Source organism: Bacteroidales bacterium (assembly GCA_013314715.1).
Taxonomy (GTDB): domain Bacteria; phylum Bacteroidota; class Bacteroidia; order Bacteroidales; family GWA2-32-17; genus Ch61.
Map to the genome: position 1 here is coordinate 1 of JABUFC010000025.1, position 44,252 is coordinate 44,252.

Here is a 44,252-nt window from a genome sequence, read left to right on the forward strand (position 1 = left end):
ATCGGCACCTATACATGGAGGGCTGTGTTTAGAGATAGTTTTGATAAGTTACACGAAGAAACAGGTTCGGTTACGATTGTAAGATAATTTACATAGCGAAAAAGCAACCTTTGGGTTGCTTTTTCGTCTATAAAAAAGTTATATTTTGAACATTTGTATATATATTTGAAAAATTTTAAAACTATGCATCGATTATTTTATTTTGTAGTTTTTCTATTGATTTATCACCCATCATTTTCGCAATGGACAAAAACTTGGGGTGAAGAAAAGGCTTTTATTGAAAATAAAGGACAATTTGAAGCATTGTATTCCATTCCTGATAAAAGTCCCATACTCTTTGCTTATGATGGAGAAAAAGAAGACTATTTTTTTACCAAAAATAAATTAATTTTCAGATTTATCACCATTGAAAAAAAAGAAAAAGAAGAAAATGAATTTGAAGAGATGCAAAAATTTGCTAAAAAAGGATTAACTGCTGCTGAATGGCATAAACATGAAGTTGAGGAAATGAGTGGAAAATTAAAAAAAGAATTTATTACAGCTGAGTGGATCGATGCAAATCCCAACGTAGAAGTTATTGCAGACAAAAAAACATCCTATTACCACAACTACTCTTATAAAAAAAATAACCAGTGGAAAGAAATAAACTTCATACCTTCTTACGAAAAAATTACATATAAAAATCTGTATCCAAACATTGATGTAATATATGAATTTCACCCCAAAGAAGGAATAAAATATTCCGTTTATATTCACCCCGGAGGTGATATATCCAAAATAAAACTCCGGTATTCTCATCCCATAAAAATCAATTCAGAGGGAAATATTATTATAAAATCAAAATTAGGACAAATAATAGAATATGCTCCAGTTTCATTTTATAGCGATAATAAACAAAAAATTACAACTTCATTTGTTGATGATAAAAACATAATTAGCTTTAAATTTTTTGAACATGTAAATGCAAATAAAACTATAATTATCGATCCCTGGGTTGTAAGTACCACATTTAATTCATCTACAGCTGCATGGGAAGTAGAAACTGATCAATCGGGAAATGTATATGTTATAGGTGGTGAAACACCTATGAAATTACAAAAATATAATAGTAGTGGTGTTCTTCAATGGACCTATACTACTTCTTGGGATACTGCCAGCGTATGGCTTGGTACTTTAGCTACTGATAATACTGGTAATAGTTATATTACTTCTGGAGTTTCTCCAGAAATAAAAAAAATAAATTCAACAGGAACTTCAGTATGGTCAAATACAGGCTTAAATAGTTCATGCGAATATTGGTCAATTACTTTTAATTGCGATAAAACTAAACTTATTGTTGGTGGAACATACGTTCCTAATATGTTAAGTATGGATTTTTCTTCAACTATCTATGATATTGATATTAATAATGGTAACGTGCTTGGTCATGTTGAGTTTGAAACAACAAATATAGGAGGAGTTCAAATTCCACCTGTAACTCCAATTGAAGTTCGCTCAATTTCAGCATCTAAAAATGCCAAATACATATATCTAACTCATAATTCAGTAGGTGCCATTAATCAAAATATTTCATTATGCCCAACTGATCAACCTGTTTTTCATATTGACAATGGGCATCATTTAGGATACAAGTGTGAAAATTATTTACCGGCGACTCAAAACGGTGGTGGATTAAAAGCAATCATTTCGAATGATAATTTCATTTATACACATGCCGGCGATAAAATTTATAAACGCTCATTATTCAACGGTAGTTTGATCGCTCAAGCTAATATACCCAATGGAGGAGCTACATCAACTCTTGGAGCATTAGTTGTTGAAAATAGTGGACTTGCTGTGGATAATTGTGGAAATGTTTATGCCGGCTCAAAGAATAAAGTCATAAAGTTCGACCCTGATCTTAATATTTTAGGTCAATATAATGTAAGCATGACGGTTTATGATGTTGCTGTTAACAATAATGGAGAAGTTGTTGCCGTTGGTGCTCAATCTGATAATCAAGCTACCAATAGAAATGGTAAAATTGAATCTATTAATGCGAGTGCTTGTGCTCAATATTACCCAATATGCTGCGATGCCAATATTTGCCCAGTAGGTCCATTCTGCCCTACCGATGCTCCTGTTAATTTAATTGGTGGCACTTCTGGTGGTACATGGAGCGGACCCGGTATTACAAATCCAACAGCCGGTACCTTTGACCCTTCGGCAGCTGGAGAAGGCATCCATACTATTTATTATACCTTAAGCTGCGGTACAGATTCAGTAGAAATCACTGTACTCGCATGTACACCTATCACTGTTTGCTTTGATGGAACGAATCTACAAGCTTCAGGTGGTAGTAACACTATACAATGGCAAACGCAAACGCAAACCACATCTACACCTGCAAATGCTGCCGAATGTATTGCTTGTGGTGGAACTCCAGTTACAGCTCCTATAATTGGAACCTATTTAAGCTGTGATCCCCCTGTATGTACCATAACCTCATGGACTACCTATGCTACTGGTTATACAGCTTCTCAACCTTCTTCATGGCCATTACAAGTTACAGACGGAACAAATACACTAACATACAACGACCTCGCTTCGATACCATCATGCGGTAACTGCACACCACCTACACTTTCGAATACAGTTACCAATGAAACTTGTATCGGTTCAAATAATGGAGCCATCAATCTAACCGTTAATGGAACCAGTACCTATACCTATCATTGGACTGGACCTAATGGTTTTACCTCCAATGTAGAAGACCCCAGCAATTTAGCTCCTGGAACTTACAACGTAACTGTAACTGATGCTACCAATTCAACATGTACCGCAACGGCTACTATTACCGTAAATGCAGGAAGCCCCAACCCTACTCCAACCATATCAGGCTCAACCACTTTTTGTGTCGGAAGTTCAACTACCCTCGATGCAGGAAGTTATAGCTCATATCTGTGGTCAAATAATGCTACTACCCAAACCATTAGCGTAAATACAGCTGGACCGTATTCGGTAACGGTTACAAATGCAAATGGATGTACCGGTGTGGCATCGGTTAACGTTACTCAATCAAATAGTTTATCACCAAACATTATTGGAACCTTAGCAATTTGCTCTGGCGCTTCAACAATTTTAGATGCAGGAACCGGTTATGCCAGTTATCAATGGAGCACAACAGAAACAACACAAACCATCACTGTTACAACCGCTGGTCAATACTCAGTAACTGTATCGGACGCAAGTGGATGTACTGGTATTGATCAGGTTAATGTGCAGGTATCTACCAATCCCACACCTACAATAACAGGGAATACAAACATTTGTGCAGGTTCATCTACAACACTTGATGCCGGGAACGGTTATGCTTCATACCTATGGAGCAATAATGCACAAACTCAAACAATAACAGTAAATACAGCAGGAAACTTCTCTGTTACTGTTACTAATAGCGATGGATGCTCAGGTTCCGCACAAGTTACTGTAAATGTTACCAACAACCCCAATGCAAATGCTGGAATTGACGGAAACACTTGTGGATTCACTTATACGCTTAATGCAATTCCTTCAGGCGGCAGCACTGGTGTTTGGACATTTAACGGACCCGGCAGTGCAACATTCTCATCCAATACCGATCCTCAAGCAACAGTAAATGTTAGTACCCCCGGTACTTATCACTTTATATGGACCGAAACAGTTTCGAGCAACTGTACGGGTTCAGATACCGTTCAAGTCAATTTCTATACTGCTCCAACCAGTTCATTTACAGCTACAACTATTAACTGTATGGGAGGCAGCTCTACTATAACCTATACTGGAACAGGAAGCTCTAACGCTTCGTTCAATTGGTCGTGGGATGGCGGCAATGCAATACCAGGTAATGGCATAGGCCCTCATATTGTATCGTGGACTACACCAGGAACATATACCATTACCCTAACTGTTAGCGAAAATGGTTGTACTTCAAGCCCAACTTCCATTCAGGTTACTAACCCAAGCGGAATGACTTCTTCCATTACTAAGACTGATATTGTTTGTTATGGTCAAACATCCGGAAGTATTAATTTAACTGTCAATGGAGGAACCTCTCCTTACACATACCATTGGAACAATGGTGCAACCGTAGAAGATTTAATCAATATTCCTGCAGGCGACTACTTTGTTACGATAACCGATGCCGGTGGATGTAGTATAACAGATGGCACTTCTATAAGTTCACCCAACGAGTTAACTATTGCTATTACCCCAAGTCAATCAATATGCTTTGGACAATCTGCCACGCTAAATATAACAGCAACCGGTGGCACAGCTCCTTATACATATTATTGGAACAATCAGGCTTCGAATGCAACAATAACCATTAATCCTCAAAATACAGTTACTTATTCAGCGTATGCTATTGATGCCAATGGCTGTATGAGCAACCAATTATCAACTACTGTTTATGTATCTGGACCTCTTCATGTCGATTTAATTGCTAACCCTACCCGAATATGTCCGGGTGAAGTTGTATTATTAAGCCCTGTCGTATATGGGGGTGTTGGTGCTCCTTACACACTTTATAATCAAAATGGTGATATAGTAACTAACCCGATATACATTTATCCTAACCATACCGGTTATTATTGGATAAAAGCCGAAGATGCATGTGGCACTTCGGACTCAGCCGGTGTAACCATCACCGTTTTACCATTACCACCTGCTGGAGCACTTGCCGATACCGTTCAAGGTTGTGAACCATTGACGGTTCATTTTATTGAGGTTAACCCCGATAGTGGTCGCACTTATGTTTGGGATTTTGGCGATCAAAGTAACCTTTCCTTAGCTAAAAATCCAACTCATACTTACACTCAACCGGGCACGTTTAATGTAACACTCACCGTTACTTCACCCGAAGGATGTAAAACGGTAGCAACCTATAATAATATGATAACTGTATGGCCTGCCCCCAATGCGCAATTTATCTGGAATCCTGAATATGTATCGGAAGTTAAACCCGTTATTGATTTCACCAATTTATCTACCTTAGCTATAGCTTATCGTTGGATTTTTGGTGACGGTGATTCCACCAATCTGATGAATCCGTCTCATCGTTTCCCACAAGCAGGTAATTATGAAGTGTTGCTTCTGGCATATAGCGATAAAGGTTGTATTGATTCAGCTAAAGCCATCATAAAAGTTTTAAAAGAATATACCTTTTACGCACCTACCGGTTTTAGTCCAAATGGCGATGGAATAAACGACTACTTTTATATCATGGCTCATTCTATTATTGAAGAAGATTTCAAAATTGAAGTTTATGACCGTTGGGGCGAGGTTATTTGGAGCTCAGATAAATTCTATTTAGATGCTGAACAAAGTGACAAATGGGATGGTAGCGTTAAAGGCGGAGAAATTGCCCCAGTTGGCACCTATACATGGAGGGTTTTATTTAGAGACGATCAACATAGATTACACGAAGAAACCGGTGCCATAAACATTATTCGATAATAAAATTGTTTAAATTTACTTTGTCCTAAATATTCATTTTTAAATGCGTAATCGATAAAGTGCTTTTAATTCATTTTAAAACTTTAGAATTGAATCAATTACTAAATCGGAATCATCCTAACTAAATCAAGTAGTTCGTCTCATAGTTCGCTCCTATTGGTTAACTTTGAATTAACCAATGTAAAGTAAATATCAAGACCTTTGTAACACTTCTTTTTTTGGTCGAGGCCAACCCTTTTGTCGTCATTCTGAGCTTGTCGAAGAATGACTCCAATGCTTATTAAGGTTTGTGAATGGTTATACCTCGACAGGCTTGATATGACGGTGGGTGTAGGGTTTATTCTTCTAAAAATATTACTATTTTTATTAGCCTGATTGTATTTTTTTTTGCAAAACTTCTTTTTCGTTTTTTCGCACGTAGTGAAGCAATCTATAAATTATTGAAAATAAGATTGATTTTTTTATTGCAATAACGAATACTGTTGTTTTATTTTAGTTTTGCAAAGGTCACATATCTTCATTATACGCATTATATATCAGATATGAATAGTAATTACAAATAATCGCTGCTTTATAGAATAAAAAAAGGCTACCTTTTTGAGGCAGCCACTTTTTTAGACATATAAATATTGTAAAATTATTCTTGTGTGTTTGTGTCGTTATTATCAGCAGCCGTATTTTCTGAATTAGTTGTAGCTTTTTTCTTAGCTCCACCAGCACGTCGAGTACGTGGTTTCTTAGCTTTTGTTGTTTCTGTTTTAGCTGATAACATATTTTCATTGTAATCAACTAATTCGATTCTACACAGTTTTGCATTATCACCAGGTCTTGATTCCAGTTTTAAAATACGTGTATATCCACCTGGTCTATCAGCAACCTTTTTTGAAATTTCCTTAAACAATTCGCTAACAGCTTTTTTATCTTTTAAGCTGCTGAATACATGGCGTCTATTCGCTGTGGTATCTTCTTTAGATTTTGTAATTAAAGGCTCAACAAAAGTTCTCAAAGCCTTTGCTTTTGCTACCGTTGTAGTAATTCCTTTATGAAGAATAAGAGAAACAGCCATATTGGCTAACATAGCCTTACGGTGCGAACTGGTTCTTCCTAAATGATTAATTTTCTTTCCGTGTCTCATTGCTTTAATCTTTGTCTAATTTATACTTAGAAATATCCATACCGAACATTAGTCCCATATTAGTTAAAAGGTCCTCAAGTTCAGTTAATGATTTTTTACCAAAATTTCTAAACTTTAATAAATCGTTCTTATTAAAGGTTACTAATTCACCCAACGTTTCAATATCGGCTGATTTTAAGCAGTTAAGTGCTCTTACCGATAAATCCATATCTGTTAATTTAGTTTTTAATAACTGACGCATCCGGAGTGTTTCTTCGTCGAATTCGTCGTTATCGAGCTGTTCATCATGTTCAAATCCGATTTTTTCATCGGAGAATAACATAAAATGATAAATTAAAATCTTTGCTGCTTCTTTTAAAGCATCTAAAGGGAGTATTGAACCGTCGGTATCTATTTCTATAATAAGCTTTTCGAAATCGGTTTTTTGTTCAACGCGAACATTTTCAACGTAATATTTAACATTCTTAATAGGAGTAAAGATAGAATCCATTGGAATGATGCCGATTTCCATGTCGTCGGTTTTGTTTTCTTCGGCAGTAACATAACCTCTTCCTTTATTGATCCACAATGTTAAATGTAACTTAACATTGGGTTCCATATGGCATATTTCCAATTCTGGATTTAAAACAGTAAAACTGGTCAAAAATCGGGTTATATCACCAGCCTTAAAAGTATCTTGTCCGCTTATGGTAATATTGATAACTTCATTATCAATACCATCCAATTGTCTTTTAAAACGAACTTGTTTTAGGTTTAAAATTATTTCAGTTACATCTTCAACTACCCCTTTTATAGTAGAAAATTCATGGTCAACTCCATCAATTTTCACGCGTGTAATTGCATAACCTTCTAATGATGAAAGTAATACTCTTCTGAGCGCATTACCGACCGTTAATCCGTATCCAGGCTCTAAAGGACGGAATTCGAATTTTCCGTGCTTGTCGGTAGACTCGAGCATTAAAACTTTATCAGGTTTTTGGAAAGCAAGTATTGCCATATTATTTTAAGTATTTTATTTTGAATACAATTCGACGATAAGTTGTTCTTTAATATTTTCGGGGATAGCTTCACGTTCGGGTAACATTACATATTTACCGGTCATTGTTGTAGCATCCCATTCTAACCATGGATATTTAGTATGATTGGCATGAGCAAGTGAATTTGTAACAACTTCTAATGATTTTGAACGTTCACGAACAGATACCAAATCACCAGGTTTTAATATCATTGAAGGGATATTAGAAACTCTATTGTTTACTAATATGTGACGATGGCTAACAAGTTGACGAGCTGCATCGCGCGTTGGTGCAATTCCTAAACGATATACTATATTATCTAAACGTGATTCGAGTATTTGTAATAATACTTCACCTGTAACGCCTTTTTTGCGTATAGCCATGCCGAAATATCTACGGAATTGACGTTCTAAAACTCCGTAGGTATATTTTGCTTTTTGTTTTTCTCTTAACTGAACACCATATTCTGTTGTTTTTCTACGACGGTTAACGCCGTGCATTCCAGGTTGATGTTTTTTGCGTTCAAATACTTTATCGGGTCCGTATATAGGTTCACCGAATTTTCTAGCTATGCGTGTTTTAGGTCCTTTATATCTTGCCATTTACCTATTATTTTAAGATTAAACTATACTCTTCTTCTTTTTGGAGGACGACAACCATTATGGGGTAATGGAGTAACGTCAATGATTTCAGTAACTTCTATTCCAACTGATGCGATAGAACGAATAGCAGATTCACGTCCAGCTCCAGGTCCTTTAACGAATACTTTTACTTTACGTAATCCTAAATCGTAAGCTATTTTAGCACTTTCTTCAGCTGCTACTTGTGCAGCATAAGGAGTGTTCTTTTTTGAGCCTCTGAATCCGTTTTTACCTGCTGATGACCACGAAATAACTTCGCCATCATTGTTTGTTAGGCTAACGATTACGTTGTTGAAAGAAGTATGGATGTGTGCTTGTCCAACTGCTTCAACTTTAACATTTTTTTTCTTTGTTACTTTTGCTGTTTTTTTTGCCATAAGTCAATTCAATTATTTAGTGGCTTTCTTTTTATTTGCTACGGTTTTCTTTCTTCCTCTACGTGTACGGGCATTGGTTCTTGTTCTTTGTCCACGAACAGGTAAGCCTGCTCTATGACGAACACCGCGATAACAACCAATATCCATTAAACGTTTAATATTTAGTTGAACTTCGGAACGTAACTCACCTTCTATTTTAAGGTTTTGAGCAATGTAATTTCTTATTTTTGTCATTTGCTCGTCGTTCCATTTTTCAACTTTTAGGTTTGGATCAACACCTGTTTCTTTTAAAATTTTCTTTGCTGTACTACGGCCAATGCCAAAAATGTACGTAAGCGATATTTCGCCTCTTTTCTTATCCGGTATGTCTACACCTGCGATACGTGCCATATTATTTTTTCTTTAAAAAGGTTACAAAATTAATAAATTATCCTTGACGTTGTTTATACTTAGGATTTTTTTTGCTAATAACATAAAGACGACCTTTACGTCTTACAATCTGGCAGTCTTCACTTCGCTTTTTAATAGAGGTTCTTACTTTCATTTTTCTTTAATTTTATTTGTATCTAAAACTTATTCTTCCCTTTGTTAAATCGTATGGCGACATTTCAACGCGTACTTTATCTCCAGGTAAAATACGAATATAATTCATTCGCATTTTTCCAGAAATATGCGCTGTAATGATGTGACCATTTTCTAACTGCACTCGAAACATCGCATTCGATAATGCTTCTATAATGGTTCCATCTAATTCTATGGACGGTTGTTTTGCCATACTTACATTTTAATTGTTTTCTATATATTTATATGTTGTTAATATTTCTGTTTTATCTTTTAATATGGCAACAGTGTGTTCAAAGTGTGCACTAGGTAACAAGTCTTTAGTAACTATTGTCCAACCATCGCTTTCTTGAAACACGTCTTTTTTGCCCATATTAATCATTGGCTCAATTGCAATGGTCATTCCTTCTTTTAATGCAACACCTTTTCCAGCTTTGCCATAGTTAGGAATTTGAGGTTCTTCGTGTAAAGATTTTCCGATACCATGTCCAACTAATTCTCGAACTACTGAGAAACCATTTCTTTCGGCATACGTTTGTATGGCAGATCCTATATCACCAATTCTTTTTCCAACTTTAGCTTCGTTTATGCCCAAATATAAACATTCTTTGGTAACATTAACCAATTTCTGAACATTTGGGTGTACATTGCCCACTATAAACGTATAGGCCATATCGGAATGATAACCTTTATACTTAACACCTCCATCAACGGAAATAATATCGCCTTCTTTTAAGGTATAATTAGAAGGTATTCCATGTACTACCTGATGATTAACAGATATACATAATGTAGCAGGATACCCACTATATCCCTTAAAATTTGGCTTTGCACCTTTTGAAAGAATGAACTCTTCTGCAGCTATATCTATATCTTTAGTTTTTACACCTGGTTTTATAAATTGTTTGATAAAACCAAATGTTTGAGATAGAATTTCTGCACTTTCTTTCATTATTGCAATTTCTTCCGCTGTTTTAATAAAAATCATCAAAGAACCTAATTTATTAAACTACATTGCAGCAACACCTGCTGAACGTCCTTTTATACGACCACTTTTGGTAAAACCATCGTAATGACGCATAATTAAATGGCTTTCTATTTGTTGCAATGTATCTAATACTACACCAACCAAAATTAATAATGATGTTCCACCGAAAAATTGTGCAAATTGATTATTAATTCCAAGCAATACAGCAAATGCTGGCATAATAGCTACAATACCTAAAAACACAGAACCTGGTAATGTGATTCGCGACATGATGGTATCAATAAATTCAGCAGTTTTTTTACCTGGTTTCACACCTGGTATAAATCCACCATTTTTTTTCATATCATCCGCCATTTGAATAGGGTTCATAATAATGGCAGTATAAAAATATGTGAAAATAATGATAAGTATGAAAAATAGAAAATTATACCAAAAACTTGTGTAACGTGTAAACGACGCTGCAAAACCCGATGTTGAATTTGTAAATCCAATGATAATGGTAGGTATAAACATAAGTGCCTGTGCAAAAATAATGGGCATAACACCTGCAGCATTTATTTTTAAAGGAATATATTGACGAACTCCACCATATTGTTTATTACCAACAATACGTTTTGCATATTGTACAGGAATTCGACGAGTTCCTTGAACTAATAAAATACTTCCAGCAATAACTAACAATAAGAATAAAATTTCAATTAATAATACAATTAGTCCACCATTTCCTTGTAAGCGTGATGCAAATTCAGCTCCAAAAGCCATGGGCAAGCGAGCAATAATACCTATCATGATGATAAGAGAAATACCATTACCTATTCCTTTATCGGTTATTTTTTCGCCTAACCACATAACAAAAATAGTTCCAGCTGTTAGTATAATCATACTGGAAATAGTAAAGGCTCTTCCACTTATAACAAAAGCAGATTCGGGTAGCTGATAATGTAAATTGGTTAAGTAACTAGGAGCTTGCAAAAAGAGTATGAGAACAGTTAAATAACGAGTAATTTGGTTAATTTTTTTACGTCCACTTTCACCTTCTTTTTGTAAACGTTGAAAGTATGGAATAGCAATTCCCAAAAGTTGTACAACAATAGAAGCTGAAATGTAAGGCATAATACCCAATGCAAAAATAGAAGCATTAGAAAATGCTCCACCTGAGAACATATCTAATAACCCTAATACGCCTTCAGATGTTTGACGTTTTAAATTTTCTAATTGTGATGGGTCAATACCAGGTAATACCACAAATGAACCCAATCTATAAATCAATAAAATTCCAAGAGTATAAAAAATACGAGTTCTTAACTCTTCAATTTTATATATATTTTTTAATATTTCGATAAATCGTTTCATGTACTATAATTTAGTCACTTTACCATCAACAGCTAAAATTGCTTTTTCGGCAGTTGCACTAAAAGCATGTGCTTTAACTTCAACCTTTTTTGTTAATGTACCAACACCTAATATTTTTACTAAACAGTTTTTAGGTATTAATCCATATTCGTACATTAATTCAGGATCAATAACCGTAACATTGGTATCGTTAACTAATTGTTCAATAACTGCAATATTAACGGCTTTATATTCTTTACGGTTAATATTTTTGAATCCAAACTTTGGGGATGTACGTTGTAAAGGCATTTGACCTCCTTCAAAACCTCTTTTTCGACTATAGCCCGAACGTGATTTAGCACCTTTATGACCACGTGTAGATGTACCTCCTTTACCAGAACCTTCACCACGTCCTAAACGTTTTTTTTCACGATGTACTGAACCTTCAGCCGGTTTTAAATTACTTAAATCCATATCTTCAATTTTTATAAATATTCAACTTTAATTAAATGTTTAACTTTTTTAATCATCCCTTCGATTTGTGGTGTAGCTTCGTGTTCAACAGTTTGATGCATTCTTTTTAAACCTAGCGCATCGAGTGTTGCACGTTGTCTGGGATCTTGTCCGATTCTACTTTTGGTTTGTGTAATTTTAACTCTTTTCATAATTAGCTAGCTTAACCGTTAAAAACTTTATCAATTGGAATATTTCGTTGTTGAGCTACTGTATATGCGTCTCTCATTTCTGTAAGAGCTTTAATAGTAGCTTTAACTAAATTATGAGGATTGGAGCTTCCTTTAGATTTAGCAAGCACATCTTTTATACCAACGCTTTCTAAAACTGCACGCATAGCACCACCGGCTTTTACACCTGTACCACTGGATGCAGGTTTAAGAAATACATGAGCACCACCAAATTTAGCTTCTTGTTCGTGTGGTATAGTACCTTTTAATATGGGGACTTTTATTAAATTCTTTTTTGCTTCTTCAACAGCTTTAGCAATTGCTGTGGTTACTTCGTTAGCTTTACCTAAGCCATAACCAACAATACCATTTTCGTTGCCTACAACAACGATAGCTGCAAAGCTAAAATGACGACCACCTTTTGTTACTTTGGTAACTCTATTTACAGCGACTAAGCGGTCTTTTAATTCTAAGTCGGTTGTTTTTATTTTTCTAATTCCTGTTAACATAAGCATTAAAATTTAAGTCCTCCTTCGCGAGCAGCATCAGCCAAAGATTTAACTCTTCCATGGTATAAATAACCATTTCTATCGAATACAACAGATGTAATACCGGCTTCGATAGCTTTTTTTGCGATTAATTTACCAACCTCAGCAGCTTTTTGAGTTTTATTACCTTGAATTTGCATAATTTCTTTTACTCTGGATGATGCAGAAACCAAAGTTTTTCCGTTTAAATCGTCAATGATTTGAACAGAAATATGGCTATTGCTGCGAAAAACTGACATTCTAGGTTTTTCGGTTGTTCCGTAAATTTTTTTACGGATTCTCATTTTAATTTTTTTTCTGCGTTCTAATTTTGTGTTTGCCATAGTTTAATATTATTTAGCAGCAGATTTTCCTGCTTTACGACGTAATACTTCTCCAACGAATTTAATACCTTTACCTTTATATGGTTCGGGTTCACGATACGAACGTATTTTGGCTGCAATTTGCCCTACGAGTTGTTTATCCGCACTTTTTAGTGTGATAATAGGATTACCTCTACGTTCTGTTACTGCTGTTACTGTAACTTCTTTGGGCATTTCGAAAATAATATCGTGCGAATATCCCAACGAGAGAGTTAAAAGCTGACCATTAGCTTCGGCTTTATATCCAACTCCAACTACTTCTTGTTGTATCGTCCAGCCTTGCGAAACACCTATAACCATATTATTTATTAAGGAGCGATATAATCCATGTAAGGCTCGATGTTGTTTTTCATCACTTGGACGCTCAATTGTTATAATATTGTTTTCAATATTAACTTTAAATGATGGATCTATTTTTTGTGTTAATTCTCCTAAAGCTCCTTTAACTTTTACAACACCGTCTTGATAAGTAACTTGTACTTTATCGGGTATTTGTATGGGTAATTTACCTATTCTTGACATGGTCTTTATTTTTTAATTTTTAATATACGTAGCATATAATTTCTCCACCAATTCCTTTTTGACGAGCTTCTTTATCGGTAAGCAGTCCTTGAGATGTAGAGATAATAGCAATTCCTAATCCGTTAAGTACACGAGGTAATGTTTTACTGGGTGAATATTTTCTTAAACCAGGGGTACTTACTCTTTTTAAGTTTTTAATAGCTGATTCTTTGGTATCGGGGTTGTATTTTAATGCGATTTTTATGGTTCCCTGAACTCCATCGTCTTCAAACTTATAATTTAAGATATAACCTTTTTCGAATAAAATTTTGGTTATTTCTTTTTTCAAATTTGAAGCTGGTATTTCAACCACACGATGTCTTGCCTTTACGGCATTTCTGATACGGGTCAGATAATCTGCAATTGGATCGGTCATTTTATAATTATTTTTTAAGGTTACCAACTAGCTTTTTTAACTCCGGGAATAAGACCATTAGAAGCCATTTCGCGGAAAGTAATACGGCTTAAGCCAAATGTACGCATATAGCCTTTGGGACGCCCTGTTAACATACAGCGATTATGTAATCTGGTTTTAGAGCTATTGCGAGGTAATTTTTGTAATGCTGTATAATTACCTTCAGCTTTGAGTTGTTTACGAATTTCTTCGTATTTATCATACAAAGCTTTGCGTTTGCGTTCGCGGGCTTTCATTGATTCTTTTGCCATATTCTAATTCTTTTTAATATTTTTAAATGGAATTCCAAAATGTTTTAACAATGCGAATGCTTCCTCGTCGGTTTTGGCTGTAGTTGTAAAGGTAATTTCCATGCCTTTAATTTTAACTACTTTATCGAGGTCTATTTCGGGAAAGATGATTTGTTCTGATACGCCTAATGTATAATTACCACGTCCATCAAGCTTAGTATTAACGCCTTTAAAATCGCGAATACGTGGCAATGATATACAAATAAGACGTTCAAGAAATTCGTACATTCTATCTTTGCGAAGTGTAACTTTAACACCGATAGGCATGCCTTTACGAAGCTTAAAATTAGATATGTCTTTTTTAGACATTGTAATTACAGGTTTTTGTCCTGTAATAGCAGATATTTCGTTAACTGCAATTTCAATAAGCTTTTTATCTGCAACGGCTTCGCCTAATCCTTGATTTACAACAATTTTTTCTAAACGAGGAACCTGCATAATAGATTTATACTGAAATTCTTTCATTAAGGCAGGAACTATTTCCTCGGCATATTTTTTTCTGAGTGATGGTACGTATTCCATTACTTAATCTCCTCTCCAGATTTTTTAGCTATACGAACTAATTTATTATCATTGTTTAAACGACGTCCAATACGAGTTGGTTTGCCTGTTGAAGGATCTTTTAACATTAGATTAGAAACATGAACAGGAGCTTCTTTTTTAAGTATACCACCTTGTGGGTTTTTAGCATTGGGTTTTGTGTGCTTAGATACTAAATTTACACCCTCAACAATAGCGGTATTTTTTTCGTAATTAACAGAAAGAACTCTTCCTTCTTGACCTTTTGAATCGCCTGCTATTACTATAACAGTGTCGCCTTTTTTTATGTGCATCTTCTTTGCCATAGCGTATAATGTATTAAAGCACTTCGGGTGCTAATGAAACAATTTTCATGTATTGTTTTTCGCGAAGTTCGCGAGCTACAGGTCCAAATATACGAGTTCCGCGTATTTCATCGGCCTGATTTAATAATACTACCGCATTATCATCAAATCTGATATATGAACCATCGCGGCGGCGTATTTCTTTTTTTGTTCTTACAACAACAGCTTTTGTAACTGTTCCCTTCTTAATTTCTGAAGAAGGTATAGCCGATTTAACAGTAACAACAACCTTATCGCCAACAGTGGCATATTTTTTTCCGGAACCACCAAGTACTCTAATACAAAGTACTTCTTTGGCTCCGCTATTATCGGCAACTACTAATCTTGATTCTTGCTGTATCATAATTATTTAGCTCTTTCTATTATTTCTACTAATCGCCAGCATTTATTTTTGCTTAATGGTCTGGTTTCCATGATTTTTACTACATCGCCAATGTTGCTTTCATTTTTTTCATCGTGTGCCATGTAGCGTGTAGTTTTGTTAACAAATTTACCGTATTTTGGGTGTTTTACTTTTCGTTGTTCAGCAACAACAATAGATTTATTCATTTTATTGCTAACAACAACACCTATACGAACTTTTCTTGAATTTCTATTTTCCATGCTTAAGAAATCTATTTATTTTGTTCTTTTAATTGACGTTTACGTAACTCAGTCATCAAACGTGCAATAGTGCGACGTGTTTGACGAATTTTCATCGGATTATCAAGAGGATTAATATGATGATTAAGTTTCATTTTGGTAAGCATCATCTTTTCATCTTGAATTTTTTCGATGAGTTCTTTGGTTGTTAAGTCTATTATTTCAACTTTTTTCATAATTATAAAGTTTCAGTATAGTTTGGGTGAATAATTAACTTAGTATTAACGGGCAATTTTTGTGCACCTAAACGTAAAGCTTCTTTTGCAACTTCTAATGATACACCGTCAATTTCGAACAAAATACGACCTGGTGTAACAGGGGCAACGAAGCCTTCGGGGGCACCTTTACCTTTACCCATACGAACTTCTGCGGGTTTCTTTGTAATAGGTTTATCGGGAAATATTCTTATCCACAATTGACCTTCACGTTTCATATAACGTGTAATAGCTTGACGTGCTGCTTCAATTTGACGGCTCGTTATCCACGCTTGTTCTAAAGTTTTTATTCCAAACTGTCCGAAAGCTAGTGTTGTTCCGCGTTGTGCAACACCTTTCATTCTTCCTTTTTGTTGCCTTCTGTATTTTGTCTTGCTAGGCTGTAACATGGTAATTTATTTTAAATTATTTTTTACGTCTTTGAAATCCTTTAGGTTTGGGTTTATTTTGTTTGGATTCGCTTACAGGAGCAATTTCGCGTTTACCGTATACTTCTCCTTTGCAAATCCATGTCTTAATGCCCATTAAACCTGTTTTTGTTAATGCTTCTGCTAAAGCATAATCAATATCCGCTCTGAATGTATGTAAGGGTATACGACCTTCTTTGTAAGTCTCTCTACGAGCCATTTCAGCTCCATTAATACGCCCAGAGATGGTAACTTTTATACCTTCGGCTCCCATACGTATAGCAGATGCAATAGCCATTTTAATAGCTCTACGATATGCAACTTTGCCTTCAATTTGACGGGCTATATTGCTTGCAACTAAATATGCATCGACTTCGGGACGTTTTATTTCAAATATATTTAATTGCACTTCTTTACCGGTAATTTTTTTGATTTCTTCTTTTAATTTATCGACTTCTTGTCCAGCTTTACCGATTATTGTTCCGGGACGTGCAGTATGTATTGTAACGTTTAACAATTTAAGTGTACGTTCAATAACAATTTTTGAAACACTCGCTTTAGCTAAACGTGTGCGTAAATATTTACGTATTTTGTAGTCTTCTACAATTTTATCGCCATATTTACGACCACCATACCAATTGGAATCCCATCCAAGGATAATTCCTAAACGATTACTGATTGGATTAACTTTTTGTCCCATTAAGCTTCTTGATTTTGTGTTTGACTATAATTACTTCCTAAAATAAGCGTAACATGATTCGATCTTTTTCTGATTCGATAAGCTCTACCTTGTGGTGCAGGTCTTAAACGTTTTAACATTGTTGCAGAATCTACATAAATTTCTTTTACATAAAGATTTGCATCCTCGATACGTACGCCTTCGTTTTTAACTTGCCAATTTGCGATAGCAGATAGTAATAATTTTTCGAGTGTTAAGGCTTGAGCTTTTTCAGTATATTTAAGTATATCGAGTGCACGTTTTACATCTACTCCTCTGATTAAGTCGGCAATTAATCTCATTTTACGAGGTGATGTGGGATAATTTTTTAATCGTGCAACTACCATATTTTTTTGTTGCTCTTTACGGGCATCGGCCGATATTTTTTTTCTGGAACCCATAGTTTTATTTTTTTCTATTATTTATTCTTTTTATTTCCAGCATGACCTCTAAAAATACGTGTAGGCGCAAATTCTCCAAGTTTATGTCCTACCATATTTTCGGTAACATATACGGGTATAAATTTATTACCGTTGTGAACATTGATAGTTAAACCCACAAAGTCAGGAGATATAACAGAAGCACGTGACCATGTTTTTATTGGTTGACGTTTTCCGCTTTCTTGCATTTGTATTACTTTTTTTTCGAGCTTATAATAAATATAAGGACCTTTTTTTAATGATCTACTCATAGGTTAACTACTTTTTACGACGTTCAACAATGAATTTATTGGTAGGATTCTTTTTTCTGCGTGTTTTTAGACCTTTTGCATATAGTCCTTTACGGCTTCTTGGATGACCACCTGAAGCTTTGCCTTCACCTCCACCCATTGGATGGTCAACAGGGTTCATTGCTACGCCTCTATTTCTTGGACGACGACCCAACCAACGACTTCTACCTGCTTTACCACTCATTTCGAGAAAATGGTCGGGATTTGAAACCATTCCAATGGTAGCTTTGCACGTAACTAAAACTTTGCGAGTTTCGCCAGATGGCATTTTTAGTATTGCAAAACGTCCTTCGCGTGATAATAGTGTAGCATAAGAACCAGCACTACGAGCAAAAGCACCACCCTTGCCTGGTTGTATTTCTACATTATGCACATTGGTACCTAAAGGTATATCAGATAGATATAAAGCATTGCCAATTTCTGGTGCAACATTTTTACCTGACATTAAGGTTTGACCTACTTGAATATTTTGTGGTGCAATAATATAGCGTTTTTCACCATCTTTATAGGTTAATAATGCAATACGTGCACTTCTGTTGGGATCGTATTCTATTGCACTAACAACGGCAGGTATATTATCTTTATCGCGACGAAAATCAATAACACGATAATGACGTTTATGACCACCACCTATGTAGCGCATGGTCATTTTACCTGTATTGTTGCGACCACCAGATTTTCTAAAAGGTGCTAATAACGATTTTTCTGGAAAAGATTTGGTTATCTCTTCAAAAGAGCTTATTGCTTTAAATCGTTGTCCTGGTGTAACCGGTTTTAATTTTCTTACTGCCATGGGTTTTAAATATTGCTATAAAAATCAATTTTTTGTCCTTCTGCTAATGTTACAATGGCTTTCTTGTATGAGCTTTTACGCCCTTTTAAAATGCCAGCTTTTGTATAACGAGATACTCTTTTACCTCGTTGAACAATAGTATTTACATCAGCTACTTTTACATTGTATAATTTTTCAACTTCGCGTTTAATTTGAAGTTTAGTAGCTTCTTTATGAACCATAAAGCCATACTTATTTAAAGTATCACCCATTTGGTTCATTTTTTCTGTAACTAAAGGACGAACTATTATATCCATTTACTTTAATCTTTTAATAAATTTTGTTCTAAAACTGCAAGTGCACCCTCTTCGATAGCTAAAACTTTAGCATCTAAAATATCATAAGTATTTAATTGAGAAGCAGTTACAACTTTAGAACCTTTTAAATTTCGAGATGACAAATATACATTATTTTTTGATTCGTTCAGCACCAATAACATTTTTTTATCAAAAATTTGTAATTTTTTTTGCATTTCAACCATTTGTTTGGTTTTGGGCTGTTTAAAATTCACTGATTCTAGTATTATAATAGCATTTTCTTTTGCTTTGGTTGCCAATGCTGATTTACGTGCTAAAAGTTTTACTTTTTTGTTAACTTTTAGGCTATAATCGCGAGGAACAGGTCCAAATGCACGGCCTCCACCAACAATAGTAGGAGACTTTATGCTTCCAGCACGTGCACCACCAGTCCCTTTTTGGCGTTTAAGTTTTTTTGTACTTCCCGAAACTTCGTTTCTTTGTTTTGCTTTATGAGTACCTTGTCTTTTGTTTGCTAAAATTGCTTTAACATCAAGGTACATAGCATGAGCATTAGGCTCAATGCCGAAGATGGCATCGTTTAATTTAACGGTTTTGCCAACTTCTTCTCCTGCGATATTATATACTTTCAGTTCCATTATTTTTCTACTATTATGTAAGACCCTTTAGGACCTGGTACAGATCCTTTTACTACTAATATATTTTGTTCAGGAATAAGTTTTACTATTTGCATGTTAATCATCTTAACCGTTTTATTTCCTGTTCGTCCGGCCATGCGCATACCCTTAAATACTCTTGAAGGAAAAGAGCTTGCACCCAATGAGCCAGGAGCCCTGAGACGGTTATGTTGACCGTGAGTTTGACCGCCAACTCCGCTAAAGCCATGACGTTTAACGACCCCTTGAAATCCTTTACCTTTAGAAACTCCTGTTACATCTACAAAATTGTCTTCTTTAAAGATTTCAGCTGTAATCACATCGCCTAATTTGTAATCGCCTTCAAATGCTTTTAATTCGCGAACAAAGCGTTTTGGATTTGTATTTGCCTTTTTAAAATGTCCTAATAAAGGCTTCGGGGTGTTTTTTTCTTTACAATCGTCGAAGGCCAATTGTAGAGCATTATAACCATCTTTTTCGATAGTTTTGACCTGTGTAACAACACAGGGACCAACTTGTAAAACAGTGCATGGAATATTTATTCCCTCAGCACTGAAAATCGAAGTCATTCCGATTTTTTTACCTAGTAGTCCAGCCATTTTGATTTAATTTTATTGATTAAAGAACTTTGATTTCTACTTCTACACCACTGGGTAGTTCTAGCTTCATTAAAGCATCTACGGTTTTGGCGTTTGTGCTATAAATATCTAAGATTCTCTTATGAGAAGTTAATTGAAATTGTTCACGCGATTTTTTATGAACAAAGGTTGAACGGTTTACTGTAAAAATTCTTTTGTGTGTTGGTAGTGGTATAGGGCCACGTACAACTGCGCCAGTTGTTTTTACAGTTTTTACAATCTTCTCAGAAGATTTGTCGACCAAATTATGGTCGTAAGATTTCAATTTTATGCGTATTTTCTGATTCATAATATATTATTGGTTTATCAATAATTGTTTTCCTGTTACTTTTTTAACAATTTCAGCTGCTAATTCAAATGGCATAGCTTCGTAATGACTAAATTCCATGGTAGATGAGGCTCGGCCAGAAGTCAGAGTTCGTAATATGGTTACATATCCGAACATTTCGGCTAAAGGAACTTGTGCTTTTATAATTCTTGCTCCTAATTTAGATTCTGTTTCTAGCACCATTCCTCTACGTCTGTTGATATCGCTTAATACTTCGCCAACATAATCTTCGGGAGTAACCACTTCTAATTTCATAATTGGTTCCATTAGGGTTGCTGAGTTTTTTTGACCTACAGCTCTAAAGGCTAAGTTAGCAGCGATTTCGAATGCGGTTACATCTGATTCACCTTGTATATGATTGGCTTCGTGTAAGATTACTTTCATGTTTTCTATTGGATAACTGGCTAAAGGTCCATTCATCATAGCCATTTTGAGCGAACGCTCTACAGCACGTATATATTCTTGTGGAAAATTTTTATCAGCTATTTCAGAAATAAATTGCAAGCCCGATATTCCTTTATCTGAAGGTCCAATGGTGATTGTAATTTCAGCAAATTTATTTTTACCTCCCAGTTGTTTTTTAAATGTTTCGGTATGCTTTACAGAAGAAGTAAAAGCTTCCTTGTAAGCAACCATAGGATTACCTTTATTAACGGGTAAATTAAATTCGCGTTTTAATCTGTCTAAAACGATATCAAGATGAAGTTCGCCCATACCATTAATAGTAGTTTGTCCTGTAGATTCATCATATTTAACACTAAAGGTAGGGTCTTCTTCGGCTATTTTTGATAATGATTGGGTTAGTTTATCAATGTCACCCTGATTGATGGGTTCAACTGCAATGCTAATAACAGGTTCGGGGAATTCAATACTTTCTAAATATATTGGGTGTTTGTCATCGCAAACCGTATCGCCTGTTTTAACGTCTTTTAAACCTACGCATGCACAAATATCGCCAGCTTCGATACTATCTATAGCATTTTGCTTATTTGCATGCATTCTAAACAATCGTGTAATGCGTTCTTTTCTTTGAATTCGAGGATTATAAACTTGTTCTCCACTATTAAGTTTTCCTGCGTATATTCTTAAATATACTAAACGGCCAACAAATGGATCGGTAGCAATTTTAAATACTAAAGCTGTAAACGGGTCGTCAATAGAAGGGTTTCGTTTTTCTTCCTTATTGATTATTGGATTGATACCAGTTACAGCGGGTAAATCTTCGGGGCTAGGTAAATAAAGTGTAATGGCATCGAGAAGTGTTTGAATTCCTTTGTTTTTGAAAGCAGAACCACATAAAACAGGAACGCCTTTTAATTGTAATGTTATATTACGCAGTGCATGATAGATTTCTTCTGTGCTAATATTTTGTTTATTGTTTAAATATTTATCGAGAATGATGTCATCGTATTCCGCAATCTTTTCGAGCATTTTATCTCTCCACTCTTCTGCTATTTCATTAAAATCTGAAGGGATTTCTTGAACTTGATAAGAAGCACCTAGGGTTTCGTCGTCCCAAATTATTGCTTTCATTTGAATAAGATCGACAACGCCTTTAAAATGCTCTTCAATACCTATGGGTATTTGAACCGGTATTGGATTGGCTTTTATTTTTGATTGCATTTGCATAATAACCCCATAATAATCGGCACCTACTCTATCGAGTTTATTAACAAATGCAATACGTGGAACATGATATTTATTTGCTTGACGCCATACTGTTTCGGATTGTGGTTCAACCCCACCTACTGCACAAAATACAGCAATAGCTCCATCGAGTACCCTAAGTGATCGTTCTACTTCTACTGTAAAATCGACATGTCCTGGGGTATCAATAATATTTATTTTATACTCTTGATTATTGTATTTCCAATATGTAGTAGTAGCGGCAGAAGTAATGGTAATACCACGTTCTTGTTCTTGAACCATCCAATCCATCGTAGCAGTTCCTTCGTGAACTTCACCCATGCGATGGTTAATGCCTGTATAATAAAGAATACGCTCGGTAGTTGTTGTTTTACCGGCGTCGATATGTGCCATGATACCAATATTGCGGGTATGTGTAAGATCTTTTGCCATTTTACTACTTCAAAGAACTCTTTTAAAAGCGGAAGTGTGAAAAAGCTTTATTAGCTTCGGCCATTCGGTGAATTTCTTCTTTACGTTTAAAAGCTCCGCCTTCGTTATTATATGCAGCAATAATTTCAGCAGATAATTTTTCAGCCATGCTACGTCCACTGCGTTTGCGTGCAAACTGAATAATATTTTTCATGCTTATTGCTATTTTTCGATCTTCGCGAATTTCAGTAGGAACTTGGAAAGTAGCACCGCCGATACGACGACTTTTAACTTCTACTTGAGGTGTAACATTTTCTAAAGCCTTTTTCCAATAATCTAATGGTTCTATTCCAGCTTCTTTAGCTTTTTTATCTAGCATTTCAATAGCTTCATAAAAAATTTTAAAAGCAGTAGATTTTTTGCCTTCGTACATTAGATTATTTACAAAGCGAGTAACTAGTATATCGTTATACTTGTAATCTGGAAGTAAAATTCTACGTTTGGCTCTCGATTTTCTCATAATATATATATTATTAAATAGGTGTTACATTATTTTTTTGCTGCTGCTGTTTTTTTAGGACGTTTAGCACCATATAATGAGCGACCTTGTTTACGTCCTTCAACTCCAGCCGTATCTAAAGCTCCACGTATGATATGGTAACGTACACCAGGTAAATCTTTTACACGGCCTCCACGAACCAGTACGATGGAGTGTTCTTGTAAGTTATGTCCTTCACCAGGAATGTATGCAATTACTTCTTGCTGGTTAGTTAGACGTACTTTAGCAACTTTACGCATTGCTGAATTAGGTTTTTTAGGTGCTGTAGTATATACACGTGTACAAACACCTCTGCGTTGTGGACATGAATCGAGCGCTCTAGATTTGCTCTTCACTTCTACCTTGTTGCGACCTTTTCGCACCAATTGTTGTATTGTTGGCATACTCTAATGTTTAGATATTTTTTAGTTTAAAAATTGGTCTGCAAAGGTACAACATAATTTTTTTAAATACAACACTATCAGTATTTTTTTTTCAAACAAATAAGATTTTTTTTATTACCCTTTATTTATAACGTTTAATAATATTTTCAACAAGAACATTCATGTCCGTTAAGATTATATAAAAAAAAGATTTATTTTATCTCAATCATATACTTTATTTATTTTTCAAATTATCAAATTAGTTTTTTCATTTTATTATTGTAAAAATGGAAAAATCTATGTAAGTTTGTGCCCATTTTTAATGCATGTATAATTGACAAATAATTAAATAATTAACTAACATGAAAGTTTATAAAACAGACCAAATTAGGAACATCGTATTACTTGGTAATTCGTCTTCTGGTAAAACATCATTAGCTGAATCCATTTTATTTATAACTGGAGTCATCTCTAGAAAAGGTGATGTTTCGAGCAAGAACACTGTTTCCGATTTTAACGAAATTGAACAAAACAATGGTTGTTCTATTTTTTCATCATTGATGCAAACAGAATTCAATGATAAAAAAATTAATTTGCTCGACAACCCTGGTTTTGATGATTTTAATAATGCTATTTATTCGTCGCTCAAAGTTGGTGATGCTGCTCTTTTACTTATCAATGCTCAAAATGGTGTTGAAGTTGGCACACAAATTCAAATGCGTTATATTGAAAAATTTCAAAAACCATTTGCTATTGTTATAAACCAAGTTGATCACGAAAAGGCAAATATTGAACATGTATTAGAAAATATTAAGTCGTTTATAGGCAATAAAGCGGTTGCTATTCAGTTTCCAGTTGAAACGGGTTCTAATTTCAATGCCATTGTTGACGTAGTAAAAATGAAGATGCTTACCTACAAAGATGAAAGTGGTAAAGCAACCATTTCCGATATACCAGCCAACTTAATGAATCATGCTGAAGAGTTACGCAATGCATTAATTGAAGCAGCAGCTGAGAATGACGAAAAACTTATGGAAAAATTCTTTGAGCAAGGGACACTCGAAGAAGAAGAAATTGCCCAAGGCCTTAAGCTCGGAATATTAAACAACTCGCTTTTCCCAATTTTATATACTTCGGCTAAGAAAAATATAGGTGTTGATCGTTTATTAGAATTTATAGGCACAAGCATGCCCAATCCAACCGAGGTTCCACCTCTAAAGACAGTCGATGGCAAAGAAATAAAAATTGATCCCAATGGTCCAGCTATTGCCTTTGTATTTAAAACATCAACCGAACAACATATTGGCGAAATTAACTACTTTAAAGTTATCTCAGGCGAATTAACCGAAAGCATTGACTTAACCAACAACAATACTCAAACCAAAGAACGTTTAGCTCAATTATTGCTTGTAAATGGTAAAAATCGTGTAAAGATTGAAAAAATAATTGCTGGAGATTTAGGTGCAACCGTTAAATTAAAAAACACAAAATTTAATCACACTCTTTCGGCAGCTGGTAACGATATTATTATCGAACCCATCGCCTTCCCCGAACCACGTTATCGTACGGCGATAAAAGCTGTTAACGAAAGTGATGAAGAAAAATTAGGTGAAGCTCTTAACCGAATGCACACCGAAGATCCCACTATTCTTGTAGAATACTCAAAAGAATTAAAACAAATCATTGTTTCTGGTCAAGGCGAATATCATTTAAACATTTTAAAATGGCACTTAGATAATATTTTCAAAATTCCGACTGAATATTTAGCACCCAAAATTCCATACCGTGAGACAATTACCAAAGCTGCTCAAGCAGATTATCGTCATAAAAAACAAACGGGTGGTGCCGGACAATTTGGTGAAGTACATTTAGTTATTGAACCATACGTAGAGGGCATGCCCGACCCAGTTAAATTTAAATTTGGTTCAAAAGAAATTAACCTTAGCATTCGTGGTAAAGAAGAGATTGATTTACCATGGGGTGGCAAATTAGTTTATTACAACTGTATTGTTGGAGGTTCTATTGATGCACGCTTTATGCCTGCTATCTTAAAAGGAATCATGGAAAAAATGGAAGAAGGTCCTCTTACGGGTTCTTATGCACGCGATATTCGCGTAGCTGTTTACGACGGTAAAATGCACCCCGTTGATTCAAACGAAATCTCTTTCCGTTTAGCTGGTCGTAATGCCTTTAAAGAAGCATTTAAAAATGCTGGTCCTAAAATTATGGAACCTATTTACGATGTTGAAGTTTGGGTTCCTAGCGAAAAAATGGGTGATGTTATGAGCGATTTACAAACCCGTCGTGCTATAGTTATGGGAATGAATAGCCAAAAAGGATTCGAAGTTATTAAAGCTAAAGTACCTTTAGCAGAAATGAATAAATATTCAACTACCCTTAATTCTATAACGAGTGGACGTGCTATGTATTTTATGAAATTCGCTGAATATGCTCAAGTTCCAGGTGAAATTCAAGAAAAACTACTTAAAGAATACGAAGCACAAGCTAAAGAAGAAGAATAATATTTTATTCTATATTATTACAAAAGCAGGCTGTCTCAAAAGAGCAGCCTTTTTTATTATTTATATAAAAAACATTCCTTTGTTGTAACTTTAATAAAAAAATACCATCTTTGAATCCAAAACTTAAAACAGTTATGTTAAAAGGTATTTTATATAATTCGAATATTTCCATTAAGTTTCTGTTCTCGCTCTTTATTATTTTTACCTCATTTCTGTTTTTTTATGTAATTGGAATAGTTATCGTACAATTAGGTTTTGGAACTGATATTATTCATCATCCTGAATTATTACAAGACTTTTCATCACCTCAAACCATCCAACTACTTAAATTCTTTCAATTGATTCAATCGTTAGGATTATTCGTTATCCCTCCATTTCTTATTGCTTTTTTAATGTATCAATCGGTCAAATCTTTTTTAAGATTTAATAAGGTTCAATCAAAATATTATGTTTTACTAACTATAATAGCGATTTTGTCATTTATCCCATTTACAAATTTACTTTCTTACATAAATAGTTTTCTTACACTTCCAGATTTTATGAAAAATATTGAGGAATGGATGCGAGCTTCTGAAGAAAATGCGTCACAGCTTACAGTAAACTTTCTAAAAGCCGATAATATTGTTGTCTTGATTTACAATATTATTTTAATTGCAGCGATTCCTGCTATTGGTGAAGAGTTGTTATTTCGTGGTTTATTGCAACGATTATTTACGGAATGGACAAAAAATATTCATTTAAGCATATGGCTTGCTGCTATTTTATTTTCAACTATTCATTTTCAGTTTTTTGGATTTATACCACGATTATTTTTAGGGCTTATATTTGGTTATTTGCTCGAATACACGGGTTCTATTTGGATTCCCATAATTGGCCATTTTACTAATAATTTAACAGGTGTTATCATAGGCTATTATTTGCCTAACGAAAACATTGTTAATAATACCCATACCAACTTATCGATTTCGGCAGTAATTTATGGCATTCTGGGTGGTTTAGTTGGAATATTTTGTTTTTGGCTAATTATTCGTAAAACTAATCGTGTATTGTAATTGTTCTTGTGTTAAAGGTTCTTCTATTTCATCTTCATCTTGATAATACTCTGCTCTATTTTCTTGAATATTTTCAAATAATTCAATCTCATCGACAATTTCTTCTTTTGTATTTGCTCGTTCATTTGGACGCCATACATATACTACGCCATATTCCGAAGCTTTTTTTCTTTTTTCTTCATCATCATAATTTGAAAAATGTTCTTCTATTTCGTTCCAAAGTGTAAGTATAATACTATCAACATCAGCTCTCAACTCAGCTATTTTATCAGTAGCATATTTAGTTGATTTTTGAAGTATTTTTTGATGATGTAAAGCTTCTAGAAATTGTTCATATCTAACCTTTACAACTGCAGCCGTAGGATTTGTTATAGGATTACCACCTAATTTGGCTAAACGTTCGGGTTCACCTTTAATAATTTGTTCGCCCCAGTAAACGATATCTTTTTCGGTTAACAAATTTGGAGTTCGACTATCGTTTTCGCGTAAACCAAAAAATTTTCGGGCTGCAGCCGGAATTTCATTACGTAATATGGCAAAGTTAAATACCTGATAAAAATGTGATATATATAATTTAGCTTTTCGACTATAATTTGCAAGCTCCTTACTTTTTGCAGCTTGAATCGCTATAGCTTGTTTTTGCTGATGCAACATTTGCTCAAAATAAGGGCATAAAGCATTTAATTTATTTAACGTAGTTAATGAAAAAGCCAACTCATTAGGCTGAACTTTTGTAACCATTTCAAGGGCTTTTTTCATAGCTCTTAATCGAGCATTATCGGTATTTGGCAATCTTCTATATGGCATTACTCATAGTTTGTACTATGCGAATTTAGGTTATTAAATAAAAAAAATGTCATATTCGTTCTAATAAATATAAACAAATTTTTGTTAATATCTATGTATCTATAAGCTATGCTAATAATCGATTTTACGCTTTTGCTATAGAAGCAATACTAACTTTTGAATTGGGAATGGTTAATAAGACTTGTGCACAAGCTTCGAGGGTAGCACCGGTGGTTACAACATCGTCAACAAGAAGATAGTGCTTTCCATCTGTTACATATTGATGCTGAATACTAAAAACCTGAGCTACATTTTCCCAACGCTCGGTGCGGCTTTTCTTAGTTTGTGTTTTGGTTTCGGTATTACGAACAACCAATTTTGTTTCAATTGGAACATTCATACTTTGGCTAATACCAATGGCAATGCACTCTGCTTGATTATATCCGCGTTGTTTTTGCCTTTTAGGATGCAATGGAATAGGTATAATGACATCAACCGTTTTAAAGTCATCATTGTCTTTAAGCTGATTGCCTAATAATTGCCCCAAAAAAATACCGATATCTTGTCTGCCTTTGTATTTTAATAAATGTAAAAGGTGCTGTGTTCGTCCTTTTTTATGAAAATAAAGCAGCGATGTGGCAGCTTGCAAAGGAACCCTTCCCCAAAATAATTGAGCCACCGGATTATCTTTGTCTTTATGATAATAAGTGTATGGAAGTTCAGCTAAACATGGAGTGCATATTATTTGTTCTCCCTTTAAAAGAGGAATGTTGCACGCTCCGCAAGTTCGAGGATAAATTAGTTCTATAAAATCTCTGAGCCACGACATTATTAATTATTTGGACATACTTCTGCCTGACGTTGTTTCGCCTCTTCATAACCCATTTGAGCTGCTTTTTTTAAATCGAGACAGCCTTCGGAATATTTTTTTTGTTCATATAAAACAGAACCTCTATAAAAATAAGCTTCTGCCGTAGGGTTTAATTTTATTGATTTATTTAAATCATCGAGGGCTTCGGAATATTTTTGTTTGTTCATATAATAAACACCTCTTTTTAGATAAGCATCGCTATTGTTGGGAGCGAGTTCAATGGCTTTGTTAAAATCTTTGATGGCTAAGGGTTCTTTTGTTTTTCCTAGTTTGGCATATTCCAAACCTCGCAAATAATAGGCTTGAGCTTCGGAAGGTTTTAATGTAGCAGCTTTTGTAAAATCTTTTACAGCATTTGCTGGTTGATTAAGCTTTGAATAAACAATGCCTCGCATAATATAAACTTCGTATAGTTTAGAGTGATATTGATTCACCAATATGTTTAAGTCGTTGAGTGCATTGTCATGAATGTTTTTTTCATAATAAGCCTTTGCCCTTTTAAAATAAATGGTTTCGTTTTTTTTTCCAAGATTTATAGCCGACGTAAGGTCTTTAATTTCGTTGAGATAATCTTTTTGATGTTCGAAGCAATCGGCTCGTTTTAAATAAGCATCGACGTTATCGGGAGCGTGTGTTAAAGCTTGGTTCAAATATTTAATTGCCTCATCGAACTTCCCCTTTTCTATTGATAAATCTGCCAAAGTATTAAAAACCCAAGGATTTTGAGTTTTTAGTTCAATGGCTTTTTGTAAGTCGTTATAAGTATTAATTTTTTTATCGGTCATATTCAGGTATAATGCTGCTCGTTTTTCGTATGCTTTCAGATAGTCTTGTTTCAGTCGAAGAATTTGGTTTAAATCGTTTAAGGCTTCTTGTTGCTTATTTTGAATAAGATAGAGTTCTGATCGTTTTAAATAAGCTTCAAAATAATCTTTCTTGGCTTTTATGGCTTCGTTTAAATCGTTGATTGCCAGATCGTACTTTTTTTGTTCTATATAGCACAGTGCTCTATGGTACCAAGCTTCGTGATAAAATTTATCTTTTTTAACTACATCTGTAAATTTAGCAACGGCTTCGATGTATTTCCCTTGCTCTTGAAGTTTTAAACCTTCTTCGTAAAAATCATTTATAGTTTGGGCATGAACATTAACTGCCCATGCCCCAAAAATGGCTATAACGAATATTTTTAAATTCATAATTACTTTGATGGAATATTCACAAGTATTTCTGTTAAAAACTTCCAGAATTTTTCAACCGACGGAATGTGTAATCTTTCGTCCGGGCTATGAACGCCACGCATGGTAGGTCCAATAGAAATCATATCGAGGTCGGGATATTTTTCGAGGAATAAACCGCACTCCAGACCAGCATGTATAGCTTTGACTTTTGGATTTTCATTAAATAATTGGTAGTAAACTTTTTTTGCTACCTCCAAAATTGGGCTTTGAGGATTCGGTTTCCACCCTGGATAACCGTTTGAGTGTTTTACATCTGCATCAGCCAATAAAAATACTGTTTCAACCATATTAACAATATCGGTTTTTGCCGATTCTACGGAGCTGCGTTGACTGGTTGTAATTTCAATCTTATTTTTCCCTTTCATTTTAATAGAAGCCAAATTAGTAGATGTTTCTACTAAACCAGGCATATCTTGACTCCATGCTATTACGCCATGAGGGCAAGCATAAAGCGATTGAATAATTTTGGGCTGTGTGCGTTTGTCAATGACGGTTTCGGGACTTTGTTTTTTATCTAATTCTTCAATGGTAACTTTTAAATTGTTTTCAGTATGTTTATATTCATCTTTCAGTATTTTTTCGAAAGCATAAACTTCATCTTTAATTTTCAACACTTTTTCGTGTGTTACATAAATGATGGCATTGGCTTCGCGTGCTATGGCATTTCTAAGATTTCCACCATCTATGTTGGCTAAACGATAGCCATATTTTTGATCAAGTAAGTATAAAATTCGGGTTAAAAGCTTAACGGCATTAGCATAACCCTTATGAATATCATCGCCCGAGTGCCCACCACGCAGACCACTTACCGAAATTTTTAATGCGATTTGTTTGCCTGGTGCTTTTTTAGGCTCATATTTCATAGTGGCTACTGTATCTTTACCTCCGGCACAACCAATAAAAATTTCGCCTTCATCTTCGGAATCGAGGTTTATAAGAATTTTTCCTGTAAAAAAATCAGGTTTTAAAGCAAAGGCACCCGTTAAGCCGGTTTCTTCATCAACAGTAAATAAGCATTCTAAAGGTCCATGCTCCATATCTTTAGAAGCTAAAAGAGCAAGTTGAGTAGCTACCCCTATCCCATTATCAGCTCCAAGCGTTGTTTCTTTTGCTTTAAGCCATTCGCCATCTATCATTGGTATTATGGGGTCTGTATCAAAATTGTGTTTGGAGTCGCTGTTTTTCTCACAAACCATATCCACATGGCTTTGCAAAACAATAGTTTTTGTTCGCTCAAAGCCTCTGGTGGCTGGTTTTGAAATAAGTACATTACCCGCTTTATCTATTTTGTAATCTAATTTGTTTTGTTCGGCAAAAGCTTTGAGATAAGCTATTATTTTTTCTTCTTTTTTTGAAGGACGTGGAATTGCAAGAATTTCTTCGAAATATTTCCACACTAACGAAGGATTTAATTTTTCTAGCATAAGACTTTTTTTTTGTAAAAATAGTTTTTTTTAAAATGGAATGCAAGAAAAATTTTTACATAATCACAAAGTGAGATATTTCATTACCGTTCTCTCAACAAATGCAAGTATCCTTCGTATTTATATTCTTTACCTCTACGGTCTTTGGCTTTTATAACGATATAATATACACCCGGCGAAGCTTCTGTTCCGGTAATTTTGCCATCCCAGTAACCATTTACATCGTTCCATTCGTAAACTTTTCTGCCCCAGCGATTGTAAATTTTAGCTTCAAATTCATCGATGGCTTCGCCATGAACTTTGAATACATCGTTTTGACCATCGCCGTTGGGAGTAAACACATTCGGAACTTCAAATATGGGTTCTTTATCAACACATAAAGGCTTGAAAATAGCCGTATCTACACAACCATCTTTGCTCGTAGCAATAAGCATAATAGTATAACATCCTTCGTTAGGGAAAATGATGGTTGGATTTTCAGCCGTTGAGGTGTAAATCATTTGATTCGATTCATCGTAAACCCGCCATGAGTATTTGCGTCCGTTGTAGGTGGTATTTTGCATAACAACTTCGTAAGGTGCCACTTGATGTTGCTCAAGAATGGTGGTATCAAACGAAGCAATAACCGTTCCCGTGTCGGGCACATAAATATGAAGTGTGTCGTGGCAAACCGTACCCGGTGTTGCATCAGGACTTTGCGATTGTCCATTTACAACTACATGGAACCACGAATTAGGACATAGTTCATCACGCATTAAAGTAGTGCTATTTGTATCTAACCAATTAAATGTATAGTAGTTTGGATGAACGGTTCCTTGTGGATCAACATACGAAGTATTAAGCTCAATTTTCCCATTGCAATTTCCACAGGTTGTGGGTGTTATAGTGTTTTGTGGATTAAAAGGTGCCGGTTCGTTCACCGTATGGCTAACAATACCGCTAAAGCACCCCCATTTGTTTTGTTCAATAAGGGTAACTATATGTTGATTACCACTATTCCAAGAAACATAAATGGTATCACTGTGTAGTGGATCTGAAACCAATGAACTTAATGTTCCACCGGGATACGTCCATTCAAAGCTAATAATACCATAGTCTTCGTGATTAGGAGAAGGCCAAGTATGAGCTATTATCATCGAGCTATCATATCTACAAGCAGGTGTTGTAACTGTAAACTGCCCCGAAGGTCGAGGAGCAAAATAAAGGCGTATCGTATCGGCATCGGAACAAATATTATTTTGGACTTGCCAGATAAATTCTCTATAAGGTTGATTAGTTGAAAAAACAGTATAACAACTTGAACAAAGTAAGTATAAACTATCATTGGGGACGTGGCTTTGAGTATAATTGTTAAAACCATTGGTAAAATGAACATACGTATAATCGGTACTATACCACGTTCCCACACCATTAGAATTAAGGGCGCTCATTTGATAAGCTAAACCGCAAACGGTATCGGTCTTAATAGTATGGTTATTGCCAAACAATCCGGGCCAATAATGTCCACCGGCATCTGCATTAGGTTTTTGAATAAAATTGACATAATGAACTTCGCTGGTATCGCGACAATTACCATTCACCGTAATCCAATAGAAATGATGATGCCCGTAATAACTTGTTCCACCGGTATCGATAGTAGCTACCACATTATTATGCTGATATGGATCGGGTGTAAATGTAGTATTATATACGGTATCCATCCAATAACCATAACCATGAGCAGGTTCCTGTGCCGAAAGTAGCGTATAACTTGGTCCACAAACTACGGAATCGGATGGACTTGTTAAAATAACTGCTTCTTCAACGACACCAAAATAAATATTTACCGAGTCGTAACCAGCACAAACTCCATTAAACTCAGTCCAGTACATAGTAACTGTATCGTTTTCGGAAGGCCAGCGAACCCATGTACAAGGTTGGGTGCTATTGCTTGGAGTTGGAGTAGGATCATTAGGATTTACATAATAAGCAATACCACTGGGTCCACTCCATTGACCATTCGTCATTGTAGGATGTGCGCAAATATAAGCGAACTTACCACAAACAGCAGTATCAAAACCAGCATCGGGCTCTGGAGCCACCAAGAAATTAATGGTTACCGTATCCTGATCATAGCATTGCGACATATGCGGGTTCATTTCTTTCCATATAAAATTGTAAATACCAAATTGTGTAACCGTAACCATTGTCAATGCTTGGCTGGGCGTAACAAATGTTGCCGAACCCGGTCCATTTAACATAGACCATTGTCCGGCAGGAGTATTGAGGCTTGTTGTAGCATGTAGCCAATACGTTTTTCCGCAAATAGTGGTATCGTAACCGGCATAAGCCTGAGGAATACGATGGAAATAAACTTCAACAGAATCAACCGATTCGCAACCGGGACCACTTTGAACATGCCAGTAGAAATATACCGATTGATAGTCGGAGCTTCCAAAAAATTGATTAGGATTATTTATCGTAACCTGGGGATTCCATGGTAATGGGTCAGAACCGGTATAATTGATGGTAACGCCGTTGTTATTGGCTGTCCAATATGCCGAAGATGCAATACTGCCTATAGTGTCGGCAGCTAATTGAGTGCTATAACCGCAAATAGATTGAGTAGGCCCGGCTTCGGCATGTGGTGTAGATGAGAAGGTTACTAAAACAGTATCATAATTGGTACAATAATCCGAATATGCTGTCCATACAAAAGTATCTACTTCTATATAATTAATTGCCACAATATTTACCAACACACTATCTAAATTATTATCGGGAATAAAATGAGCTGTAGGATTTGACGACGACCAAAAGCCAGGATAACTGCTGTTAACCGTAAGCACAATTTCGTGTCCACATATAGCTAAGTCTGGACCAGCATCGGGCATGGGCATTTCGTGAACATCCAAACGTATAGTATCCGATGAAGTACATCCCATATTGTTTTCGGTCCATACCAAATAATAAGAATTATATCCGGTAGTTGCCGTAAACAAGGCATTGGGTTGAGTATTGTTTGGACTAAATATTCCCTGCATGGGTGCTAATACTTGCCATGAACCAACAGCGCCCGTAACACTAAATTGAGCATTGAGCGTATAGTTGACACCACAAACATTTACCGGCGATGCTCCGCCATTGGCATGAGGTTGTGTAATAAAAGTTATGCTAACGGTATCGAGCGAATCGCATACCGTACTGTATTCGTGCCACGTAAATTGATAAGTGCCTGGACCGGTAACCATAACCGTAGAGTTTGGCAAATAAGGATTAGAAAAGACAGCATTCCCTGGTCCACCAATAAATTGCCAATGAGCCGTATTGCCGGGCGATGGATTGCTGCCTTCGAGTTGAGTAGTATATCCACAAACGTTTTTATCATTACCAGCATTAGGTGTCATACAGCAATGTGGCACCTGTGGCACTACATACGATTGTACTAATGTACAACCATGATTATCGGTAACGGTAACCGTATAATTTCCGGAAGGCACATTGATAAGGTCTTCTGTTGTAGCATTATTGTTCCATTGATAAGTATAGCCAGCAACACCTCCGTTGGTCGTTAAATAAATAGCACCGGTTGTTCCACCTAAGCATTCAACCTTAATAATACTATCAACTGCCAAGGAGACATAAGTAGGTGGTTCAGATACGAAAGCTTGACCAACCGTTGTACATCCTACGGCATCGGTAATGGTTACCGTATAATTTCCGGCTGTAATGGGGGCATTATTGGGAGTTGTTACTCCATTCGACCATTGATAAGTATAGCCAGGAGTGCCACCACTGGCTATAACCGAAACACCACCACTGGCCGTTCCGTGGCAGAGTGCATCTTGTATATCAAACTGATATAAAATTTGTGGATTATTTCCTACTATGGTATAGCTTCCTACTAAAGCACATCCATTGTTGTCGGTTACAGTTACATAGTGAGTACCCGGTGCAAAACCAGTCTGAACGTTGAATGTATCGGCTGTGGTTACTGAAACACCATTTGAATAGGTATATGTATAAGGAGGGCGACCATGGTCAACAGTAACCGTTAAAGTTCCTGAAACATCTTCGTAACACATTTTACCGGTAACATGGATAGCCATTTCTGGTAAAGGAATAAGTGTTTCGGGAGGAAAAATGGTATCGTTAAAGCCTTCTAATTCCCATGTTTCGTCAAACCATGTAATTGGAATATAACCCAGTGGTATGTCCCAATGTAGAAGTGGTCCTATATGAATTGAACTGCGTGTATTACATAAATGTTGTAAAATAGAATCCTGAAGATTGATATTTTGTTTATCGAGATTAAAATGCTTGCTGGCAATGAACTTTTTAAGCGAATCTGCCCACATAATCGAATCTTGAGGTGTAAACTTAAATTCTACCGAATCGCCGTGCATTTGTTTCAAAAGGAACGGTAAATTTATCCAAAACTCAAAAGCATTGACAGTTAACGAAAAGGCAACACTATCCCATGTGTGGTTGGTAAATTCATTTTCGAGCGAATGTGCTATTCCAATGGGAAATTGCGGATAACCAAAACAAGGGTATTTAATATGTAAGTCGTGGCAAGCTTGAAAATCAATATTAGCAGAGTTTCCCGTAGCTACCGTAGCATTATTTTGATTTGGGTCGGTTATATAATAATCGACGGCTGTAGGTAAAGTAAAATGGTTCCAGATGGTAGGATTAAATGTTAAATCTTGTTGCAACGTATTGGAGATATTCATCTCTGCAGATAATAACTGATATTCAATGCTTATTCCGCCTCCAATATCGATAGTATCGTGGAGCATAGCAATAAAATCTAAGATTGGTTGTCCGGTAGAAGGCGGTAAAATACCCGCAATAGCAGATAAAAACTGAATAATATCAATATTAAATTGAGCATAAGGATCATCGCCTTGCGCAATTAAAAGTTTATGACAAAGCTGAGTTGAATCTAAATGGTCTTGCGTAGTAATATAGGGTAGCCCTATTTCGCCCGAAATACCTGTTCCCCAAGCGTTGTTGAACACAATGGGAAGTATGGTATCATGACAAAAAGCGAGTTGCCCGTTTTGCATACAAGGATAAGTAACATCACCATTTTGTTGGTCGATATGAATAATAGAAATGCTATCGTCGGGCACATCAACATTGATAATGTTAAAATTGTCGCATGCACCAAAACATATGGTTCCATCGAGCTGAGCATGAATTCCAAAATCTAAATCAAGATCAATAACCCCATCTTGTGGGAAACTGGAGCTCAAATTCCATCCATTCATAACATGATAACGCGAATTGATGGTAATCCAATCGCCTGGCATAAAAGTCTGAGGAGAAGGAAAAGTTAAATCTATGCGAACGGGATAATCAACATCTATCCAACCGGTATGGAAACCGCTAATAGAGAAAGTGCTTCCTAAAAGCAAATGTGTATATAAATCGAATTGTGCACCAAAGGGTAACCCAAAAATGTATTCAATCCCACCAAAAGTATTGGTATCGTTGAAATTGATATTAAAAAGCTGTTGGTTAATATTCAAATGAAAGGGTTGTCCATTGGGTCCCCACATATTTTGATGGTGTGTGCTCCAAGGGATATAATGGCTAATGGTATAAGTTTGTGATTGTACCTGGAGCGAGGCTAAAACAAGTATCAAAAAGATTAATTTCTTCATAGTTTTTTGTTTACAACGTAATTATACGAATGATTATTTACTTATGTTTCAAAATGTCCAGCCTAACGACAAATTTATTCCATAATAGGCTGTTTGAAATGACTGTTTTCTTACAATATTGTCTAAAAGAAGGTTACCTCCTAATCGATACATAAATCCACCTTCTGGACTTTGATGACGAAAACCAAGCGATAAAAAAGGACTAATATTCTGCTTATCGGCAAAATTATATCCACCAAAACCTATATCTAAATTGGTTTTCATTATTATTTTTTGAAATACATTCCGAATATTGTACCTGCGAAAACCACCCGCTTGAGTATTAATTTTTGTAAGTTGAAAATGAACTGCCATAGGAAAAATAACGCGTTGACGTAACAGAGAATCTTTTTGCTCGGCAAAACTATAACCGGCACCTATACGAAGCGAAACGATAAGATATTGAAACGATCGCACAATGCCATCGTAATTTATCGTAGCATGGGCACCTTTATAATTGCCCCACCAATAGCCACTTTCTGTATAGATGGTATGCGAATTTTCGTAATAAAACTTAAAACGAACAGGTAACAACGATACATTGCTTGAATCAGGCTCAAACCCAAACATCGGGCTTAGAACTAATACACAAAAGTATAGTATAAATAAGAGTTTTTTCATACAAAGTGCAAAATTAAATAAAAAGTTAATAGGATAATTTAATAATTTGAGAATTGACTTTCTTAAAACATTTTCTTAACTTATAATTTACATAAGGTAAGTAAACAGAACTATTTTTTATGATAAAACAATGCATTGCCATGTATATAACCACACATCGATTCGTATCATTTTTCTGTAATAAATATTTGCAATATTATAATAACCTGTTTTACTTTTCTAACAATCACTTCGCACTACACCTATAACATAACGCTTTAATGCCTTTTATTTGCACATTGCCCCCCCCTTTTTAGCTTGCTATATCAGCATTTTAGAAAATTGTTAAATATTTCGCATATATGACAAATATCATTTTTTTCGTTTTTTTTTATGAAATTTGTTCTGTTTTAATTGAGCTCATTAAAATGCAAAAAAAAATGTTTAATTTAAAAATTTAACGCTTATGAAATAGCCATCTCGTCAAAATGACGAGACCAACCGAAAATGAAATTTACACACAAACAAACATCACTATTTGTTCGAATGGCGTATTCCATGTAACCTTAGTATATAATTTAAAAAATAATTACACATGAAAAAATTATTTTTATTACTTTTGTCAGGAGGAATTATGATGACTGCCTGCAAAAAAGAAGATGTGAAGAAAGAAAATGTGAAAACAAATTCTTATGTAAATGTTTTAAAAGGGTTGCCGCAAAATCCAAAGCCGGCTTCGAATGGGAAGAAATTTTATCAAGATAAAGGAGACTGTTTTGCTCCACCAGAAGCATGTGCCCCATATGATATTGTGGTAACTCCAACAGGAACAACCATTAAATGTTATATGAATTTTGTAAATGCTATAGCAGCGAGTTCAGAACATGAATTTTTTGCAGATAAAGAACAGGTTAAAGCTTTATTACCGTTTTTGCTTGATGAGGAATGGAAAGAGTTTTATGAGCTAACATTAAACCCGGAACTAAAATTCATAGAGCAATTTAATGAAAGGAGTGGTAAGTATTTTTACTTTCTGGTTCCTGATAATTTAGAACCCAAAGAATTTGAACCGGGAATGGAATATTTAGATTTGGTAGTGGAATTAAATAAATAAATAATAATGGGGCTGTAAAAATCATATTGCAGCCTCTTCTTTTTATAGGATTTATGCGTATAATTAATTTATTTTTTTTTACGATATTAATATTTTGTTGCTGTTCCACAAATGATAATAAAATAAGAATATTAAAAATAAATGTAAATAATATTGTTTATCTATTAAATAGAAGTTCGTATATATATCGTTTCAGTTTATACAATAATGTATTAGATTCATTTAAAATTGAATCGAATTATATAAATGAAAATAATATTGTCCCATTTGATACAAAAAATTTTAATGATAAAAAATATTACAACTCGGTTTATGAATATGCTTACAAAGTACCAAAATTTCATTGTATTAAAATTAGTAAAAGCTTACATGTTTTTTTTCGAATAAATCTCCATAAAACCCCTTACTATCAAACAAATGGAAGGAAGACGAATTACCGTAATTGGTCAATATCTGTTATAGATAGCAATTTAAAATTGATTGGCGAAATCCCCTTTTTAAAAGACTCCATTTACGATTATCGAGTATTTATTCCATCAGAAAATGGTTTCTGGTTAGGTTACAAACAGACCAAAAAAGATAAACAACTCAAACAATTAAGGTTATGCGAATTCAAAATAATAAATGGAATATAAGTTTTATTATTTCTTTTGGAATATTAATTGTAATACTAATTTTATTTTTTCAATCATGTAAAAGAAATATTGAAGAGATTAAAATTGTAAAGAATAGGGAAATTTGTATCCCAATTGAAGTAAAACCATGGATGACGATCAGAACAGTTTGTTATGACAATAATGATTATTTAATGTATTTTAACAATAACGATAAATCTATTTATTTAATTGATATATATGGAAAAGTATTTAAAAAAATAAGTTGTAAGAATACATGCGACAAAATCAAAATAAATGGTGATTATGATGATTATTTAGATTCATTCTCTTTTGCCGATTCAATTCAAAGTGATACAATTGAATTTTTTCATTACGATAATTATTTTAAAATATATAATGATAGTATCATTGAACAAAAGAAAGTCTTCAATAATGAGGTTACATTAAATTTTTTAGAATTTCCATTAATTAAAATAAAAGAGAAAACATTTATTGTATATGCTTTTAAAAATATAAATACAATGAATGAAAGACTGGCTTTTATTAGAAATTGTAACATTTATATTGTTAACCTCCAAAATAACTCATTTTTGGTAAAAATTAGACACCCAATGTGGTATTTAAATAGTATAGAAAATTACTATGACAACGAATTAATAAGATATACTTATAATAAAGATGAAAAAAAAATTTATTATGGTATAACTAATTCTCCATATGTTTATTCGTATAATTTTAATAAATCAAAAATAGATTCTAATATTGTTTTTTCAAAGTACATAAAAGAAGAAGAAATATTTCCATTTGATTCCTCTAATTATTCAAGCAATAACTTTTATGAAAAGGTTTATGAATATTCCTATTTGTGTCCATCATATAGGTTTTTTTGTTTTAATAAATATTTAAATATAATTTTTAGGATTAATACACATAAAACACCCTATTATCAGCCAGATGGGAAGAAGACGAATTACCGTAATTGGTCAATATCTGTTATAGATAGCAATTTAAAATTGATTGGCGAAATCCCCTTTTTAAAAGACTCCATTTACGATTATCGAGTATTTATTCCATCAGAAAATGGCTTCTGGTTAGGTTACAAACAGACCAAAAAAGATAAACAACTCAAACAATTAAGGTTATGCGAATACAAAATTTTACTTTAATATTTGCTTTTGTCTTGTTAATTGCATCTTGCAGTAATGATAATGAAAGCAAAAAAAATGTTTCAAAAGAAACAACTTTCAAGATTGATACTACCGGAATATTTAGATCGTATTTGAAACATATATTTAATCTAACTATTCCAGAAAGTAAACACTGTTATTATATTATTTCAAACAGTGGATGTTTTGATTGCATTAAAACTTTATTGAATGAAACCATAGAAAAAATCAAAACAATAGATAAACAGCAACTTACTTTTATAATGGCCAATGAACGACTAATAAATACTGATTTAACAGAATATCCCTTTCGGTTAAATGTTGATAGTTTTGCTGAAATAAACGAATTAGCATTGCCAATTACAAACGTAACTCTCATTTATACTTCACAAAAAAAAGTTGATTCAATTTTACCTTTAAAATGGGAGGATCAAACACGAATTATTGAACTCATAAATATAAAATAGTATGAGTGCTTATATTATAAAGAACATTACGTTAATGTTATTCTAATTAAATGAAAATCATATCATTAAAAATAATCATTCTTTTAACATTGAGTGGTATATTTAACTTATCCAATGCTCAAACTACTCCTAACAACAGTAAATATATATTAGGCTTTATACCATCTAAAGCAAGCAATATTTATGGTTTAGCCATTGGACCAATTGGTTCAGAATCATTATGTAATGTTGAATATACAAGAAAGTCGCATGGTTTAAATATTCAATTGCCGGGACAAGGTGTTTTCCTTGTGTTTTTCGGATTTAGTGATAAAATAATTCAATCGACCGATGACTCAATACAAAAAATCAAAACTATACACAATGGGTTGTTAATTAGCATATTGGGAACAACAGCCGATATCATCAATGGAGTTAACATTTCATCTTTCATGAGCGCAGGAAAAAAAATGAATGGTTTTTCATTTAATATTTTTTGGAATGCTTATTATAAAATAAATGGAATTTGTGTAGGAATCGTTAATACATCTTTTAGATTAAATGGCTTACAAATTGGGCTATTAAATAAATCAACAAAAGTTAATGGCTTGCAAATAGGTCTATTGAATAAAAACGAAAAAAGAATTTTACCTTTTATTAATTGGTAATATTTCATAATTTTTGAAAGAAGAATACATAAACCCATATTATTTGCAATCGATAAAATTATTACTTTTGGCAGGAGGAATTATGATGACTGCCTGCAAAAAAGACAAGGAAATGCCAACTAACAGTGTTTTTAACCCTCACGATGACCAAGCGGTAGAAGCACGCATAAAAGCATTTAACCAAGCGATACAGCAAAAGCAGGGCGAACCTATGACCGTAAACGATGCGATTTGGAATATTGAAGCAGCATTGAATTATAATTATTGCCATGTTGAACTACCTCAGGGAGAAACTTTTGTTGATTCGCTTATATTAGAATTGCCCGTTGATAATGATAAAATTGAATTTTGTAATGTATTCAACGCTTATCAACAAGCCGAAAATAAGTTAAGGCATATATTAAAAAAAGATTATCATGCCATTGTTATAGATGTAAAACCACTTCAAACATCCGATTTTATTAAAGTAAAAATTACTTTTATTTTGGGTGATGCAGTTGTTAAAAAAAGTGTATCATTTCCTAATTCATTTGGAACAGACGATTATTGGAGATGTGGTTTTGGGTATGGAAAATGTGACGGCACCTTTTATTTAGTTAAAGATGCAACTACTGAAATTCAATATTGGCTTAATAGTAACTTTAGTTATTTACCAGGGCAATATTTTACAGATATTGAACATCAATTTGTAGAACCAAATGAAAATACAAATGCATATATAAACCCCAATGACGCAATTCCAAATGATAATTATTTAGACTATTTATTGTTCATAAATAGAAAATTCGATTCAAATGGCAATTTATTACCTAATTTTTACGAACTTCCACCTTACTATTGTATTTCACCAGAAGAAATGAATTTTTATACATGGAGTTACAGAGCTATTGCAATAAATACACCCTCACAAGGAGGTGTCAGACCCCCGAATAAAAAAGTTATCCATTATTGGGTACAAGCATTACCTCTTTATTATCATGATCTTCAAACAGGATGTTCACGTAGAAAAACAAATTATCATCAATTAACAGTTGAATACGGTATATTACATACAAATAGTACAAATTAATAAAATGAAGCTGTTTCTTAAATATTTACTTTTAATATTTACATTGAAACAGCTTCATTACAAAAATAATATGATATGAAAGCACTTTTAACTTATTTAATGATTACAATAATTGGTGTTCAAGGGTATTCGCAACCATATTTTTATTCAAAATCTGATACGTCGCCAATAATGTTGTTAATAAACACTCCTCATTATTTAATTTACCGTCATTCTTATTCAAACTATATTTATAAAATGGATTATAATAAAGTTTTAGTAGATAGTATTCATATTAATGGAGGATTTATGTTTGGAGATGTATATAATAACGAAAAAATAATTTTAGCAGGTAATAATAATAATTTTAATTTAATTTATGCTATATTAGATACTAATCTAAATATCCTTACCTATGATAGTTTAAATTTAGATTTACTTGTATCAAATTTACTTTTATATGAAAATCGTTTTTTTATTTTGGGCGAAAGATTTAATATACTTTCATCTTTTATCAGTTCATTTTCATATGATGGACATTTAATTGATACTCTATTTATTGGTAATTCTTATAGTTTCGCATATAAGTTAAATAATAATGCATTTAACTTTGGATATGAAAATAATAGCAATACAAATTTTGCAAATTTAAATGTTATTACTTTAGACACCTCTTTAAATATTATTCAAACAGATACAGTTCCAAAATTTAACAGAAATGGCAACGATATGTATGAATGTCTGTTTAATAACAAAGTAGCTATAGCTGGTAATTATTTTGATTATAACTCATCACAAAAAAATATTGCAATTGGTATTTTTGATAAACAATTAGATACAGTTTATTCTTTCGATTTTTTTAATTTGGGCGATCATTTTCCAACAATAAATGGACTAGTTACGAATAAAAATAACATATTTGTATCTTGTTACCTGAATTTAGATTATAATAACACACTTAGTTCAAAAGACACCATTTGTATTACAAATTACGATAGCTTATTAAATGTAAAATGGAGAAGATTTATTGGGGGCGACAATAATTATCATGCATATAACATTTTTCCAGCTCCTGATGGAGGCTGCATTTTCAGTATGACCATTCATGATTTGCTTACAGATACCTACGATGGTGTTATTGTTTGGCTTGACAGTCTCGGGAATCAAGTATTAAGCATACCCGAAAATGCTAACCAACTAAAAAAATTCTTGCTTTATCCCAATCCCGGCACAAACGAACTCAATGTATTACTACCCGAAAACAACAAAAACACTACATTGGAGCTTGTGAATTCGCTTGGTATAGTTTGCAAAGAAGAACAATTTACAAACGACAAGCT

48 protein-coding genes are annotated in these 44,252 nt (G+C 34.2%); 9 read left to right on the top strand and 39 right to left on the bottom strand.

All coding sequences use genetic code 11. From position 1 onward, the window contains the following. The first annotated feature begins 183 nt into the window (after positions 1–183). Positions 184–5,475 (top strand): PKD domain-containing protein, encoded by a 5,292-nt coding sequence (locus HPY79_07215; GenBank protein NSW45585.1) that lies wholly within the window; start codon positions 184–186, stop codon positions 5,473–5,475. A gap of 637 nt (positions 5,476–6,112) precedes the next feature. Here the strand turns inward: HPY79_07215 and rplQ are convergent. From rplQ to HPY79_07380, 33 genes are read right to left on the bottom strand one after another with little or no spacing between them, the layout of a single operon-like run. Continuing rightward, complete coding sequence (rplQ, locus tag HPY79_07220) at positions 6,113–6,610, bottom strand: 50S ribosomal protein L17 (GenBank protein ID NSW45586.1); 498 nt, start codon at positions 6,608–6,610, stop codon at positions 6,113–6,115. 4 nt (positions 6,611–6,614) lie between these two features. Further along, the gene (locus tag HPY79_07225; GenBank protein ID NSW45587.1) at positions 6,615–7,607 is read right to left on the bottom strand and encodes a DNA-directed RNA polymerase subunit alpha; all 993 of its coding nucleotides are present in this window, start codon (positions 7,605–7,607) and stop codon (positions 6,615–6,617) included. Positions 7,608–7,622: 15 nt separating this feature from the next. After that, positions 7,623–8,228, bottom strand: coding sequence for a 30S ribosomal protein S4 (gene rpsD, locus HPY79_07230; protein NSW45588.1), 606 nt, complete (start codon positions 8,226–8,228; stop codon positions 7,623–7,625). Between the two features lie 23 nt (positions 8,229–8,251). Beyond that, positions 8,252–8,644, bottom strand: a complete 393-nt coding sequence (gene rpsK / locus HPY79_07235) for a 30S ribosomal protein S11 (protein NSW45589.1) — start codon at positions 8,642–8,644, stop codon at positions 8,252–8,254. 12 nt (positions 8,645–8,656) lie between these two features. Continuing rightward, entirely contained in the window at positions 8,657–9,034 is a 378-nt protein-coding gene (gene rpsM, locus HPY79_07240) for a 30S ribosomal protein S13 (GenBank protein NSW45590.1), read from the bottom strand. Between the two features lie 37 nt (positions 9,035–9,071). Next, the gene (gene rpmJ, locus HPY79_07245; GenBank protein NSW45591.1) at positions 9,072–9,188 is read right to left on the bottom strand and encodes a 50S ribosomal protein L36; all 117 of its coding nucleotides are present in this window, start codon (positions 9,186–9,188) and stop codon (positions 9,072–9,074) included. Positions 9,189–9,200: 12 nt separating this feature from the next. Then, positions 9,201–9,419 carry a translation initiation factor IF-1 gene (gene infA, locus HPY79_07250; GenBank protein NSW45592.1) on the bottom strand — a complete coding sequence of 73 codons (219 nt, stop codon included), beginning with the start codon at positions 9,417–9,419 and terminating at the stop codon, positions 9,201–9,203. A 9-nt stretch (positions 9,420–9,428) separates the two neighbouring features. After that, positions 9,429–10,193 carry a type I methionyl aminopeptidase gene (gene map, locus HPY79_07255; protein NSW45593.1) on the bottom strand — a complete coding sequence of 255 codons (765 nt, stop codon included), beginning with the start codon at positions 10,191–10,193 and terminating at the stop codon, positions 9,429–9,431. Positions 10,194–10,214: 21 nt separating this feature from the next. Continuing rightward, the gene (gene secY, locus HPY79_07260) at positions 10,215–11,546 is read right to left on the bottom strand and encodes a preprotein translocase subunit SecY (protein ID NSW45594.1); all 1,332 of its coding nucleotides are present in this window, start codon (positions 11,544–11,546) and stop codon (positions 10,215–10,217) included. Positions 11,547–11,549: 3 nt separating this feature from the next. Next, positions 11,550–11,999 carry a 50S ribosomal protein L15 gene (gene rplO, locus HPY79_07265; protein NSW45595.1) on the bottom strand — a complete coding sequence of 150 codons (450 nt, stop codon included), beginning with the start codon at positions 11,997–11,999 and terminating at the stop codon, positions 11,550–11,552. Positions 12,000–12,010: 11 nt separating this feature from the next. After that, the gene (gene rpmD / locus HPY79_07270) at positions 12,011–12,193 is read right to left on the bottom strand and encodes a 50S ribosomal protein L30 (GenBank protein NSW45596.1); all 183 of its coding nucleotides are present in this window, start codon (positions 12,191–12,193) and stop codon (positions 12,011–12,013) included. Between the two features lie 8 nt (positions 12,194–12,201). Further along, the gene (rpsE, locus tag HPY79_07275; GenBank protein ID NSW45597.1) at positions 12,202–12,717 is read right to left on the bottom strand and encodes a 30S ribosomal protein S5; all 516 of its coding nucleotides are present in this window, start codon (positions 12,715–12,717) and stop codon (positions 12,202–12,204) included. Positions 12,718–12,722: 5 nt separating this feature from the next. Further along, the gene (locus HPY79_07280; GenBank protein NSW45598.1) at positions 12,723–13,079 is read right to left on the bottom strand and encodes a 50S ribosomal protein L18; all 357 of its coding nucleotides are present in this window, start codon (positions 13,077–13,079) and stop codon (positions 12,723–12,725) included. A gap of 9 nt (positions 13,080–13,088) precedes the next feature. Continuing rightward, positions 13,089–13,640, bottom strand: a complete 552-nt coding sequence (gene rplF, locus HPY79_07285; protein ID NSW45599.1) for a 50S ribosomal protein L6 — start codon at positions 13,638–13,640, stop codon at positions 13,089–13,091. A gap of 19 nt (positions 13,641–13,659) precedes the next feature. Continuing rightward, positions 13,660–14,055 carry a 30S ribosomal protein S8 gene (rpsH, locus tag HPY79_07290; protein NSW45600.1) on the bottom strand — a complete coding sequence of 132 codons (396 nt, stop codon included), beginning with the start codon at positions 14,053–14,055 and terminating at the stop codon, positions 13,660–13,662. A gap of 20 nt (positions 14,056–14,075) precedes the next feature. Next, a complete protein-coding gene (gene rpsN / locus HPY79_07295) occupies positions 14,076–14,345 on the bottom strand; it encodes a 30S ribosomal protein S14 (protein NSW45601.1) in 270 nt (89 codons plus the stop codon). Positions 14,346–14,348: 3 nt separating this feature from the next. Further along, positions 14,349–14,906, bottom strand: a complete 558-nt coding sequence (gene rplE, locus HPY79_07300) for a 50S ribosomal protein L5 (protein NSW45602.1) — start codon at positions 14,904–14,906, stop codon at positions 14,349–14,351. Further along, positions 14,906–15,217 (bottom strand): 50S ribosomal protein L24, encoded by a 312-nt coding sequence (gene rplX, locus HPY79_07305; GenBank protein NSW45603.1) that lies wholly within the window; start codon positions 15,215–15,217, stop codon positions 14,906–14,908. Before rplX ends, rplE begins: the two co-directional genes overlap by 1 nt. A 25-nt stretch (positions 15,218–15,242) precedes the next feature. Next, a complete protein-coding gene (rplN, locus tag HPY79_07310; protein NSW45604.1) occupies positions 15,243–15,611 on the bottom strand; it encodes a 50S ribosomal protein L14 in 369 nt (122 codons plus the stop codon). A 2-nt stretch (positions 15,612–15,613) separates the two neighbouring features. Beyond that, a complete protein-coding gene (gene rpsQ / locus HPY79_07315; GenBank protein ID NSW45605.1) occupies positions 15,614–15,871 on the bottom strand; it encodes a 30S ribosomal protein S17 in 258 nt (85 codons plus the stop codon). An 11-nt stretch (positions 15,872–15,882) separates the two neighbouring features. Continuing rightward, entirely contained in the window at positions 15,883–16,086 is a 204-nt protein-coding gene (rpmC, locus tag HPY79_07320) for a 50S ribosomal protein L29 (GenBank protein ID NSW45606.1), read from the bottom strand. Positions 16,087–16,088: 2 nt separating this feature from the next. Continuing rightward, the gene (gene rplP, locus HPY79_07325; GenBank protein NSW45607.1) at positions 16,089–16,514 is read right to left on the bottom strand and encodes a 50S ribosomal protein L16; all 426 of its coding nucleotides are present in this window, start codon (positions 16,512–16,514) and stop codon (positions 16,089–16,091) included. A gap of 16 nt (positions 16,515–16,530) precedes the next feature. Further along, positions 16,531–17,232 (bottom strand): 30S ribosomal protein S3, encoded by a 702-nt coding sequence (gene rpsC / locus HPY79_07330; GenBank protein ID NSW45608.1) that lies wholly within the window; start codon positions 17,230–17,232, stop codon positions 16,531–16,533. Beyond that, complete coding sequence (gene rplV / locus HPY79_07335; GenBank protein NSW45609.1) at positions 17,232–17,651, bottom strand: 50S ribosomal protein L22; 420 nt, start codon at positions 17,649–17,651, stop codon at positions 17,232–17,234. Before rplV ends, rpsC begins: the two co-directional genes overlap by 1 nt. Before the next feature lie 17 nt (positions 17,652–17,668). Continuing rightward, the gene (rpsS, locus tag HPY79_07340) at positions 17,669–17,941 is read right to left on the bottom strand and encodes a 30S ribosomal protein S19 (protein NSW45610.1); all 273 of its coding nucleotides are present in this window, start codon (positions 17,939–17,941) and stop codon (positions 17,669–17,671) included. Between the two features lie 7 nt (positions 17,942–17,948). After that, positions 17,949–18,773, bottom strand: a complete 825-nt coding sequence (gene rplB / locus HPY79_07345) for a 50S ribosomal protein L2 (GenBank protein ID NSW45611.1) — start codon at positions 18,771–18,773, stop codon at positions 17,949–17,951. A 5-nt stretch (positions 18,774–18,778) separates the two neighbouring features. Next, a complete protein-coding gene (gene rplW / locus HPY79_07350) occupies positions 18,779–19,069 on the bottom strand; it encodes a 50S ribosomal protein L23 (GenBank protein ID NSW45612.1) in 291 nt (96 codons plus the stop codon). A gap of 5 nt (positions 19,070–19,074) precedes the next feature. Continuing rightward, complete coding sequence (gene rplD / locus HPY79_07355) at positions 19,075–19,707, bottom strand: 50S ribosomal protein L4 (GenBank protein ID NSW45613.1); 633 nt, start codon at positions 19,705–19,707, stop codon at positions 19,075–19,077. After that, positions 19,707–20,324 (bottom strand): 50S ribosomal protein L3, encoded by a 618-nt coding sequence (gene rplC, locus HPY79_07360; GenBank protein ID NSW45614.1) that lies wholly within the window; start codon positions 20,322–20,324, stop codon positions 19,707–19,709. Before rplC ends, rplD begins: the two co-directional genes overlap by 1 nt. 19 nt (positions 20,325–20,343) lie before the next feature. After that, positions 20,344–20,652 (bottom strand): 30S ribosomal protein S10, encoded by a 309-nt coding sequence (gene rpsJ / locus HPY79_07365; protein NSW45615.1) that lies wholly within the window; start codon positions 20,650–20,652, stop codon positions 20,344–20,346. A 6-nt stretch (positions 20,653–20,658) separates the two neighbouring features. Continuing rightward, entirely contained in the window at positions 20,659–22,770 is a 2,112-nt protein-coding gene (gene fusA, locus HPY79_07370; GenBank protein NSW45616.1) for an elongation factor G, read from the bottom strand. A gap of 22 nt (positions 22,771–22,792) precedes the next feature. Further along, a complete protein-coding gene (rpsG, locus tag HPY79_07375; protein ID NSW45617.1) occupies positions 22,793–23,269 on the bottom strand; it encodes a 30S ribosomal protein S7 in 477 nt (158 codons plus the stop codon). Positions 23,270–23,298: 29 nt separating this feature from the next. After that, positions 23,299–23,691: a 30S ribosomal protein S12 gene (locus HPY79_07380; protein ID NSW45618.1), complete on the bottom strand. Its 393-nt coding sequence runs from the start codon at positions 23,689–23,691 to the stop codon at positions 23,299–23,301. A 341-nt stretch (positions 23,692–24,032) separates the two neighbouring features. Between HPY79_07380 and HPY79_07385 the strand changes: the two genes are divergently transcribed. Both HPY79_07385 and HPY79_07390 read left to right on the top strand, forming a co-directional pair. Then, the gene (locus HPY79_07385) at positions 24,033–26,192 is read left to right on the top strand and encodes an elongation factor G (GenBank protein NSW45619.1); all 2,160 of its coding nucleotides are present in this window, start codon (positions 24,033–24,035) and stop codon (positions 26,190–26,192) included. Positions 26,193–26,302: 110 nt separating this feature from the next. Beyond that, positions 26,303–27,244: a CPBP family intramembrane metalloprotease gene (locus HPY79_07390; GenBank protein ID NSW45620.1), complete on the top strand. Its 942-nt coding sequence runs from the start codon at positions 26,303–26,305 to the stop codon at positions 27,242–27,244. Here the strand turns inward: HPY79_07390 and HPY79_07395 are convergent. The 6 genes from HPY79_07395 to HPY79_07420 form a co-directional block, all read right to left on the bottom strand. Beyond that, positions 27,212–28,051 carry a hypothetical protein gene (locus HPY79_07395; protein NSW45621.1) on the bottom strand — a complete coding sequence of 280 codons (840 nt, stop codon included), beginning with the start codon at positions 28,049–28,051 and terminating at the stop codon, positions 27,212–27,214. The two genes, HPY79_07390 and HPY79_07395, sit on opposite strands and share 33 nt — an antisense overlap. 124 nt (positions 28,052–28,175) lie before the next feature. After that, the gene (locus HPY79_07400) at positions 28,176–28,859 is read right to left on the bottom strand and encodes a ComF family protein (protein ID NSW45622.1); all 684 of its coding nucleotides are present in this window, start codon (positions 28,857–28,859) and stop codon (positions 28,176–28,178) included. Between the two features lie 2 nt (positions 28,860–28,861). Then, positions 28,862–30,097, bottom strand: a complete 1,236-nt coding sequence (locus HPY79_07405; protein NSW45623.1) for a tetratricopeptide repeat protein — start codon at positions 30,095–30,097, stop codon at positions 28,862–28,864. Positions 30,098–30,099: 2 nt separating this feature from the next. After that, positions 30,100–31,563: an aminoacyl-histidine dipeptidase gene (locus HPY79_07410; protein NSW45624.1), complete on the bottom strand. Its 1,464-nt coding sequence runs from the start codon at positions 31,561–31,563 to the stop codon at positions 30,100–30,102. Positions 31,564–31,646: 83 nt separating this feature from the next. Next, positions 31,647–37,214 carry a gliding motility-associated C-terminal domain-containing protein gene (locus HPY79_07415; GenBank protein ID NSW45625.1) on the bottom strand — a complete coding sequence of 1,856 codons (5,568 nt, stop codon included), beginning with the start codon at positions 37,212–37,214 and terminating at the stop codon, positions 31,647–31,649. A gap of 48 nt (positions 37,215–37,262) precedes the next feature. After that, positions 37,263–37,874 (bottom strand): hypothetical protein, encoded by a 612-nt coding sequence (locus HPY79_07420; GenBank protein ID NSW45626.1) that lies wholly within the window; start codon positions 37,872–37,874, stop codon positions 37,263–37,265. A gap of 574 nt (positions 37,875–38,448) precedes the next feature. Between HPY79_07420 and HPY79_07425 the strand changes: the two genes are divergently transcribed. The 6 genes from HPY79_07425 to HPY79_07450 all read left to right on the top strand — a co-directional run. Continuing rightward, positions 38,449–38,967 (top strand): hypothetical protein, encoded by a 519-nt coding sequence (locus HPY79_07425; protein ID NSW45627.1) that lies wholly within the window; start codon positions 38,449–38,451, stop codon positions 38,965–38,967. A 604-nt stretch (positions 38,968–39,571) separates the two neighbouring features. After that, positions 39,572–40,750 carry a hypothetical protein gene (locus HPY79_07430; GenBank protein NSW45628.1) on the top strand — a complete coding sequence of 393 codons (1,179 nt, stop codon included), beginning with the start codon at positions 39,572–39,574 and terminating at the stop codon, positions 40,748–40,750. Further along, positions 40,726–41,217 (top strand): hypothetical protein, encoded by a 492-nt coding sequence (locus HPY79_07435; protein ID NSW45629.1) that lies wholly within the window; start codon positions 40,726–40,728, stop codon positions 41,215–41,217. Before HPY79_07430 ends, HPY79_07435 begins: the two co-directional genes overlap by 25 nt. A 50-nt stretch (positions 41,218–41,267) precedes the next feature. Beyond that, positions 41,268–41,864 (top strand): hypothetical protein, encoded by a 597-nt coding sequence (locus HPY79_07440; GenBank protein ID NSW45630.1) that lies wholly within the window; start codon positions 41,268–41,270, stop codon positions 41,862–41,864. A gap of 67 nt (positions 41,865–41,931) precedes the next feature. Then, a complete protein-coding gene (locus HPY79_07445; protein ID NSW45631.1) occupies positions 41,932–42,933 on the top strand; it encodes a hypothetical protein in 1,002 nt (333 codons plus the stop codon). 75 nt (positions 42,934–43,008) lie between these two features. Then, a partial coding sequence (locus HPY79_07450) for a hypothetical protein (GenBank protein ID NSW45632.1) occupies positions 43,009–44,252 on the top strand: 1,244 nt, incomplete at its 3' end.

Coding starts and splice junctions, on each gene's coding strand:
- HPY79_07215 (NSW45585.1), top strand. CDS start 184: ATGCATCGATTATTTTATTTTGTAGTTTTTCTATTGATTTATCACCCA.
- rplQ (NSW45586.1), bottom strand. CDS start 6,610: ATGAGACACGGAAAGAAAATTAATCATTTAGGAAGAACCAGTTCGCAC.
- HPY79_07225 (NSW45587.1), bottom strand. CDS start 7,607: ATGGCAATACTTGCTTTCCAAAAACCTGATAAAGTTTTAATGCTCGAG.
- rpsD (NSW45588.1), bottom strand. CDS start 8,228: ATGGCAAGATATAAAGGACCTAAAACACGCATAGCTAGAAAATTCGGT.
- rpsK (NSW45589.1), bottom strand. CDS start 8,644: ATGGCAAAAAAAACAGCAAAAGTAACAAAGAAAAAAAATGTTAAAGTT.
- rpsM (NSW45590.1), bottom strand. CDS start 9,034: ATGGCACGTATCGCAGGTGTAGACATACCGGATAAGAAAAGAGGCGAA.
- rpmJ (NSW45591.1), bottom strand. CDS start 9,188: ATGAAAGTAAGAACCTCTATTAAAAAGCGAAGTGAAGACTGCCAGATT.
- infA (NSW45592.1), bottom strand. CDS start 9,419: ATGGCAAAACAACCGTCCATAGAATTAGATGGAACCATTATAGAAGCA.
- map (NSW45593.1), bottom strand. CDS start 10,193: ATGATTTTTATTAAAACAGCGGAAGAAATTGCAATAATGAAAGAAAGT.
- secY (NSW45594.1), bottom strand. CDS start 11,546: ATGAAACGATTTATCGAAATATTAAAAAATATATATAAAATTGAAGAG.
- rplO (NSW45595.1), bottom strand. CDS start 11,999: ATGGATTTAAGTAATTTAAAACCGGCTGAAGGTTCAGTACATCGTGAA.
- rpsE (NSW45597.1), bottom strand. CDS start 12,717: ATGTTAACAGGAATTAGAAAAATAAAAACAACCGACTTAGAATTAAAA.
- HPY79_07280 (NSW45598.1), bottom strand. CDS start 13,079: ATGGCAAACACAAAATTAGAACGCAGAAAAAAAATTAAAATGAGAATC.
- rplF (NSW45599.1), bottom strand. CDS start 13,640: ATGTCAAGAATAGGTAAATTACCCATACAAATACCCGATAAAGTACAA.
- rpsH (NSW45600.1), bottom strand. CDS start 14,055: ATGACCGATCCAATTGCAGATTATCTGACCCGTATCAGAAATGCCGTA.
- rpsN (NSW45601.1), bottom strand. CDS start 14,345: ATGGCAAAAGAATCAATGAAAGCCCGCGAACGCAAACGCAAAGCTTTG.
- rplE (NSW45602.1), bottom strand. CDS start 14,906: ATGGAATACGTACCATCACTCAGAAAAAAATATGCCGAGGAAATAGTT.
- rplX (NSW45603.1), bottom strand. CDS start 15,217: ATGCACATAAAAAAAGGCGACACTGTTATAGTAATAGCAGGCGATTCA.
- rplN (NSW45604.1), bottom strand. CDS start 15,611: ATGATACAGCAAGAATCAAGATTAGTAGTTGCCGATAATAGCGGAGCC.
- rpsQ (NSW45605.1), bottom strand. CDS start 15,871: ATGGAAAATAGAAATTCAAGAAAAGTTCGTATAGGTGTTGTTGTTAGC.
- rpmC (NSW45606.1), bottom strand. CDS start 16,086: ATGAAAAAAGTTGAAATAATAGACTTAACAACCAAAGAACTCATCGAA.
- rplP (NSW45607.1), bottom strand. CDS start 16,514: ATGTTACAGCCTAGCAAGACAAAATACAGAAGGCAACAAAAAGGAAGA.
- rpsC (NSW45608.1), bottom strand. CDS start 17,232: ATGGGACAAAAAGTTAATCCAATCAGTAATCGTTTAGGAATTATCCTT.
- rplV (NSW45609.1), bottom strand. CDS start 17,651: ATGGGTTCCAGAAAAAAAATATCGGCCGATGCCCGTAAAGAGCAACAA.
- rpsS (NSW45610.1), bottom strand. CDS start 17,941: ATGAGTAGATCATTAAAAAAAGGTCCTTATATTTATTATAAGCTCGAA.
- rplB (NSW45611.1), bottom strand. CDS start 18,773: ATGGCAGTAAGAAAATTAAAACCGGTTACACCAGGACAACGATTTAAA.
- rplW (NSW45612.1), bottom strand. CDS start 19,069: ATGGATATAATAGTTCGTCCTTTAGTTACAGAAAAAATGAACCAAATG.
- rplD (NSW45613.1), bottom strand. CDS start 19,707: ATGGAACTGAAAGTATATAATATCGCAGGAGAAGAAGTTGGCAAAACC.
- rplC (NSW45614.1), bottom strand. CDS start 20,324: ATGGCTGGACTACTAGGTAAAAAAATCGGAATGACTTCGATTTTCAGT.
- rpsJ (NSW45615.1), bottom strand. CDS start 20,652: ATGAATCAGAAAATACGCATAAAATTGAAATCTTACGACCATAATTTG.
- fusA (NSW45616.1), bottom strand. CDS start 22,770: ATGGCAAAAGATCTTACACATACCCGCAATATTGGTATCATGGCACAT.
- rpsG (NSW45617.1), bottom strand. CDS start 23,269: ATGAGAAAATCGAGAGCCAAACGTAGAATTTTACTTCCAGATTACAAG.
- HPY79_07380 (NSW45618.1), bottom strand. CDS start 23,691: ATGCCAACAATACAACAATTGGTGCGAAAAGGTCGCAACAAGGTAGAA.
- HPY79_07385 (NSW45619.1), top strand. CDS start 24,033: ATGAAAGTTTATAAAACAGACCAAATTAGGAACATCGTATTACTTGGT.
- HPY79_07395 (NSW45621.1), bottom strand. CDS start 28,051: ATGCCATATAGAAGATTGCCAAATACCGATAATGCTCGATTAAGAGCT.
- HPY79_07400 (NSW45622.1), bottom strand. CDS start 28,859: ATGTCGTGGCTCAGAGATTTTATAGAACTAATTTATCCTCGAACTTGC.
- HPY79_07405 (NSW45623.1), bottom strand. CDS start 30,097: ATGAATTTAAAAATATTCGTTATAGCCATTTTTGGGGCATGGGCAGTT.
- HPY79_07410 (NSW45624.1), bottom strand. CDS start 31,563: ATGCTAGAAAAATTAAATCCTTCGTTAGTGTGGAAATATTTCGAAGAA.
- HPY79_07415 (NSW45625.1), bottom strand. CDS start 37,214: ATGAAGAAATTAATCTTTTTGATACTTGTTTTAGCCTCGCTCCAGGTA.
- HPY79_07420 (NSW45626.1), bottom strand. CDS start 37,874: ATGAAAAAACTCTTATTTATACTATACTTTTGTGTATTAGTTCTAAGC.
- HPY79_07425 (NSW45627.1), top strand. CDS start 38,449: ATGAAAAAATTATTTTTATTACTTTTGTCAGGAGGAATTATGATGACT.
- HPY79_07430 (NSW45628.1), top strand. CDS start 39,572: ATGCGAATTCAAAATAATAAATGGAATATAAGTTTTATTATTTCTTTT.
- HPY79_07435 (NSW45629.1), top strand. CDS start 40,726: ATGCGAATACAAAATTTTACTTTAATATTTGCTTTTGTCTTGTTAATT.
- HPY79_07440 (NSW45630.1), top strand. CDS start 41,268: ATGAAAATCATATCATTAAAAATAATCATTCTTTTAACATTGAGTGGT.